The sequence below is a fragment of the Chryseobacterium sp. SIMBA_038 genome, assembly GCF_046535115.1.
Lineage (GTDB): Bacteria > Bacteroidota > Bacteroidia > Flavobacteriales > Weeksellaceae > Chryseobacterium.
Genome location: NZ_JAWRXH010000002.1, coordinates 861,545 through 919,215, shown reverse-complemented (window position 1 = coordinate 919,215; position 57,671 = coordinate 861,545). Strand labels below are relative to the sequence as shown.

53 protein-coding genes and 1 riboswitch (1 of these 54 cut by a window edge) are annotated in these 57,671 nt (G+C 34.4%); of the genes, 19 read left to right on the top strand and 34 right to left on the bottom strand.

Features of this window, described 5'->3' with window-relative positions; all coding sequences use genetic code 11:
* Positions 1 to 2: 2 nt before the first annotated feature.
* From SB689_RS10470 to SB689_RS10430, 9 genes are all read right to left on the bottom strand, one after another.
* Complete coding sequence (locus SB689_RS10470; RefSeq protein ID WP_410692067.1) at positions 3 to 1,280, bottom strand: sensor histidine kinase; 1,278 nt, start codon at positions 1,278 to 1,280, stop codon at positions 3 to 5.
* Entirely contained in the window at positions 1,280 to 1,951 is a 672-nt protein-coding gene (locus SB689_RS10465) for a response regulator transcription factor (RefSeq protein ID WP_410692066.1), read from the bottom strand. The genes SB689_RS10470 and SB689_RS10465 overlap by 1 nt, the downstream gene beginning before the upstream one ends.
* Positions 1,952 to 2,032: 81 nt before the next feature.
* Positions 2,033 to 2,266 carry a hypothetical protein gene (locus SB689_RS10460; protein ID WP_410692065.1) on the bottom strand — a complete coding sequence of 78 codons (234 nt, stop codon included), beginning with the start codon at positions 2,264 to 2,266 and terminating at the stop codon, positions 2,033 to 2,035.
* Positions 2,259 to 2,708 (bottom strand): PepSY-like domain-containing protein, encoded by a 450-nt coding sequence (locus SB689_RS10455; protein WP_410692064.1) that lies wholly within the window; start codon positions 2,706 to 2,708, stop codon positions 2,259 to 2,261. Before SB689_RS10455 ends, SB689_RS10460 begins: the two co-directional genes overlap by 8 nt.
* Before the next feature lie 86 nt (positions 2,709 to 2,794).
* On the bottom strand, positions 2,795 to 3,490 hold the full coding sequence (locus SB689_RS10450; RefSeq protein ID WP_410692063.1) for a YjjG family noncanonical pyrimidine nucleotidase: 696 nt from the start codon (positions 3,488 to 3,490) through the stop codon (positions 2,795 to 2,797).
* Positions 3,491 to 3,689: 199 nt separating this feature from the next.
* Positions 3,690 to 4,280 (bottom strand): RNA polymerase sigma factor, encoded by a 591-nt coding sequence (locus SB689_RS10445; protein ID WP_066754491.1) that lies wholly within the window; start codon positions 4,278 to 4,280, stop codon positions 3,690 to 3,692.
* A 198-nt stretch (positions 4,281 to 4,478) separates the two neighbouring features.
* Positions 4,479 to 4,964 (bottom strand): hypothetical protein, encoded by a 486-nt coding sequence (locus SB689_RS10440; RefSeq protein ID WP_410692062.1) that lies wholly within the window; start codon positions 4,962 to 4,964, stop codon positions 4,479 to 4,481.
* 82 nt (positions 4,965 to 5,046) lie between these two features.
* Positions 5,047 to 6,327, bottom strand: a complete 1,281-nt coding sequence (gene metK / locus SB689_RS10435; RefSeq protein ID WP_066754489.1) for a methionine adenosyltransferase — start codon at positions 6,325 to 6,327, stop codon at positions 5,047 to 5,049.
* A gap of 240 nt (positions 6,328 to 6,567) precedes the next feature.
* Positions 6,568 to 7,518 carry a LysR substrate-binding domain-containing protein gene (locus tag SB689_RS10430; RefSeq protein ID WP_072411265.1) on the bottom strand — a complete coding sequence of 317 codons (951 nt, stop codon included), beginning with the start codon at positions 7,516 to 7,518 and terminating at the stop codon, positions 6,568 to 6,570.
* A 132-nt stretch (positions 7,519 to 7,650) separates the two neighbouring features.
* Between SB689_RS10430 and SB689_RS10425 the strand changes: the two genes are divergently transcribed.
* The 5 genes from SB689_RS10425 (at position 7,651) to SB689_RS10405 (ending at position 11,913) form a co-directional block, all read left to right on the top strand.
* Positions 7,651 to 9,138, top strand: a complete 1,488-nt coding sequence (locus tag SB689_RS10425) for a catalase (RefSeq protein ID WP_410692061.1) — start codon at positions 7,651 to 7,653, stop codon at positions 9,136 to 9,138.
* Between the two features lie 106 nt (positions 9,139 to 9,244).
* Positions 9,245 to 10,012 (top strand): enoyl-CoA hydratase/isomerase family protein, encoded by a 768-nt coding sequence (locus SB689_RS10420; RefSeq protein ID WP_410692060.1) that lies wholly within the window; start codon positions 9,245 to 9,247, stop codon positions 10,010 to 10,012.
* 42 nt (positions 10,013 to 10,054) lie between these two features.
* Complete coding sequence (locus SB689_RS10415) at positions 10,055 to 10,477, top strand: deoxycytidylate deaminase (protein WP_410692059.1); 423 nt, start codon at positions 10,055 to 10,057, stop codon at positions 10,475 to 10,477.
* A 9-nt stretch (positions 10,478 to 10,486) separates the two neighbouring features.
* The gene (xerD, locus tag SB689_RS10410; RefSeq protein WP_410692058.1) at positions 10,487 to 11,401 is read left to right on the top strand and encodes a site-specific tyrosine recombinase XerD; all 915 of its coding nucleotides are present in this window, start codon (positions 10,487 to 10,489) and stop codon (positions 11,399 to 11,401) included.
* The gene (locus SB689_RS10405) at positions 11,398 to 11,913 is read left to right on the top strand and encodes an NUDIX hydrolase (RefSeq protein ID WP_410692057.1); all 516 of its coding nucleotides are present in this window, start codon (positions 11,398 to 11,400) and stop codon (positions 11,911 to 11,913) included. The genes xerD and SB689_RS10405 overlap by 4 nt, the downstream gene beginning before the upstream one ends.
* A gap of 100 nt (positions 11,914 to 12,013) precedes the next feature.
* On the opposite strand, the gene SB689_RS10400 is transcribed toward SB689_RS10405, so the two are convergent.
* The 8 genes from SB689_RS10400 to SB689_RS10365 all read right to left on the bottom strand — a co-directional run bounded on the left by SB689_RS10400 (position 12,014) and on the right by SB689_RS10365 (position 21,456).
* Entirely contained in the window at positions 12,014 to 12,472 is a 459-nt protein-coding gene (locus tag SB689_RS10400; RefSeq protein ID WP_410692056.1) for a heme-binding domain-containing protein, read from the bottom strand.
* Between the two features lie 6 nt (positions 12,473 to 12,478).
* Positions 12,479 to 14,233: an Ig-like domain-containing protein gene (locus SB689_RS10395; RefSeq protein ID WP_410692055.1), complete on the bottom strand. Its 1,755-nt coding sequence runs from the start codon at positions 14,231 to 14,233 to the stop codon at positions 12,479 to 12,481.
* Between the two features lie 25 nt (positions 14,234 to 14,258).
* The gene (locus tag SB689_RS10390) at positions 14,259 to 15,515 is read right to left on the bottom strand and encodes a serine hydrolase domain-containing protein (protein ID WP_410692053.1); all 1,257 of its coding nucleotides are present in this window, start codon (positions 15,513 to 15,515) and stop codon (positions 14,259 to 14,261) included.
* Positions 15,516 to 15,753: 238 nt separating this feature from the next.
* Positions 15,754 to 16,683 (bottom strand): 2-hydroxyacid dehydrogenase, encoded by a 930-nt coding sequence (locus SB689_RS10385; RefSeq protein ID WP_410692051.1) that lies wholly within the window; start codon positions 16,681 to 16,683, stop codon positions 15,754 to 15,756.
* Between the two features lie 153 nt (positions 16,684 to 16,836).
* Positions 16,837 to 17,379: an acyl-CoA thioesterase gene (locus SB689_RS10380; RefSeq protein ID WP_410692050.1), complete on the bottom strand. Its 543-nt coding sequence runs from the start codon at positions 17,377 to 17,379 to the stop codon at positions 16,837 to 16,839.
* The gene (locus SB689_RS10375; RefSeq protein WP_410692049.1) at positions 17,367 to 18,131 is read right to left on the bottom strand and encodes a hypothetical protein; all 765 of its coding nucleotides are present in this window, start codon (positions 18,129 to 18,131) and stop codon (positions 17,367 to 17,369) included. The genes SB689_RS10380 and SB689_RS10375 overlap by 13 nt, the downstream gene beginning before the upstream one ends.
* Positions 18,132 to 18,283: 152 nt before the next feature.
* On the bottom strand, positions 18,284 to 20,389 hold the full coding sequence (locus tag SB689_RS10370; protein WP_410692048.1) for a TonB-dependent receptor: 2,106 nt from the start codon (positions 20,387 to 20,389) through the stop codon (positions 18,284 to 18,286).
* 296 nt (positions 20,390 to 20,685) lie between these two features.
* Positions 20,686 to 21,456: a WG repeat-containing protein gene (locus tag SB689_RS10365; RefSeq protein WP_410692047.1), complete on the bottom strand. Its 771-nt coding sequence runs from the start codon at positions 21,454 to 21,456 to the stop codon at positions 20,686 to 20,688.
* A gap of 468 nt (positions 21,457 to 21,924) precedes the next feature.
* Between SB689_RS10365 and SB689_RS10360 the strand changes: the two genes are divergently transcribed.
* From SB689_RS10360 to SB689_RS10350, 3 genes are all read left to right on the top strand, one after another.
* A complete protein-coding gene (locus SB689_RS10360) occupies positions 21,925 to 24,708 on the top strand; it encodes a bifunctional aconitate hydratase 2/2-methylisocitrate dehydratase (RefSeq protein ID WP_410692046.1) in 2,784 nt (927 codons plus the stop codon).
* Positions 24,709 to 25,027: 319 nt separating this feature from the next.
* Positions 25,028 to 27,295 (top strand): aconitate hydratase, encoded by a 2,268-nt coding sequence (locus SB689_RS10355; RefSeq protein ID WP_410692045.1) that lies wholly within the window; start codon positions 25,028 to 25,030, stop codon positions 27,293 to 27,295.
* Positions 27,296 to 27,600: 305 nt separating this feature from the next.
* Positions 27,601 to 29,826 (top strand): TonB-dependent receptor domain-containing protein, encoded by a 2,226-nt coding sequence (locus tag SB689_RS10350; RefSeq protein ID WP_410692044.1) that lies wholly within the window; start codon positions 27,601 to 27,603, stop codon positions 29,824 to 29,826.
* A gap of 63 nt (positions 29,827 to 29,889) precedes the next feature.
* Here the strand turns inward: SB689_RS10350 and SB689_RS10345 are convergent, their stop codons facing one another.
* Together SB689_RS10345 and SB689_RS10340 are read right to left on the bottom strand one after the other, a co-directional pair.
* A complete protein-coding gene (locus tag SB689_RS10345; RefSeq protein ID WP_410692043.1) occupies positions 29,890 to 30,576 on the bottom strand; it encodes a LytR/AlgR family response regulator transcription factor in 687 nt (228 codons plus the stop codon).
* Positions 30,569 to 31,579, bottom strand: coding sequence for a sensor histidine kinase (locus SB689_RS10340; RefSeq protein ID WP_410692042.1), 1,011 nt, complete (start codon positions 31,577 to 31,579; stop codon positions 30,569 to 30,571). The genes SB689_RS10345 and SB689_RS10340 overlap by 8 nt, the downstream gene beginning before the upstream one ends.
* A gap of 180 nt (positions 31,580 to 31,759) precedes the next feature.
* On the opposite strand from SB689_RS10340, the gene SB689_RS10335 reads away from it, so the two are divergent.
* On the top strand, positions 31,760 to 32,599 hold the full coding sequence (locus tag SB689_RS10335; protein ID WP_410692041.1) for a DUF5694 domain-containing protein: 840 nt from the start codon (positions 31,760 to 31,762) through the stop codon (positions 32,597 to 32,599).
* A gap of 69 nt (positions 32,600 to 32,668) precedes the next feature.
* Positions 32,669 to 34,888 (top strand): TonB-dependent receptor domain-containing protein, encoded by a 2,220-nt coding sequence (locus SB689_RS10330; RefSeq protein ID WP_410692040.1) that lies wholly within the window; start codon positions 32,669 to 32,671, stop codon positions 34,886 to 34,888.
* Positions 34,889 to 35,018: 130 nt separating this feature from the next.
* Here SB689_RS10330 and SB689_RS10325 read toward each other — a convergent pair whose 3' ends face one another.
* The 12 genes from SB689_RS10325 to SB689_RS10270 form a co-directional block, all read right to left on the bottom strand.
* Positions 35,019 to 35,729, bottom strand: coding sequence for a HesA/MoeB/ThiF family protein (locus tag SB689_RS10325; RefSeq protein ID WP_410692039.1), 711 nt, complete (start codon positions 35,727 to 35,729; stop codon positions 35,019 to 35,021).
* 130 nt (positions 35,730 to 35,859) lie between these two features.
* Complete coding sequence (gene thiH / locus SB689_RS10320; protein WP_410692038.1) at positions 35,860 to 36,978, bottom strand: 2-iminoacetate synthase ThiH; 1,119 nt, start codon at positions 36,976 to 36,978, stop codon at positions 35,860 to 35,862.
* A 102-nt stretch (positions 36,979 to 37,080) separates the two neighbouring features.
* Positions 37,081 to 37,857 carry a thiazole synthase gene (locus tag SB689_RS10315; protein ID WP_410692037.1) on the bottom strand — a complete coding sequence of 259 codons (777 nt, stop codon included), beginning with the start codon at positions 37,855 to 37,857 and terminating at the stop codon, positions 37,081 to 37,083.
* A complete protein-coding gene (locus SB689_RS10310; RefSeq protein ID WP_410692036.1) occupies positions 37,850 to 38,467 on the bottom strand; it encodes a thiamine phosphate synthase in 618 nt (205 codons plus the stop codon). Before SB689_RS10310 ends, SB689_RS10315 begins: the two co-directional genes overlap by 8 nt.
* A 114-nt stretch (positions 38,468 to 38,581) precedes the next feature.
* Entirely contained in the window at positions 38,582 to 39,325 is a 744-nt protein-coding gene (locus SB689_RS10305) for a hydroxymethylpyrimidine/phosphomethylpyrimidine kinase (RefSeq protein ID WP_410692035.1), read from the bottom strand.
* Positions 39,301 to 39,885 carry a thiamine phosphate synthase gene (locus SB689_RS10300; protein ID WP_410692034.1) on the bottom strand — a complete coding sequence of 195 codons (585 nt, stop codon included), beginning with the start codon at positions 39,883 to 39,885 and terminating at the stop codon, positions 39,301 to 39,303. Before SB689_RS10300 ends, SB689_RS10305 begins: the two co-directional genes overlap by 25 nt.
* Positions 39,882 to 41,693 (bottom strand): phosphomethylpyrimidine synthase ThiC, encoded by a 1,812-nt coding sequence (gene thiC / locus SB689_RS10295; RefSeq protein ID WP_410692033.1) that lies wholly within the window; start codon positions 41,691 to 41,693, stop codon positions 39,882 to 39,884. Before thiC ends, SB689_RS10300 begins: the two co-directional genes overlap by 4 nt.
* Positions 41,694 to 41,717: 24 nt before the next feature.
* Positions 41,718 to 41,924, bottom strand: coding sequence for a sulfur carrier protein ThiS (gene thiS / locus SB689_RS10290; RefSeq protein ID WP_054512752.1), 207 nt, complete (start codon positions 41,922 to 41,924; stop codon positions 41,718 to 41,720).
* A 64-nt stretch (positions 41,925 to 41,988) separates the two neighbouring features.
* A riboswitch (TPP riboswitch) is annotated at positions 41,989 to 42,086 on the bottom strand.
* Positions 42,087 to 42,258: 172 nt separating this feature from the next.
* The gene (locus tag SB689_RS10285; protein ID WP_410692032.1) at positions 42,259 to 42,936 is read right to left on the bottom strand and encodes an RluA family pseudouridine synthase; all 678 of its coding nucleotides are present in this window, start codon (positions 42,934 to 42,936) and stop codon (positions 42,259 to 42,261) included.
* A gap of 3 nt (positions 42,937 to 42,939) precedes the next feature.
* Entirely contained in the window at positions 42,940 to 43,266 is a 327-nt protein-coding gene (locus SB689_RS10280; protein ID WP_410692031.1) for a hypothetical protein, read from the bottom strand.
* Complete coding sequence (gene panB, locus SB689_RS10275) at positions 43,266 to 44,081, bottom strand: 3-methyl-2-oxobutanoate hydroxymethyltransferase (RefSeq protein ID WP_066754431.1); 816 nt, start codon at positions 44,079 to 44,081, stop codon at positions 43,266 to 43,268. Before panB ends, SB689_RS10280 begins: the two co-directional genes overlap by 1 nt.
* A gap of 63 nt (positions 44,082 to 44,144) precedes the next feature.
* Positions 44,145 to 44,858 carry a Crp/Fnr family transcriptional regulator gene (locus tag SB689_RS10270; protein WP_410692029.1) on the bottom strand — a complete coding sequence of 238 codons (714 nt, stop codon included), beginning with the start codon at positions 44,856 to 44,858 and terminating at the stop codon, positions 44,145 to 44,147.
* Positions 44,859 to 44,947: 89 nt separating this feature from the next.
* On the opposite strand from SB689_RS10270, the gene SB689_RS10265 reads away from it, so the two are divergent.
* The 9 genes from SB689_RS10265 to SB689_RS10225 all read left to right on the top strand — a co-directional run bounded on the left by SB689_RS10265 (position 44,948) and on the right by SB689_RS10225 (position 54,663).
* Positions 44,948 to 47,326 (top strand): heavy metal translocating P-type ATPase, encoded by a 2,379-nt coding sequence (locus SB689_RS10265; protein WP_410692139.1) that lies wholly within the window; start codon positions 44,948 to 44,950, stop codon positions 47,324 to 47,326.
* A 109-nt stretch (positions 47,327 to 47,435) separates the two neighbouring features.
* Entirely contained in the window at positions 47,436 to 47,660 is a 225-nt protein-coding gene (gene ccoS / locus SB689_RS10260) for a cbb3-type cytochrome oxidase assembly protein CcoS (protein ID WP_066754428.1), read from the top strand.
* Between the two features lie 5 nt (positions 47,661 to 47,665).
* Positions 47,666 to 49,927 carry a cytochrome-c oxidase, cbb3-type subunit I gene (ccoN, locus tag SB689_RS10255; RefSeq protein WP_066754427.1) on the top strand — a complete coding sequence of 754 codons (2,262 nt, stop codon included), beginning with the start codon at positions 47,666 to 47,668 and terminating at the stop codon, positions 49,925 to 49,927.
* 18 nt (positions 49,928 to 49,945) lie between these two features.
* Positions 49,946 to 50,143, top strand: coding sequence for a cbb3-type cytochrome c oxidase subunit 3 (locus SB689_RS10250; RefSeq protein ID WP_066754426.1), 198 nt, complete (start codon positions 49,946 to 49,948; stop codon positions 50,141 to 50,143).
* A gap of 10 nt (positions 50,144 to 50,153) precedes the next feature.
* Complete coding sequence (locus SB689_RS10245; RefSeq protein WP_410692028.1) at positions 50,154 to 51,035, top strand: cbb3-type cytochrome c oxidase N-terminal domain-containing protein; 882 nt, start codon at positions 50,154 to 50,156, stop codon at positions 51,033 to 51,035.
* A gap of 100 nt (positions 51,036 to 51,135) precedes the next feature.
* Positions 51,136 to 52,590, top strand: coding sequence for a cytochrome c oxidase accessory protein CcoG (gene ccoG, locus SB689_RS10240; protein WP_410692027.1), 1,455 nt, complete (start codon positions 51,136 to 51,138; stop codon positions 52,588 to 52,590).
* Positions 52,591 to 52,682: 92 nt separating this feature from the next.
* Positions 52,683 to 53,135 (top strand): FixH family protein, encoded by a 453-nt coding sequence (locus tag SB689_RS10235; protein ID WP_066754418.1) that lies wholly within the window; start codon positions 52,683 to 52,685, stop codon positions 53,133 to 53,135.
* Positions 53,126 to 53,893 carry a sulfite exporter TauE/SafE family protein gene (locus tag SB689_RS10230; protein WP_410692026.1) on the top strand — a complete coding sequence of 256 codons (768 nt, stop codon included), beginning with the start codon at positions 53,126 to 53,128 and terminating at the stop codon, positions 53,891 to 53,893. Before SB689_RS10235 ends, SB689_RS10230 begins: the two co-directional genes overlap by 10 nt.
* Before the next feature lie 14 nt (positions 53,894 to 53,907).
* Entirely contained in the window at positions 53,908 to 54,663 is a 756-nt protein-coding gene (locus SB689_RS10225; RefSeq protein ID WP_410692025.1) for a hypothetical protein, read from the top strand.
* A 56-nt stretch (positions 54,664 to 54,719) separates the two neighbouring features.
* Here the strand turns inward: SB689_RS10225 and serS are convergent, their stop codons facing one another.
* From serS to SB689_RS10210, 3 genes are all read right to left on the bottom strand, one after another.
* Entirely contained in the window at positions 54,720 to 55,988 is a 1,269-nt protein-coding gene (gene serS / locus SB689_RS10220) for a serine--tRNA ligase (RefSeq protein WP_410692023.1), read from the bottom strand.
* A gap of 66 nt (positions 55,989 to 56,054) precedes the next feature.
* Positions 56,055 to 56,558 (bottom strand): hypothetical protein, encoded by a 504-nt coding sequence (locus tag SB689_RS10215; protein ID WP_410692022.1) that lies wholly within the window; start codon positions 56,556 to 56,558, stop codon positions 56,055 to 56,057.
* An 18-nt stretch (positions 56,559 to 56,576) separates the two neighbouring features.
* On the bottom strand, positions 56,577 to 57,671 hold the 3' portion of the coding sequence (locus tag SB689_RS10210; protein WP_410692021.1) for an oligosaccharide flippase family protein. Its footprint extends 153 nt past the window's final position; only the last 1,095 of its 1,248 coding nucleotides appear in the window; the start codon falls outside the window, past its right edge; it ends in the stop codon at positions 56,577 to 56,579.

The following is a 57,671-nucleotide window of genomic DNA, read 5'->3' as shown; positions in this document are numbered from 1 at the left end:
AATTAATTTTTCGAAAGAATAAAGTAATGCATCCCATCATCAAACTCATACGTAATATTCCATCGAGGATATTGTTTTATAATAGTCTTAATGATAGACAGACCTAATCCTGTAGATCCGTGGTCTGAACTTTGTTTATAAAAACGATTAAAGATCTGAGATTTATCCAAAGGAATTCCTGAGCCCGTATTTTGAAATATCAGTTTTTCTTTTTCTGTGATAATATTGATAATTCCGTTTTGGTTATTATATTTTACTGCATTTTTAAGCAAATTAGATAAAAGAATATTGGCTAGATCAGGATCAAAAGTTGTTTCAAAAACTTCTTTTTCAACTACATTGATATCTATTCTTTTATACTGAATAAAATCTTCATAGCTTCTAACCAAATCATTAATCAATACATTAAAATTGACGTTGGATATTTTATTAAACTGATTATTTTCAATCTTAGAAAGCATTAATAAAGATTTATTTAATCCCGCCATTCTTCTGAGATCATTCTTAACATTATTCAAAAAGTTGAGGTTTTTCTTATCTAATTCACCATTCTGAATTGAGAGATCAATTTTATTAATCACAATTGCTAAAGGAGTCTGCAACTCATGAGAAGCATTTTCTATAAATTGCTTTTGCTGATGAAAAACGAGTTCATTACGCTCTATCATTTCATTAATTTCAATATTTAACTCCTCGAATTCTTTGATGGAATAATTTTGAGGTTTACTAAAAGAAGAAACACCAAACTGGTATTTTTTAAGCTTATCAAGAATTAAATAAAACGGCCGCATTGCTTTATGAAGCAAAAATCCGTTAACGGCAATAATACTTACGACCAATAATAGATATAAAACAATTAGGGCTGTTGTAAGGTCGTACACCAACTCATCCTCTTCTACCGTAGACGTTCTGACGGTCAATTGCTGATGTTTTCCAAACTGGTCTATGAAATCAGTTTTAAGAACTCGGTATGGCTGTTCTTCGTCATCATATTCCATATAATACATTTTATTATACAGATTGTTTTTGTCTTTATATTCTGACGCAGAAATAGGATTTATCTTAAATTCATTAAAACCAAATTCGTTATTATGCAACAAATTTTCGTCAATGTAGACCGCTTTAATGATTTGTATTTTTCTGTTTTTTAAGCCGTCATCTACATTATCATACACTTCATCTAAAATATAGGCGTAAAATAAGGCAGCCCAAACAGCAATGATCAACAACAAGATCGTGATGAGGTACTTTATGGTGTAATATTTTAGAGAAACTTTCATTAAATAAATTTATAGCCAATTCCATAAACAGCCTGAAAATCAGCTTTTGAATTGAGTGTTTTTAATTTTTTACGAAGATTTTTAATTTGAGAATAAATAAAATCCAGACTGTCTGCCTGATCTATATAATCTCCCCAAATCGCTTCCGCAAGCATAGTTTTTTGCAATGTCTTTTCCGGATTTATAACAAAATAATAGAGAAGATCATATTCTTTACGGTTAAGAATCAATTCATTATCATCGATTTTTACGATTCTGCTTTCGGGGTCAATGTGAATGTTTTTGTAGCTAATCGTATTTTCTCCATCCTGATTTTTTCGTCTGATGACAGATTTAATTCTTGCCATTAATTCCGCCAAGTGAAAAGGTTTTGCGAGATAGTCATCTGCTCCGATTTCCAATCCATTTACTTTATCATCAACAGAATCTTTCGCAGATAAAATGATTACCGGATCTTTTTTATGCATGCTTTTAATTTCTTTCAGAAGATCCATTCCGTTTCCGTCCGGGAGCATGATATCCAACAAAATACAGTCATATTCGTAAGAAATGATCTTTTCTAACCCTGATTGATAATCATCAGCATATTCTACTATAAAATGTTCTGCTTCGAGAAAACTTTGTACTACGTTTCTTAATTCCGGCTCATCTTCTATAATTAAAATTTTCATATCTGCATTTTTTAATACATTTTAGCTCAATCAAATATATAAAATTAAAACCTCCTGAATTGAGGAGGTTACTTTATAAGTTTAAAAGTTTGTTTTTATATGTCGTCCGTTTGCATCAAAAATAATGCTCAATCCATTCATCAAATTGATCTTATATGCATTGTACTTTTCCTCAATAGATTCTACCCAACTTCCTGAGTGATTTCTTGTAATATAGCTTAGAATATTTTTTCTAATCGCCTTACCTGTCATTACGTTCCAATTTACCATATCTTTAATTTTACTTGTTGGTGTATAATTTTCGTTATTAATCATCAATTCGTTTAAAATTTCCGTTTTTATCGAATTCAAGATCTATTCCGTTAGAAAGTTCAGCTTTGTATGACCAACTTTTTCTTTCTATTTGTATGATATGAGTGTTGGGAAAACTCTTGGCAACATAGTTTCTTATTGCTGCTGGGATGAATCCGTAAGGTATTTTTTGATGTTCGCCATCAACTTCTTTCCAGTTTCCTTTGCTGTCGAATTCAACTTTCATTCCGTTAGTTAGACGAATTTTATATTCATCAACTCCGAAAATTTCATTGTCTTCAATAACAGAACTTGCTGCAATTCCTTTAAAATTAGCGGCAAGAAAATTCTTGGCAGTTTTTGGTAATTGATTGGGGCTTATTGCTCTGTCTTGTGCAAAGGCAAAGCCCGTCATCAATAAGAAAGTAAGAGATAATGCTCCTGTGATATTTTTTAATTTTTTCATAATATAAAATTGTTTGTTCGTTATTATGAAGCAAAATTCTACATTAATTTAGGAAAGAATTAGGAATGAATCACAAAAGCAGTTTTTTATAAATATTCTTTAATCTGCAAAAGATGTCTAATAGCCTTCAAGCCTTCGTCTTGTCTGTTCTCTTTGTAAACATCAAAGAAAATAACATCAATACCAAAGTTTTGAGATCCTACGACATCAGCTATCCAGTCATCACCTATCAAAATACTTTCTTCTTTTTTAGCATTTGATAAGCCTAAAGAATATTCGAAAATTTCAGGATTAGGTTTTCTAACACCTACAGAATCGGCACTTGTAATGGTATGGAAATAATGTGCAATCCCCGACAGAATACACTTTCTTTCGGTTACTTCCTTGAAGCCATTGGAGATAATATGAAGTGTGTAATGTTTAGATTTTAAGTATTCCAAAATATATTCTGCACCTTCTACCAATTCATTATGATTGAGAATTTTATCTAAAAAATGCTCTTCAAAATACATGGAAAGTTCTTTATTCTCCACTCCAAAATGTTTGAAGGTATCATAAAAACGATGCTCTCGTAAATATTCTTTTCCGATGAGTCCGTCTCTTATATCTTCCCAAAGTTTTTCATTGATCTCATGATAAACAGCATGAAATTCTTCAAAATCTATATTATACTTTAAAGTTATTTCCTGTGCTTCAAAAAGGGTTTTGATGGTAAGATAGGCGTTCTTGCGGTGATCCCAAAGCGTATTGTCGAGATCAAAAAAAATGTGCTGAATTTTCATACAGCACAAAATTAATACTTTTAATTTTTAGAGATCGGATAATTCTTACTCTTAGTTTTAACTACATCAATATTTTTAGAAAAATTGAGCAAGAAATCAATTGTTTCTTTTTTAGGTTTCAAAGCTTTCACTTTTAAGGAATCATTTTTTCTCATAGGCGATAAATGTTTTTCCTTAAAACGAGAATTTTTAAGAATTATTATCTCGTAAGGATGATATTATTCTCATCCATGATTTTTCTCAGGTTTATTAACGCATAACGTACTCTTCCCAACGTGGTATTGATACTCATATCCGTATGATCTGCGATTTCTTTAAAGCTTAACCCGTCGAAAAATCTTAATTTGATTACCTCCTGTTGATTTTGAGGTAAAAATTGTAACATTCTCAATAAGTCTTCCTGAATTTGATTAGTAACCAATTGATCTTCAATATTCTCAGATGGCTCTCTGATAAGATCAAAAATAGAATATTCGTCGGTCTCAAAAGTAGTTTCTGAAACTTTGATGTTCTTAGATTTTAGTCTGAAATGGTCTATAATAAGATTGTAGGCAATTCTTTTTGCCCAAAGGATGAATTTTCCTTCTTCGTTGTAACGGCCTTCTTTTAGCATTAGAATGATTTTCATGAAAGTATCCTGAAAAACATCATTAGCCAAGTCCTCATCATTAATTTTATAAAAAATGAATGTAAAAAGCTCTCTTTGGTGACGGTGAATAAGCGTAGATAATGCCGATTCGTCTCCTTCCTGGTAAAGGGAAATTAATAAACTATCCGATTTTGATTTCATAACTCTTCTCAATAATAAAAAAATTTGTAGACAAACTTTCTTCCAGATAATTAATCTGGTTTTAGCTGTAAATACAAAACAGTTTTCTAGAGTAAAGTAGAATCAATAGGCGGTACAATTTTTCTTGATGTAAATATAATAATTTTTTAATAACTGTTAAGCTATTATTAAATTTTTACAAGAAAAATCTAAAAAAAATCACTTAAACATGTCATGAATGAATACAGTAGGGATATTTAGTGTAAAATTAACATTCAGACCTTTCATTTCTTTGCCGTTTAAATTGCCAATTGGGAAGGCATAACCTCCCGTAAGATCCAAAATTCCGAAAAGAGTGACTCCAATTTTCGGCGCAACGTACTTGTTTGTTCCTTCTGCTCCGATTAAAAAATAGTAAGAATGATAGAAATCTACATCTTTTTGAAAGTTTAATAACACATCGGCCTGTAATTTTGGCATTATGGCAAATTCAGAATGAGTAGAGCCCATCAAAGCAGAAGCTCCCAGCCTGTAAATAACGTCATCATTTTTCAGGAAAAGCAATTTCCCACCTAGTTCTCCAAAACTCTGGTTTTGGTAGGTATATCCTACTGTAAGCATCTTATGCACCGTGTATTGAGCTTTCGTAAAAATGCTTAGGAAGAATACAGACAGAATGGTTATTGCGAATCGAAAATTCATCATCTTTAAATTATTTGAGTGTAAAATTAAAAAAAACTGCCTTACCTGAAAGATAAAGCAGTCATTTATTATGTTAGAGAAAAAATTAAATCCCGAAAGAAGCTTTAATTTCGTCTACTTTGTCTAGTTTTTCCCAAGTGAAGAACTCTAATCCTGTAAGAGTTAATTCGTTCTTATGACCTTTATTGAAGGTTTTATCAGCTACATAATGCTCTCTTCCCATATGTCCGTAAGAAGCTGTATCCTGATAAATTGGGTTTCTTAATTTTAAGTTTTGCTCGATTGCGTAAGGTCTAAGATCGAAGATTGTAGATACCTTTTTAGCAATTTCACCGTCGTTAATAGCAACTTTTGAAGTTCCGTAAGTATTGATGTATAAACCACAAGGTTCAGCAACACCGATAGCATAAGAAACCTGTACCAAAACTTCGTCAGCAACACCTGCAGCTACTAAGTTTTTAGCGATGTGTCTTGTTGCATAAGCAGCACTTCTGTCTACTTTTGAAGGATCTTTTCCAGAGAATGCACCACCACCGTGAGCACCTTTTCCACCGTATGTATCAACGATGATTTTTCTTCCTGTAAGACCAGTATCTCCGTGAGGACCTCCGATTACGAATTTTCCTGTTGGGTTGATGTGATATTTAATCTGATCATTAAATAATGCTTTAATTTCCTCAGTTTGTAAAGCTACAACTCTAGGAATTAAAATATTTTTAATGTCTTCACGAATTTTGTTCAGCATTTCTTCTTCAGCAGCAAAATCATCGTGCTGAGTAGAAACTACGATAGAATCAATTCTTACCGGTTTGTGATCGTCAGAATATTCGATGGTAACCTGGCTTTTTGCATCAGGACGAAGATATTTGATTTCAGAATCTTCTCTTCTGATCGCTGAAAGTTCCTTAAGAATAGTGTGTGCTAAATCTAAAGCCAAAGGCATATAGTTCGCCGTTTCGTTCGTTGCATAACCAAACATCATTCCTTGGTCACCTGCACCCTGAGCGTTTGCTTTAGCTTCGAAAGATTCGTCATTTACAGCTCTGTCAACACCTTGGTTGATGTCCGGAGACTGCTCATGAATTGCAGAAATAACTCCACAAGAATCACCATTAAACATATATTCTCCTTTCGTATATCCGATACCGTTGATAACTTCTCTTGCAATAGTCTGTACATCTAAATAAGCGTCAGACTTCACCTCACCTGCCAAAACCACCTGTCCTGTCGTAACAAGAGTTTCACAAGCTACTTTCGAGCTTTTATCGTATGCTAAAAAATGATCGATTAATGCATCAGAGATCTGATCGGCAATTTTATCTGGATGCCCTTCTGAAACTGATTCAGACGTAAATAAATAAGACATATTATTCTATTTGTTTTTTAGATTAAAAATATACGAAGAAAAATATGAATAAATTGCCAGAAAAGCTCAAAATAGAAATACTGTTTTAGCTTTTTTTTATAGAGGTTGCAATCAGGTCAAATTTTTCCTCGTTCGTAAACAGTGCAAATTTAAGTACTATTTTTTTAATACTCAAAACTTTTGTTTACTAATTATAATTTTCTTTAAATTAATGATTTATCAATCTTTAAGAAAAATAAACTACTGTGGTTTTATACTTACGAATTCTTTTGGGCTTTCGTTGTAATTTAGTTTTTCTTTTAAAGATAATCTGATAGAATTCGATAATTCATCAATAATCTTTTGTTTGAAAGTTGGCTTATAATAAATGATACTTATCTCTCTGAAAGGGAAAGGTTTCTTGAATCTGAACACATTTCCTTTTTGTTCTTCGGAAAGTTGGCTTAACGCTAATTCAGGTAAAATACTGATTCCACCCACTTTATCAACCATATGCACCAAAGTCTGAATATTAGACGCCAAGAAGTCTAAATTCTTAGGTTTCAGCGTATTCTCTTTTAAATGACAGATATTTTCAAATTGATTTCTTAAACAGTTTCCTTCTTCAAGCAACCAAACTTTTTCAACATTCAAATCTTCCGGAACAACGTAAGAATTTTTCTTGTTAGCTTCAGTATTTGAGCTGTAGATCATCAATTCTTCGTTAAATAAGAAATCCTGATAAAATTCGTCGGCAGTATCATAAGGCGTTGAAATAATTCCAGCGTCCAATTCTCCGGCTTTTAAAGCTTTAATAATATTATCAGTTGTCATTTCTTTTACATTCATCTGAATTTTCGGATTCTCTTCCAAGAATGCAAAGATTTCTGTTGGTAAAATGAATGAAGAAACAGTAGGAATAATTCCCAAATTAATCGTTCCTCCTAAAATATTATTTAACAGGTTTGCTTTATTCTTCAGTTCATTGACAGATTCTATTATCACTTTCGCCTGATCAATGATCTGTAACCCCACATCCGTTGTACGAATCGGGTGAGTTGTTCTGTCGAAAACCTTTACATCCAGCTCATCTTCAAATTTCTGTATCATTGCACTCAATGTAGGCTGTGTAATGAAGCAGGCTTGAGCTGCTTTACCAAAGTGTTTATACTTATCTACGGCGATAAGATATTCCAATTGCTGAATGTTCATCTGATTAATATTATCTATTACAAAGATATGATGTTTTTGTTATTGGCAATCAAAATTTCAAGTAATTTTGATATTTACTACCTTTACATATTGGTATATAAATAGTAAATCAATCATTCAAATCATAACTATATGGATTCTAAAAAATTAACATTAAGTAGTGGTGCCCCGTATTATGAGCATCAGGATTCACAAACGGTTGGTCCAAGAGGTCCTGTATTGTTACAGGATTTTATCCTTCAGGAAAACCTTGCTCATTTTGTAAGAGAGAGAATTCCTGAAAGAATTGTTCATGCAAAAGGAACCGGAGCTTATGGAAAATTAACCATCACACACGATATTAGTAAATATACGAAAGCCAAATTATTCTCACAAGTTGGGAATTCATGCAAAATGTTTGCCCGTTTCTCTACAGTTGGAGGCGAAAAAGGAAGTGCAGATACAGCAAGAGATCCACGAGGATTTGCTTTAAAATTTTACACAGAAGACGGAAATTGGGATTTAGTTGGAAACAACACGCCTGTATTCTTTATTAAGGATGCTAAAAAATTCCCGGACTTTATTCATACTCAAAAAAGGGTTCCAAGAACGAACTTAAAAAGCGCGACAATGATGTGGGATTTCTGGAGCTTGAATCCAGAATCACTTCATCAGGTTTTAATATTAATGTCAGATAGAGGAACTCCTCACGGATTCAGACATATGCATGGTTTTGGATCTCATACTTTTTCAATGATCAATGCAAATAATGAGAGAGTTTGGGTGAAATTCCATTTTAAAACAAAACAAGGCGTTAAAAACTTCACGAATGAAGATGCCGTAAAAATGGCAGGAGAAAATCCGGATTTCGCTCAGGAAGATCTTTGCAACGCAATCGATAAAGGAGATTTTCCAAAATGGACAATGTACATTCAGGTAATGACTGAAGATCAGGCAAAAGATTTCAGATGGAATCCTTTTGACATCACTAAAGTTTGGTTCCAGGGAGATTTTCCATTAATTGAAGTTGGTGAAATGGAATTAAATGAAATTCCGGTTAATTATTTCGCTCACGTAGAACAATCTACTTTCTCGCCAAGCAATTTAATTGACGGAATCAGTTTTTCTCCGGACAAAATGCTTCAGGGAAGATTATTTTCTTATCCTGACGCTCACAGATACAGAGTTGGAGTCAATGCTCATCAATTAGAAGTAAATCGTTGTCCTTTTGCTGTTAATAATTATCAGAGAGATGGTTTTATGGCAGATTCAAGTCAATATCAGGACAAACCAAATTATCATCCTAATAGTTTTGATGATATTAAGGCAGATTCAGCATATAAAAATTTCGAATATGAACTAGACAACAATCACGTTGCCAGCTATAACCGAAACGAAAATGATGATGATCATTACACTCAGCCAGGCTTATTATATACTAAAGCAATGAATTCGGAAGACAGAGAAAATCTGATTCACAACATTGTTGGAAGTATGAAAGGAATTGATGGTCCGAAGAGAGATGAAATTATAAATAGACAGTTGTGTCATTTTTTTAGAGCAAACATAGAACTTGGCATGAAAGTGGCTTCGCAACTACATGTTAACATTGATGCAAATATGATGAATCATTCCAAATAAGCATATTTGAATGATATTTTCAATTAAAAGGAAAAAAAAGTAAGATTTTTTCCTTTTTTTTGTAAAAAATTTATAATTTGCACAGAATAATATTTTAAAGTGAAAAATGAGTTACGAGAATATATTATTAAATAAAGAAGATAAATTATCTATAATCACAATAAACAGACCTGAAAGTTTAAATGCTTTAAATGCAAAGACAATTCAGGAGATAAGTTCAGCGTTAGAAGAATTAGATTCTGATACCACTTGCAGAGTGATCATTCTTACCGGAAGCGGAGAAAAATCTTTCGTTGCCGGAGCTGATATTAAAGAATTTAGTGATTTTGGACAAGAAAAAGCGGAAGAATTAGCCAGAAACGGTCAAAACTTTCTTTTTAATAAAATAGAAAACCTATCCAAACCTGTAATTGCTGCAGTAAACGGCTTTGCACTAGGAGGAGGTTTAGAGCTTGCCATGGCATGCCACATCAGATACGCATCGGAAAATGCAAAATTGGGACTTCCGGAAGTTACTTTAGGATTAATTCCTGGGTACGGAGGAACTCAAAGATTACCGAAGCTTGTAGGAAAAGGCCTTGCCAACGAAATGATCTTCTCTGCCAAAATGATCCCCGCTCAAAGAGCCAAAGAGATCGGATTGGTAAATGAAGTATACCCTATCGAAGATTTATTAACAAAAACTAAAGAATTAGCAACCGTTATTGCCCGTAACTCACCGATGGCAATATCAAAGGCAATAAATGCCGTGAATTTATCTGATACGGAGAAAGGTTTTGAAACTGAGATCAAGTATTTCGGAGAACTTTTTGAACTTGATGATAAAAAAGAAGGAGTTTCTGCTTTTATTGAAAAAAGAAAGCCTAACTTCTAAGAAAATTAATCCAATTATTTCGAAAAAAAACAATGACGTTGTATGAATAAGTTTGATAAAGCTTATCTAAAAATGGCTCTCGAATGGGCAAAACTTTCCTACTGCAAACGAAAACAAGTAGGAGCTCTTATCGTAAAAGATAGGATGATTATTTCAGATGGTTACAACGGCACTCCTTCGGGATTTGAAAATTGCTGTGAAGATGAAGGTGGAAAAACACACTGGTATGTACTGCACGCAGAAGCTAACGCGATATTAAAGTTAGCCTCTTCTACACAATCTGCAAAAGGAGCAACGTTATATTTAACGTTATCACCTTGCAAAGAATGTAGCAAACTTATTCTGCAGGCGGGAATTTCCAGGCTAGTGTATATCAATGAATATTCGGACGATGATGGGATATCGTTCCTGAGGAACCATAATATTGAAATAGAACAAATATCGGATTGTGAACTAAAAAAATAAGCACAAACAATGACTTGGGATGAAAAAATTAAGGATTTTGAAATATTTCTTCGATTCGAAAGAAATTTTTCAGAAAACACTCTCGACGCTTACGTACGAGACATTAAGAAATTAAAAGAATACGCAGTAGAGGATCTGGAAAACATCGGTCCGGGTTCTATAGGGTATGATAACCTGCAAGAGTACATCTTCAACCTTTCCAAACAAAAATTCAGCGAAAGATCACAGGCAAGATGGATTTCTTCTATAAAAGCTTTCTTCAAATTTTTACTTGAAGATGAGTTTCGTGAAGACAATCCTGCATCTTTGCTTGAGGGCCCCAAGTTGGGATTATATCTTCCGGACACGTTAAGCCTTCCTGATATCAATAAGATTATCAGCGCTATAGAAGTGTCTTCAGATCTTGGAAAGAGAAATCAGTGTATCATTGAGGTACTTTACGGATGTGGACTCCGAGTTTCGGAACTTATTGATCTTAAAATTTCAAACATCAATTTCGTAGAAAATTACATCAAAGTGAATGGAAAGGGTAATAAAACCCGTTTTGTACCACTGGCGGATTTTACTGCAGATTTGTTGAAAAGCTACATCGAAGACACTCGTTCAAAGTGCAAGATCAATAAAAAGTACGAAGATTCACTATTTCTGAACAGCAGAGGAACCTCTATGTCCAGAGTAATAGTATTCTTAATCATAAAAGAGCTTACAGATAAAGCTGGTGTAAGCAAAAAAATATCTCCACACACGTTCAGACATTCTTTTGCAACGCATCTATTACAAAATGGTGCAGATCTTCGTTATATACAGGAAATGCTTGGTCATTCTAGTATTACAACAACGGAAATCTATACGCATCTGAAAACAGAAGAACTTCGCGATGTGATATTGAATTATCACCCGAGAAATATTAATATTGCTCAATGAAAATATTGAAATATTGCCCAAGCTGTGGCAAAGAATCTCTACATTGGGACGGCGAAAAAAAATGGAGCTGCCCCAATTGTAACTTTAATCTTTACAACAACGTTGCCGGTGCAGTAGCAGTGGTCATAAGATGTGGAGATGAGATTTATCTTACCAGAAGAAATCAGGAGCCTAAAAAGGGAAAACTTGATCTGGCAGGAGGTTTTGTAGATCCAAGAGAAAGCGCAGAAGAAACCTGTAAAAGGGAGCTTTTTGAGGAACTTCAGCTTGACATCAATATTTCAAACTTAAAGTATTTAACGAGTCTTCCAAACGTTTATCAGTACAAACAAATTGATTATAATACAATCGATTTGTTTTATGAATACAATGTTTCGGAGAAATTTGAAGTGAATATTGAGTTGTCTGAGATCTCAGAAACGCAATGGATTCCTTTAAGTGAAATCAATCTCGATGATATCGCTTTTGATTCTCAGAAAATATTTTTTGAAAGGTATTTAAAGAATATTTAATTCTTAAAAATATATCATCTCTCGCAGATTTTATGAATTAATGATAAAATAATTATCAGCTAAATTTGTAAAATCTGCGAGAGTTTTTTTTAAAATTAAATTAATACGTTTTATTCTTGAGCATTTCCTCAAAATAAGAACCAATAAGCTTTCTTTCAGCGTCAGAAAGATTAGCTTCTTTATGATAAGGAATATATCCAGGCATAGGCATCATTCTGTTCTGAACACTTTCCGCAGCTCTGCTAAGCATATTTTCTTTCAATTCTTTGTTATAAGTTCCCCAAATTGAAAAATTAAGGCGTTCTCTTCCTTCATTTACATGGCTTTTTAGAGACCATGAAATCGGAGCGATAAAAGCGTATTTAGGATAAATCGTCTCATTGGAATGACAGTCATAACAGGCTCCTTTTATCAAGTCTCTTATCTTTTGCGGAGTCTTTTTAACATCAACAAAATTTACTGCATGATTCACAGGTTTATTAACTCTATCGATCGGAATAAACTGAATGATAGCAAAGCCCACCAAACTCCAAAACACAATTTTCTTAAAAGTCTTCATATTTTCTTACTTCATAGGAGTTAAAACAGCACCTCCTGATTTCAACTCACGGTTATTTGCATCTTGCTTTACAGGTTTTTCCTGTGCATTTGGAAAAGGTGTTGCCGTTTTATTCGTAGAGGTTTTAGGACTGTCCAGCGTTCTCGTATCTTTTAAATCCCAGGTTTCATTGGTTTCCCACAACGGTCTTATGACAGCGAGTTTATAAAACACATAGGAATCTTCAGCAAAAGTTTCATTTAAGAAATCAGATTCGTCCCAATATTTATTTTCATTATTATCAACCAATATTCGGACGATGTATTCGGCAGGTTTTAAGATGTCGAATTTCACTTCACTTCCTTTTGTATATTTCTGATAAATAATTTTCTCTGATGCATCTAATAACTGAATCCAGTAACTTGTAGTTGGTGCATTTTCAAGTTTTAACGTCAGATTACCGTAATTTTCAACTTTATCCGCTTCAAAATCGAAACGTTTTGATTCCGAATTTTTAGCATAAAAAGATGAAACTGTTGTCTTTGGAACCGTTAATTGATATTTCTTCCCTGCAATGAAATCTGATTTAATTAAAATCTGATACGGATTGGTTTCAGAGATCTTAGCCGTAAACTCCTGAGTGGTTAAACTGTCGCTTTTCAGAACCCATTTTTCAGGATTTATTTTATCGATGATATAATTTGAAGTGATCTTAAAATCCGTTTTTGGAGGCAACAAACCGCCATCATTATTAGAAATTTGCATTTCATTTTTAGCATTCTGCTTATAAAAAACAGAAACTGTATCTTTCTTGTTATCAACATCATAACTGAATTTCAAGTTTTCAGTTGTTCCCTGCCCTACCTTTTGGGCAACAGCATCAAACCAGATATTGATAGAATCTGATTTTGGTCGATGAGTAACTTTTATATCCTGAAGCTTATCATTGATTGAAAGAACCTTAACATCGGTAGGATTTCCTTCGAATGTCATTAAAATCCCGCCAGGCATTTCTTTCATTTCACCATATTTCAGAGCTTTTTTAGACGGATAAACTTTTAAATTTAATCCTGAGACAGATTTTTCAACATCTACAGCATCTTTCTGGAAACCAACTTTTTCTTTTCCAGGATCGTACATTGAGTTTCCGTTTTCATCTTCAAAAGCAAGGATCTTATATTTTCCAGGTGATAAATAATTCAGTTCGTAATAACCGTCTGTATCAACTTTCGTGATGTAGTAAGGCTTTTGCTTATAATTAATAGTGTCTTTTACCTGATACAATCCTACAACAAGTTTATTTTCAGCACTTTCAGATTGTTTTTTTATCGCTAAGGCATCTTTAACCTCACCACTTATGTACAAATCATCCAACTTATCTCCCGTAGAAAAAGCAAAATTGAAATAACGAAGAATATTCGCTTCATTATTATCAACAATAGAATTTCCGAAGTTGAAATTATAAGTTGTATTCGCCTGTAAAGTATCCGTCCATTGGATCAAAACATATTTATTGGCAATATTTGAAGGCAAAATACGCTTGATATTTTTGATTGGCGGAGAAATAATCAGGTTTTTATTGATGTCTTTCAGCGTAATATATTCATTAAAATCAAGGCGAAGTTCACGAATATCTCTTGAAACATTGATCCTTGTCGTATCAATATTTGAGCTTAAAAATTTTGGAGCCAAAGAATCTTTAGGTCCACCAACCGGAGAGCCCACTCTTGCGCACGATTGCAAAAGAAAACCTATAATAAATAAGAGAAGAAGTCTTTTCATGAATATGTTTAAGCAAAAGTAAACATTATTCTGTAACATCCTGCCCGCCATTTAAAGAATCTTTATTGTCATTCATCACACTGTGAAGCTTATCTTTCTGCACCGGAAAATCTTCAAATAAGCCGGATAAAGCAAGCGCAGTATATACTTTGTTTGAATATTTATTTCCAATTGCTACAATGGTTACTTTTGATTTTAATAAATGAGCAAAAACAGAATTTGTTCCGTGCCACCAACCGTTATGGTAAGTCAATTTCTCTCCATTATCAAAAATTTTCATCCTGAATCCTAAACCATAATTGTTCATTCCCGCTTTTTCATTGCTGTAAGGCGAGAAAACCATTTCCATCAATTCAAGTTTTAAGAAATCTTTTGAGAACATTGCTTTTGAGAAATTATAAAGGTCTCTTGGCGTTGTGTAAACGTTTTTATCACCATAAATAAGGTCTAATCTATCTAAAGGATATAATTTACCTCCATAATAAAAAGATTGTGATGCTGTAGGAATGTCTTTTTCCTGAAAAATGTAACTGTTTTTCATTTTCAAAGGATCAAAAACCATTTCTTTCATCGCCTGAGGAAAAGGAGTTTTGGTTACTTTCTCGATTAGCAAAGCCAACAATGCAAAATTGGTGTTGCAGTACATGAAACCTGTGTCGGTATCTCTTGCCAATTCAGGTTTGTATTTAATGATCATATTTAATACATCCTGATTGGTAATATATGGTTTTGCAAGTTCAGGAGATGTTGGTGGAATTTTAGCAATAAAATATTCATACTTCGGAAGACCACTTCTTTGATCCAATAAAGTCTGAACCGTCACATTCGGATAAGGAAATCCCGGGAAAAATTGGGTTAAATGATCTGTAAATTTTATTTTTCCGGCTTCGATTAATTTCATCATCGCCATTGCCGTCAAAGTTTTTGAAACTGAAGCAACGTGCAAAGGCGTATTTTTATCAATCGCCGACTGGTTCCCTTCCCTACTAAAGCCTCTGTAATTTTCGTATAAAATATCGTCACCTTTTGCTACCAATATTCCGCCACTCAGATCGCTTCCTTCCCAGACTTTTTTGTAATACTGATCGATATAACGAACAAGTGAAGCTTTGTCAGAAAGCTGTCCATCCCCTTTTGTGAAAACATTACTAAGATCTACGCTTCCATAATTGGGCAGATCGGTGGTGTTTTCAGTTATAGATTCTTTAGAGTCGGATTTTTTTTTACAGGAAAAAATAAGTAAAAAAACAGCTAAAATAAGTACAAAGTTACGCTTCTTCATGAGTTTCGAAAATGAGCGGCAATTTAATAAAACTCAAAATAAATATGGAATTCTTGCTGTAAATTATGAATTATTTAACATAAACTAGAGCAAAATCTTGAAATTGTAAAATGACAACTTTCTTTTAGATGCTTCGACTTCGCTCAGCATGACATTTCTAATACTACCGTTTACTTTTATCAGAATAGTTGTAGCGATGTCATGCTGAGCGTAGTCGAAGCATCTCAACAATATTCACTTAAGCAAACTGAGCAACAATCTTATCAACGATAACCTGCGCCAGCTTTTCTTTGCTTTGATGCGTCCAACCTGCGATATGAGGCGTTACAATTACTTTTTCAGAGTTTAAAAGATATTGCAAATCATCATTTTCTGTTTCAATATTTTCGAAAGAAGATTTTTCGTATTCCAAAACATCGAGACATGCTCCTTTTACTTTTCCTGATTTCAAAGCTTCAACTAAGCTTTTAGTTTCTATGTTTTTTCCTCTCGCTGTATTCACCAAATAGAAGTCATTTTTCATATCAGAAAGGAATGGTCCATCAATCAAATAATATGACAAATCAGTCAAAGGAATATGCAAACTTAAAACCTCAGCTTTTTCTTTTAATTCTTCCAAAGAAACCTGCGTTGCATATTCATCAGAAAGATCCGGTAAAATATCATGGAAAATCACTTTACACCCAAAACCGGAAAGTCTTTTCGCTGTTGCTTTTCCCATGTTTCCGTAACCAATTAGACCAACCGTTTTTCCTAATAATTCGTCACCTCGATTTTCTTCACGTAACCAAATTCCGTTCTTTACTTCCTGGGAAGCAATGAAAAGTCGGTTCATTAAAATCAATAACATTCCGACAACATGTTCGGCAACAGAATCTCTGTTTCCTTCAGGAGAATTTATTAATTGAATTCCCAATTTTTCAGCAACAGGAATATCAATATTTTCCATTCCGGCTCCTACTCTTGCAATGAATTTAAGGTTTTTTCCTTTCTCTAAAAAGTTTTTATCTAAAGGAATTCGGCTTCTGATAATGACTCCGTCGTAGTTTTCAATTTTATTGCAAACATCATCGTAAGAAGACGTAAAATCTTCTTCCAATATAAAGTTTTTTGCTAAAAGCTGTTCGGTAATTAAAGGATGGTTTTTATCTAAAAGTAGGATCTTCATTTTCAAATAATATTAAAAGATTTAGAGATTCAGATATTTAGATATAAATGAATCTTTATATTTAAGTAAAAGAAAAAATGCTTTTAATCCCGTAAATATTTTGTTTGATATTTAGCAAAGATTAAAAGCATTACTGTATATTTTGTAAAAAAATTATTTTTCAGTTTTCACAGATTCTTCGGGTTCTTGAAAAAGTTTTTTCAATTCCACAGATTCCAACGGCTTCATTCTTCCTGAAAGAATTAATGATAATTCTTTTCTACGGAATGCAGCGGCAAATCTTTCTTTTTCGTCCTCTGTTTCGGGAACCATTTCTGGAATTGGAATTGGACGATTGAACTCATCCACAGCAACGAAGGTGTAAATTCCAGCGTTCGTATGCGTTTTTTTCTGACTGATAGGATCATCCAACCAAACATCAACATAAACCTCCATAGAAGTAGAAAATGCTCTTGAAACTTTAGATTCTAAAATCACAATTCCACCTTCCGGAATCGGGTGATTAAAAGAAACGTGATTCACAGAAGCTGTAACCACTCTTCTTTCGCAATGTCTTGCTGCAGAGATCGATGCACAACGATCCATCTTTGCCAATAATTCACCTCCAAAAAGGTTTCTTAGAGAATTGGTTTCATTGGGAAGAACAATGTTCGTCATGATTGTCAGAGATTCTGACGCTTTTTTTATTTTTGCCATTTAGCCTTTGTCTTGTTTGGGGTTGTTGGAACTTGAACACCTTTTTCAACAGGTTTTACAATTGAATCTTTTTTCAAAGTTTTCAAAGAATCTGCGATTTTCATCTGTGTAGAATCTACTTTTACAGTATCTCTTACTAAAACAGACAATTTTGCATCAATTTTAATAGAATCCTTTTCATGTTTAAAAGATTCGTTTCCAAAAAGGAGTTCCTGATTGGTAAAAGCCAGATAAGCGATCCCTAAAATTGGAATAACAATCAAAAAGATCCAAAGTAACGATTTACTGAATTTGTAATCGTTTGCTGATTTTTCAGAAACAACTGCTTTATCTTTTGCTTTGATATCGGAAATTTTGATCTCTTCCAATCCGTAAAAATCGGGATGACCGGATTCTATTCTTTTTCCTTTAAAATGAGTGTGTCCGTCTTCAATAAAGATCGTTCCGAGGTTCTGAATTTCTAGTGTTTGTTCTGCCTGAAGTTTTTTCTTCCAAAAATCGGTCTGGATCTTTAAGTCACTTTTTGATGCTTCAAAAGACATTTGCTTTTGATCTGCAATAAAAGCGATCAATTCATCAGATTGAATTTCATGATCAGGACTAAAAGTGATCTGACTCGCAGGCGGAAGAATACTCCCGTTTTCGGAGTTGATAATTGCTTTAGAATTCTCTAAAGAAAATACACCAAAGCTTGGAACTGTAACAGAACCAAATTGTTTCAGATATTCTAAAATGTAAGCTGAAATATTCATTTGATGGCAAATTTATAACTTTTCCATGACTTTTTAGATGATTTATTCACAATAAAAAAGACTGCCGAAACAGTCTTTAGAATCTAATATTACTCGTTTGAATATCATTATTGAATTATTGAAAACAATTATGCTCTATTTTTATGTAATTACTATTGAATTTTCCAGCTTATTCCGAACATAAAATTAGTTCCTGCCTGAGAAAAATAGTATGGTTCGCCATCATAAACCGCTCCATTATTCACATATTTTTTATTGAAAATATTATTTACCAATAATTTCAGCGCCACATCATTGTTCGCTATTTTAAACTGATATTGAGCATTAAAATCCGTCAGAAGATAATCTTTCAACTGTAAATTTTTATCTTCAGTGTTGTCTAAATATTGCTTTCCAACATATTGATTCATCAATGCAAACTGGAAGTTTTTATTTGGATTAAATTTCAACCCTAAATTAGCGATAACATCCGGTGAAAAGGAGATTTGAGTATTTCCAAGATCTCTTACCAAGGCTTCATTTTCTATTTTAAAATCCTGATTTCTGTTCTGGCTTAAACTTACATTCCCTGAGATTTCCCATTGTTTGGAAAGTTTTGCCAACGCTCCAATTTCAATACCTCTTCTGTAACTTTCTCCGGAATTTGTTCTGATAAAAGCTCCGACATTATTCAATTCGCCATTTAAAACCAATTGATTAACGTAATACATATAATATAAGTTGACCGTCACAGATAAAATCCCGAATTGTTTTTCTAAACCAGCTTCAAAATCGTGAAGCTTTTCTGCTTTTACATTGTTATCGGCCGTTAAATCATCTCTGTTCGGTTCGCGTTGAGCGTGTGCGTAAGATAAAAAGACCTTTCCGTTTCCGATTCTATAATTCACTCCGGCTTTTGGATTGAAAAACAGCCAATTTTTGGTTAAGTTTCCTCCTTCGCCATCGCCATCTTTAAGAATTTTGATGTCGTAATCGATATTTCTAAGCTGTAGATCTCCGAAGAATTCAAAATTATTTACTTTAAACAAAGCCTTTGCAAAACCTGAAACTTCGCTTTTCACAGAACGGTTTCTGTAATATTCGCTTTCGTTGATTTGAGGCAAAAATACACCCGTTACGTTTCCGAAATGTCTTCCGTAATATTGATTGGCAACCGCTCCAAAGTTTAGATCTAAATTTTCATACTTTCCGTACAACGTTGAAACAATTCCGTAAAAATCATTATTCAACCATTTTTTTCTGATAAAATCAGAATATTCTTCTCCATTAAAATCCGGCAAGTTGTATCTCGCAAAAGGATCGCCTTGTTTGTAATTTTCGTAATATCCTTTCCCTTTTGTGTAGTGCAAAGTCGTTTCTAAATTCCAATGATCATTAATTCCCTGTTCCCAAAGTAATTGATAATGGTTCTGTCTGTAATTATCTGTTTCGTTATCGTAAAAACCTACAATTTTCTCCCAATTCGCATCATAAATTGCTCCAGATGCATTGAATTTTGGATCTGTTTCCCAAGTTTTTCTGTCGATTCCGTTCCACGCCTGATACGTTTTTTCTTTACCTCCGAAAGCCATCAAACGAATTCTCGTTTTCCCCTCTTCAAAAAGCGCCGTGAAGTTGTATGAATGAAGATCGGACGAAGCTCTGTCGATATATCCATCAGAATGAATATTCGTGTATCTACCCATCACAGAAAGTCGGTTTTTCCAGAATTTTCCTGAACCAACCTCAGCAGAATATTTGTACGTATTGAATGATCCGTAACTGTCATCAGTTTTAAAATAAAACTTTTCTTCAGGATCTTTAGAAATCACATTGATGCTCGCTCCGAAAGCAGAAACTCCGTTATTGGAAGTTCCGACACCTCTTTGAATGACAATTTGAGAAGCCGAACTCGTTAAATCCGGAACGTTGACGAAAAATGTTCCCTGACTTTCAGAATCGTTGAACGGAACGCCATTCATCATGACATTAATTCCTCTTCCGGCAACACCACGGATTCTAAAACCAGTGTAACCTACTCCATTTCCGGCATCGGAAGTCGAAATAATTGAGGTTTGATTTTTAAGTAACATCGGTAGATCCTGTCCAAGATTTTTACTGTCTAAATCTTTCTGAACATTGATGATCTCCTTAGCAACAGGAAGTCTTTTGGTAAAGTTGATTGCTTCAATTTCCTTTATTTTTAAGGAATCTGTATTTTGTGCTTGTATAAAAGCAAAAGAGCCAACGGTAAGCCCTAAAAAAAATAATCCTTTCATTCTATAAATTTTTAAAATTTAATGAATAAAAGGGGCGGATTATGATCGATAATGAGTAATTGGTAATAAGTAATGATTTGAGAATTACTCATTATTGATTACTTATTGCTCATTTTTAATTTCCCTAAACAGCATTATCCGTTCTAGGTTCATTGGGTATAATCTCAGCTTGTTACAGCACCCCTTTATTTCAGCCGCGAAATTACAAAAAATATACGAGATACGGATTTTAACTTTTTGAAACCATATTTTGAAATATAAAAAAGCTTCAAGCATACTGCCTAAAGCCTCCAGCATTAATACGCTTTATTATGAGTATCGATATAATAATAATTTATACTATCTTTTGTAACATCAAACATTTTGCCCAATTTCCAGCTGAAATTTCTCTTGATATTTGAATATTCAAAAGGAATGATCACTTTATTATTAACATCAATCACTCCGAATCTGTCATTTTGTGAAGCAATAATCATCGGATCAGATACATCATCACCTTCCAAAATATATAAATATTGATATTGAGGATAAATTTGATAATCTCGGTAATCTTCTGCATTTACAAATTTTGATTTTTCAATGATACCATAAAAACCATTTAAAATATAAGCCTGAAACAATTGTTGCTTATAACTTCCTAATTTGCATTGTCCGAGATCGGAATCTTTGAACTGATAGACTCTTTTCCCAGTATTATCAATTCTATATGATATTAAATCTTTTTCAACCGTTGCATATTCTTTCGTTCCAAATTTTCTGATTTTTTCGTTTGGAGAGTTTAAAAGATTGCAATCTTCAGCAAAAAATACCGCAATATGATATTCCGGCTGAATAATAAATTTTCCTTTTTGATTAACATACCCAAACTGCCCATCTTTCTTTTGTGGAATTAAAACAGGAATATCTTTATTAATCACAACCAGATTTGGATTAGATTTAGGTTTCGGAAATGCCTTTTTAACGACAGTCTTTGAAACACTCTTCACAGGAGTTTTCTTCACAGATTTCGTCTGCGAAAAAATGAAAATCGACATAAATACACCCAGAAAATTAACTACATTTTTCATATTCGTCATTTGCCTGCAAAAATACGACCAAAAATAGATATTATAAAACTCATATTTATAAAGAATCTAAATAATAGTATCTTCATAAAATAGTAAAAATTCGTAATTTTGGGAACATTTTTAATTGTTTGATAATTTTAAAACGTTTTTAAGATATAACTTTTGATTTTGATATGATCAAAAAATTTTAGAAACGTTACCCAAAGAGGGTTTTTGTGGCAAGACGGATTACAGATACACCACTTAGACTTTCAAAAAAGTCCTTTATACTCAAATTTGGCACTGAATATTATCTCACATTTTTAAAACAAAGATGTAGATTATGTTGATTTTACTCTAATCGGTATTATCTATCAAAAATGCAGTAACGAAAGATAAAATTAATTGTATTTTAGATAGACTAATAAAGAAGAAATAGCAGCAATACCAACTGTTTATAATCTACTTTAACAAAGAAAAGACTTCTATATGAATATTTATAAGGATTACATTAAAGAGATTGAAGAAAGAAAAGACCAAGGACTTCATCCAAAGCCAATTGATGGTGCTGAATTATTAAGCGAAATCATTTCGCAAATTAAAGATACAGCAAATGAATACAGGGCAGACTCTCTTAAATTTTTTATTTATAACACATTACCAGGAACGACAAGTGCGGCTGGTGCAAAAGCTCAATTTTTAAAGGAAATTATTCTAGGTGAATCAGTTGTAGAAGAAATTTCTCCGGCTTATGCCTTTGAATTATTATCTCACATGAAGGGAGGACCTTCAATCGAAGTATTGCTTGATCTTGCTTTAGGAAATGATATTTCTATCGCTAAAGAAGCTGCAAACGTTCTTAAAACACAGGTTTACCTTTATGATGCGGATACAAACCGTCTAAAGGAAGCATTTAATAGCGGTAACGAAATCGCAAAAGACCTAATCGAAAGCTACGCAAATGCTGAGTTTTTCACAAAACTTCCAGAAGTTGCTGAAGAAGTAAAAGTAGTTACATTCATTGCAGGTGAAGGTGATATCTCTACAGATTTACTTTCTCCGGGAAATCAGGCTCACTCAAGATCAGACCGTGAACTGCATGGTAAATGTATGATCACTCCTCAGGCGCAGGAAGAAATCAAAGCTTTACAGGCTCAACATCCTGATGCAAGTGTAATGCTTATTGCAGAAAAAGGAACAATGGGTGTTGGTTCATCTCGTATGTCGGGAGTAAACAACGTGGCTCTTTGGACTGGTAAACAAGCAAGCCCATATATTCCATTTGTAAATATTGCTCCGATTGTTGGAGGAACAAACGGTATTTCTCCAATTTTCCTTACAACGGTTGATGTAACAGGAGGTATCGGAATCGATCTTCAGAACTGGGTGAAAAAATTAGACGAAAACGGAAATCCTGTTCGTAACGAAAATGGTGACATCGTTTTAGAAGAAGCTTATTCTGTTGCTACAGGAACAGTTTTAACGATCAATACTAAAGAAAAGAAATTATATAACGGAGATGTTGAATTGAAAGATATTTCAAAATCATTTACTCCTCAAAAATTAGAGTTCATCAAAGCGGGTGGTTCTTATGCCATCGTATTTGGTAAAAAACTACAAACATTTGCAGCAAAACTTTTAGGAATTGAAACTCCTCTTGTTTTTGCTCCTTCTAAAGAAATTTCTATCGAAGGACAAGGTCTTACTGCAGTTGAAAAAATCTTCAACAGAAATGCCGTTGGTGTTACTGAAGGTAAATTATTACACGCAGGTTCAGACGTTCGTGTAGAAGTAAACATTGTTGGTTCTCAGGATACAACAGGTTTGATGACTGCTCAGGAATTGGAATCTATGGCTGCGACTGTAATTTCTCCAATCGTTGACGGAGCTTATCAGTCAGGATGTCACACAGCTTCAGTTTGGGATAAAAAAGCTCAGACGAACATTCCTAAATTAATGAAATTCATGAACGATTTCGGAGTAATCACAGCACGTGACCCGAAAGGTGAATATCATTCAATGACAGACGTTATTCACAAAGTTCTTAACGATATTACGATTGACGAATGGGCAATCATCATCGGAGGTGACTCTCACACAAGAATGTCTAAAGGTGTTGCTTTCGGAGCTGACTCTGGAACAGTAGCTTTAGCATTAGCAACAGGTGAAGCTTCAATGCCAATCCCTGAATCTGTGAAAGTGACTTTCAAAGGAGATATGAAGGAGCATATGGATTTCCGTGATGTAGTTCATGCAACTCAGGCTCAGATGTTGAAACAATTTGATGGGGAGAACGTATTCCAAGGTAGAATTATCGAGGTTCACATCGGAACACTTCCTGCTGACCAAGCGTTTACATTTACAGACTGGACGGCAGAAATGAAAGCTAAAGCTTCAATCAATATCTCTGAGGATGATACTTTGATCGAATCATTGGAAATTGCTAAGAGCAGAATTCAGATCATGATTGACAAAGGAATGGATAATCACAACCAAGTTCTTCAAGGATTAATTAATAAAGCTAATAAAAGAATCGAGGAAATCAGATCAGGTGATAAACCTGCTTTAACTCCTGATGCTAACGCTAAATATTACGCTGAAGTTATTGTTGATCTTGATATCATCGTTGAACCAATGATTGCTGACCCAGATGTAAACAATGATGATGTTTCTAAGAGATATACTCACGATACTATCAGAGATCTTACCTATTACGGAGGAGAGAAAAAAGTAGATCTTGGTTTCGTAGGATCTTGTATGGTTCACAAAGGAGATTTAAAAATCGTTTCTCAAATGCTTAGAAACCTTGAAAAGCAAAATGGTAAAGTAGAATTCCTAGCTCCATTAGTGGTGGCCGCTCCTACTTATAATATCATTGACGAATTAAAGGCTGAAGGTGATTGGGAATTTTTAGAAAAATATTCAGGTTTTGAATTTAACGACAACACTCCAAAAGGTGAAGCTCGTACACAATACCAAAACATGATGTACCTTGAGCGTCCTGGATGTAACCTTTGTATGGGTAACCAGGAAAAAGCTGAAAAAGGAGATACTGTTTTAGCAACTTCTACCCGTCTTTTCCAAGGAAGAGTGGTTGAAGATTCTGAGCGTAAAAAAGGAGAATCTTTATTGGCTTCAACTCCGGTTGTTGTACTTTCTGCGATTATGGGAAGAATTCCTAATATCGATGAGTACAAAACAGCTGTTGAAGGCATCGATCTTACAACTTTTGTACCTTCAATCAAAGAATTGACAAGTACAAGCGCTCACTAATAGAAATTAAGCTATAGTCGAAAGACTATTTTAACTTATATAAGAAAGATTTTAGTCCATTGGATTTAAAATCTTTCTTTTTTTATTTAGAACCTTTCCATTTAAGAGTCGTTAATATTATTTTAACCTATGTCAATGACTCAAAAATTATTTTTTCCTTAACTTGATAGGTATTAAAAATATTAATGATTCATCTTATTTATACCATTTTATAGATGGTAGGAATAGATTTTGATGAGTTTGTATTAGAGAAAATTTCCGATTTAATTTTAAATTAAAGTCCGGAAAAAATATTAGAAAAGAAAAAATTAAAACAGATATGACTTTCGACATTGACATGATCAAAAAAGTGTACGAGCGTTACCCGGAAAGAATTGCTGCGGCAAGACAAATCGTGGGAAAACCTCTTACTCTTTCAGAAAAAATCCTTTATACCCACTTATGGGAAGGTAATGCTACATCAGCACATGAAAGAGGAAACTCTTATGTAGACTTCGCACCAGACAGAGTTGCGATGCAGGATGCAACTGCACAGATGGCGCTTTTACAATTTATGCAGGCAGGAAAAGCTAAAGTGGCCGTTCCTTCAACTGCTCACGCCGATCACTTGATTCAGGCGAGAGTTGGTGCGCAGGCAGATTTACAGGAAGGTCTTAATAAGAATTCAGAAGTTTTCAATTTCTTGGGTTCTGTTTGTGATAAATATGGAATCGGTTTCTGGAAGCCGGGAGCTGGTATTATTCACCAGGTCGTATTAGAAAATTATGCATTCCCAGGAGGTATGATGATCGGAACTGACTCTCACACGGTAAACGCAGGAGGTTTAGGAATGGTTGCTATCGGAGTTGGTGGTGCAGATGCAGTAGATGTAATGGCAGGAATGGCTTGGGAGCTTAAAATGCCAAAACTAATTGGTGTTAAGTTAACAGGAAAAATGTCTGGCTGGACTTCCGCAAAAGACGTTATCTTAAAAGTAGCAGGAATCCTTACCGTAAAAGGTGGAACAGGATGTATCGTAGAATATTTCGGAGAAGGTGCTCAATCTTTATCCGCAACAGGAAAAGGGACAATTTGTAACATGGGTGCTGAAATTGGAGCTACCACTTCAACTTTCGGATACGATGATTCTATGAGAAGATATCTTGCTTCTACAGGAAGACAGGATGTTGTGGACGCTGCTGACAAAGTTGCTGAACACTTAACAGGTGATGCTGAAGTATACGCAAATCCAGAACAATATTTCGATCAGGTTATTGAAATCAACCTTTCTGAATTAGCTCCGCACCTGAACGGACCTTTCACTCCGGATTTAGCGACTCCGGTTTCTGAATTTAAAGCTAAAGCTGAAGCAAACGGATGGCCTATCGAAGTAGAATGGGCATTGATCGGTTCTTGTACCAACTCTTCTTATGAAGATCTTTCAAGAGCAGCTTCTATCGTCGAAGATGCTGTTGCAAAAGGTGTTAAGCCTAAAGCTATCTTAGGAATCAACCCTGGATCTGAGCAGGTGAAATTCACAGCGGAAAGAGATGGTTTCTTAGATTCTTTCAGAAAATTTGAAAATGCTAGAATCTTTACCAATGCTTGTGGACCTTGTATCGGACAATGGGACAGAGAAGGTTCTGAAAAAGGAGAGAAAAACTCAATCATTCACTCTTTCAACAGAAACTTTGCGAAAAGAGCAGATGGTAACCCAAATACTCACGCATTCGTTGCTTCTCCTGAAATGGTAGCTGCTATTGCAATTTCTGGAAGATTAGACTTTAACCCTATCACAGATACATTAACCAATGAATCTGGAGAACAGATAAGATTAAACGAACCTCAAGGGTTTGAATTACCTGCAAAAGGTTTCGCTGTAGATGACAACGGATATCAAGCTCCTTCTGAGGACGGATCTTCTGTTGTTGTAAAAGTAAGTCCAACTTCGGACAGACTTCAGTTGTTAGAAGAATTCCCTGCTTGGGATGGAAAAAACATTGTAGGTGCTAAAGTTTTAATTAAAGCTTTCGGAAAATGTACAACCGACCACATTTCTATGGCTGGACCATGGTTGAAATACAGAGGACATTTAGATAACATCTCAAACAACATGTTGATTGGAGCTGTAAATGCTTACAACATGGATACTAACAATGTGAAAAACCTATTAACAGGTGAACACGGCGAAGTTCCTGCTGTACAAAGAGCTTACAAAGCTGCAGGAATTCCTACAATTGTTGTTGGAGATCAAAACTACGGTGAAGGTTCTTCAAGAGAACATGCTGCTATGGAACCAAGACACCTTGGCGTAAAAGCAGTGTTGGTAAAATCATTCGCGAGAATTCACGAAACGAACCTTAAAAAACAAGGAATGTTGGGATTAACTTTCGCTAATGAAGTTGATTATGATAAAATTCAGGAAGATGACACGGTAAACTTTTTAGATTTAGATCAATTCGCTCCAGGAAAACAACTTTCTTTAGAGTTTGTACATGCAGACGGAACGAAAGACATCATTATGGCAAATCATACTTATAATGATCAACAGATTGATTGGTTTAAGGCAGGTTCTGCGCTTAATTTAATCAAGAGACAGGAAAATTAATTTTCATTAGTTTTAATGAATAGTCTTTAAAAAATCAATACAGATTAAAAAAAAGACAAAATAAATAATTAAACCAGAGCTAATTTTGTTCTGGTTTTTTGTTTTTACATACTATTTTTTACAATTTTAATTAATAATAAAAGCTTAACTCAAAATATACAAAACTGATTACCAGTACAATAAGCCAAAATAGTATATAAATGGTATACCCTTTTTTTTGTTATGGCGCGAATTTTATTTCTATTTGCATCTATAAAACTAACCGGATGTTAAACACTAAGGAATAAAATTATAAAACACAAACAATGAAAAAAACAATTTTTACCATCTCTTTTTTGAGCTCTATCATTTCTTATGCTCAAGAAAAATCTAATGATCAGATTAAAGAAAAGAAAATAGAAGGAGTTACTATCACGAAAACAAAAAAAGCGGTAGAACAAAAAGCAGATCGTACGATATTTGATTTTTCAGAACAGTCATACCTTAACAACGGAAACCTTTTAGAAGGAATTAAAAAACTTCCCGGACTTATTTCTACTGATGCTTCCGGAATCATGTACCGAGGAAAAGCGCTTGACGTTTACATTAATGGCAGACCTTTAAATATCACATCTAATGATTTGACTTCTTTCCTTGAAGGAATGCCCGCCAATTCGGTCGACAGAATTGAAGTAATTACTCAGCCTGGCGCAGAATTCCCTGCAACTTCAGGCGGCGCAATCATGAATATTATCACAAATAAGAATGCTAATAAATATTTAACAGCAACCTATTCCGGAAATTATTCATTTACCAATAATGATAAAATAAGAAGTAAAACCAATAATTCATTAAACTTAAATGCCAGAAATAAGATTTTCGGATGGCAATTGAATGTTGGTGAGAGCTACAATGAGAGTCTACAGAATAGCGAACAGGATGAATTATTAAAAACTAACAGCAACAGATTTGCGCGAGGATATTTTGCAAGATCCGGAGTAAATTTTGATCTTGGAAAAGATAAATTATTATTAAACTACGATATTTACTATAATAATAACGACACCTATACTTTAAGTAACGGCTATGGGAATCTTCCTTATAAAAATAATTTCAATGATTTGAGAGAAGCATTTTACAATTCTTCGGATGCTGCCCGTGCAAATAATTTGAGGCAGGAAGCGGTTGTTACTTATCAAAAACGCTTCAGTGACAAATCGCAAAAACTGGATTTTCAGTTTGGATATTCAGATGTAAATAATAAATTTTCTCAGGATAATTATTTTGAAAAGAATTATTTCGTCCTAACCAATGAAGAAATAAACAATGCCGGTCAAAAAGATGTTTTAAGCAACAGCTCCAACATGAGAATTGCCAACTTTAAGGTAGATTATTCTCAACCTCTCAAAATTTTTGATGGAGGAAAAGTGAGTTTCGGAGGTTTGTATGAAAAACAAAATTTTGATACCAAAAGCAGAGGTCTTACCAATTTAGAATACCAAAGACAGACGGCATCTACTTATCTGCAATTTCAGGCAAGTCTGAAAAAGTTTGACTTTATTGCAGGTACACGAGCAGAAAATTATGATATTTCGGGGATCGTAAGAACATTGGACAGCAACAATGCTATCATTGAAAGAGATTTAAGAACTTTCAACAAATTCAAGCTTTTTCCCAATGCAAGTATTCAATATAATCTAACAGACAGGATTAATTTCGCAGCGAATTATAATAAAAAAATCAATCTTCCAGGCATATCTGCGCTTAACCCCAATAATTCCATACTCGGAAACCCTAATGTTCAGATAGGCGGAAACCCTGATCTTCAACCGTCTATTTTTGATAATTACGAACTATCATTTTCGGCTTTTGATTACATTTCTGCGAGTTATAATATAAGTACCGCAAAAAATAAAACAACGCAAATTATCAGAAGAGAAGGAAACAATCTTTACTATGAACAAATAAATATCCCGAGTATGAAAATGTATAATTATAATTTATCATTTCCCATACCTCTCACCATTTTTAGTAAACCTATGAGTGAGGTCATGAAATTTGATTTTAATCCCGATAAAACCAATATTTTATACTTCTTTGCATCCTATCAAAAACATGATATTGATGATCTGAAAAATAAAGGTCTATGGATTTTTAATGTGACGGGAAATTTCATTTTACCAAAAGATATAAAGCTTAATGCAAATTACACCTATATCACGCCAAATGGAGGATTTTTCTATCTTACGGCAGAAAAACCGTTCGCTAACTCATTTGATCTAACGCTTTCTAAAAAATTCATGAATAAACGCTTAACGGTTTCTGTTTTTGCAAATGATATTTTCAATGGACAGCAAAATATGGCTATGAGCTATACTGTACCAAATGGAGGAGAAAAAGTAATAATAAAAAGCGCAAGTGACAGCAGACGATTTGGAATCTCCGTTAATTATAAAATTCCTACAAAAAATAAACTGGCAAAAGAAGACCCGAACATCTTGAACAGTATGAAAAAAGAAGAAAATGGAGATTTGATACAACGCCCCCAATAAATATGATTTTCAAAAACATATCATAAATTATCAAAAAAAGCAACTTCAATTGAAGTTGTTTTTTTATTTGAGTTTGCTTAAAAAATTTGTTCTGTAACTGTCTCCTATCGGAATTTCATGATCGGATGACAATATTATTTTTTTCGCAGCAATGCTTTTAATTTGATCTAAATTAATCATAAACGATTTATGAATACGGGCAAACGAAAACTCAGAAAGCTGTTGTTCAAGAGATTTTAAAGTATCCAAAACAATATACTCCTGATTGGCAGTTTTAATATTCACATAATCTTTGATACTTTCGATATAAAGAATGTCCTCAAAGTTGATTCTATGTTGCTGTCCGGAAGATTTCACAAAGAAATGGGAATCTGTTTTATCTTCATTAAAAGAAAACCTTTCCTGAGCTTTCAAAGCACTTTTATAAAACCGTTCAAAAGAAACAGGCTTTAAAAGATAATCAACAATATTGTGTTCGTATCCTTCCAAAGCATACTCAGAATAGGCAGTTGTTAAGATGTATTTTAATTTATCTCCAACAATTTTCATGAAATTAATTCCCGTCAATTCAGGCATTTGAATATCAAGAAAAACCAAATCTGCTTCATTATTTTGAATATAATCTAAAGCTTCAATAGGATTTTCAGAAGAAAAAACCAATTCAAAAAAAGGAATTTTCTGCACATAACTTCCTAATAGCGAAATCGCTAATGGTTCGTCATCTACAACAATGCATTTAATTTTATTCATTTCGCAAATCAATTTTTAAATCTACAACAAATTCGGTTTCAGAATCGGTGATACTCAATTCATATTTTTTTTGATATAAAATTTCCAGTCTTTTTTTCACATTATCAATCCCGATTCCTGATGTAGAATCTTTCATTCTATCTTTTTTAAAATTTAAAAGATAAAAATGTAAGATCTGGTTGTCATCAGAAAGTTTCATGTCAAATCCTTTTTCACGAAAATCTCCATGTTTAAAAGCATTCTCAACAAACGGAACTAAAATCATCGGTGAAATATTCAATTTGGGATGGTTAATATTTTTTTCAACAGTTAATAATTCAGGTTGTTTTAATCGTAATTTTTCAAGTGCTGTTAGGCTGTCAATATACCCAATTTCTTTATCTAAAGTAATCACATCTTTTTCCAGATCTTTGGTACTGTACCTCAATAACTGACTTAATTCTTCAAGCGCGGGTAACGCTTTATCAGATTTTTGGTAAACGAGAGAATAAATATTATTCAAAGAATTAAAAATAAAATGCGGATTGATTTGTGTTTTTAAGGCCTGTAATTCTGCGGTTTTTCTGGCTTCAATCAACTCTGCTTTCTCTTTTTCTACATCAACAAAGTATTTAAAAAACCAGAAAGTGGTACTGATAAAAATAGTGGTGCTGCTGTAGAAAATATTATCAAAAAAGTAAAATCCAAAATTGGTTCCTTCCCTATAATTTCTTAATCCTACTGTCGCAGGCAACAAGATCTCTTCAACAGAATATCGAACAAGAACAAAACAGGAAGCACTCAACAAAAATGCAATCACAGATTTATACCATTTGCTTGCATCAAAAAAATTGGGAGCTACCAGGAAATAGTTCACATAAAAGCAAATAAAACTTGTGAGAAAGAACGTAATATTAAGGATAATTCTCTCCGTATTAAATACAAAATAGGGAATAAGAACCGAGCCGATAGCATAAATACCCCAGAAGAAAATATGCAGATAAATAAGTTTGTTCGCTTTCATAAAGCAAAAATAGGATATCTGTTAAATTATGAGCTCTAATTTCCGATGAACGGCTGCTTTTCTCCGACGAAAATCTTTTAACCGCGATAAACAAAGGCTTCATCTAAACGCTATTTCATAGATTTTCCCGTAAATCTACCTTTGGAGTATCAAAATAAAATAACTAACAAAAAAATAATTATGAAAACATTTATCTATAGCCTACTTGTATGCTTCTCTACTTTTATTTCTGCTCAGAAAAAACCATCGGAGTATTTTAGCAATCCTAAAACCAAAGTTTTGATCGTTGGATCATTCCATTTCGATTATCCAAATCTTGATGCTCATAAAACAGACAAAAGTGATCAAGTAGATGTTCTTGCTCCCAAAACGGCCAAAGAAGTAACGGAACTTGTTGAGTACATTAAAAAGTTTAAACCTACAAAAATAGCCATCGAAGCCTGGCCAAAATGGAACGTCAATCAAAAACTAAAAGAATACAGCGAAGGAAAACACAGAGAAAAAAGAGACGAACGTTATCAGCTAGCAATGCGTATTGCCAACGAACTCAAACTTAATGAACTTTATAGTATAGATGCGTCATCTGCCTGGAACGACCTTGAAGAAAGATTTGGAAAACAAGATTCAGCCTATTTTAATAAGATTAGTCAAGACTATGATTTTCAGAGTAATGATGCGATATCGAATCAATATACAGCTTTTTTCAAGAGTACGGAACCTAAAAACTTCAAATCTATTCTGGAAAGTTTTAAATATATGAATAGCAAAGAATTTCATCAATATGAATATGGCGCTTATCTTACAGGAGATTTTAAATTGAGAGATCACGACGGCGCAGATATGCTTTCATTGTATTGGTATAACAGAAACCTGAGAATGTTCCGTAATATCCAGAGTATTCCTCACAATACCGAAGACAGAATACTTGTTATTGCCGGAAATGGTCATGCATCAGTATTAAGACAACTATTTTCTTCATCTCCGGAATTTGAATATACAGAGTTTAATAGTCTTAAATAAATAGGAGGAAGCTTTTTTGTAACAAAATTTCCTTTTCTGCGTCTAACTGAATAGTAGAAAAAAAACATTATGAAAAAAACTATATTCGTTCTGTCTGTGCTAGGCTCTATGTTTACTTATGCACAGGAGAAGACCAATAGTCAGATAAAAGAAAAGGAAATTGAAGGTGTCATACTCACCAAAACTAAAAAAGCCGTTGAACAAAAAGCAGATCGTACGATCTTCGATTTTTCTGAACAACCTCAGCTTAATAACGGAAACGTTTTAGAAGGAATTAAAAAACTTCCGGGTCTTGTTTCTACAGACATCGCAGGAATGATGTATCAAGGGAAAATTCTTGATGTTTATTTGAACGGAAGACCTCTAAATATTACATCCAATGAATTAAATTCTTTCCTTGAAGGAATGCCCGCAAACTCCGTTGACAGAATTGAAGTGATTACCCAGCCCGGTGCTGAATTCCCTGCAACTTCAGGTGGTGCGATCATGAATATTATTACGAATAAAAATGCCAATAAATATTTAACAGCAACCTATTCAGGAAATTACTCTTTTACGAATTACGATAAATTCCGAAGCAGAACAACAAATTCATTAAACCTAAATGCAAGAAATAAACTCTTCGGATGGCAGTTGAATGTTGGTCAGAATTATCGTGAAAGTATGTTGAACGGTCAACAAGACGAACTATTAACAAGTAATACAGACCGAATTGCAAGAGGATATTTTGCAAAATCAGGATTGACTTTTGATCTTGGACAAGACAGATTATTGGTAAACTACGACATATACCACAATAATAATGACAATTATACTTTAAGTAAGGGTCATGGAGATTTACCTTTTCAAAATGATCCAAAAGACTTGAGAGAAGCATTTTATAACTCTTCAGATGCTGCCCGCACTGATAATTTAAGACAGGAAGCGGTGGCAACGTATCAAAAACGTTTTGCCGATAAATCTCAGAAATTAGATTTCCAATTTGGGTATACAAGATCGGACAGTAAATTTGCTCAGGACAACTTCTCTCAAGATGGTTATTTCGCATTTGACCCCAATCAAACAACAGAAAGCAACGGTCAAAAAGATGTTCTGAATAACAAATCTGTGATGAATATTGCCAACTTCAAGGTAGATTATTCTCAGCCCATAAAGCTTCTGGATGGCGGAAAAGTAAGTTTTGGAGGTTTATATGAAAAACAGGATTATGATACAGAAAGCTTTGGAATCACCAACCTTGATTATCAAAGACAAACCGCTTCAACCTATCTTGAATTTCAGGCTAAACTGAAGAAATTTGATTTTATTTTAGGTTCAAGAGCCGAAAATTATGATATTTCCGGTATTACGCGATTTTTTGATAAAGATGGAAAGTTGACGCAAGCTGATTTAATTCCATTTAATAAATTCAAACTATTTCCGAATGCGAGTGTTCAGTATAACTTAATGAATCAGGTGTATATTGCTGCGAATTATAACAAAAAAATCAGCTTACCAAGTATATCAGCCTTAAATCCAAACAACGTAACGTTCTCTGGGCCAAGCACCGAAGTAACCGGAAATCCTAATTTACAGCCTACGATTTTTAATAATTATGAAATAAAAATCTCTGCTTTTGATTATGCATTTATTGGTTACAGCGTAAGTTCGGCAAGTAATCAGGTCGCACAAATCATTAGAAAAGACGGAAGAAAATTATTTAATGAACAGGTGAATATTTCAAGTATGAGAATTCACAATTTCAATATTGGACTTCCGATTCCGTTTATGGTTTTCAGTAAACCGTTGAGCGAAATTATGAAGTTTAATTTCAACCCTGACAAGATTAATTTCATGTATTTATACGCTGGTTATCAAAAACATGAAATTGATAATCTGAACAATAAAGGCTTCTGGATTTTAAATGCAATGGCACAGGTTATTTTGCCGAAAGACATTAAATTGACGGCAAATTACAGTTATTTAACGCCAAAAGCTGGCTATTTCTACTTTACGGCAGAAAAACCATTCAACAATTCATTCGATCTTACTTTAACGAAAAAATTCATGGATAATCGTTTGACGGTTTCTGTTTTTGCTAATGATATTTTCAACGGACAGGTGATGCAGGTTCGTTCTAATCCACCGTCTGGAACTCCGGTAGTCATTAGCAGTAAATATGATACAAGAAATTTCGGGCTTTCTATTAATTATAAAATCCCGACGAAAAATAAATTGGCAAAAGAAGACGCCAATATTCTTAATCAAACGAAAAAAGAAGATGCTGGTGTAATGCAACAGGCACAGTAATTTTTTGTTTAAACACAAATCTGCACGAATAGCACTAATATTTTATCAATAGGAACGGGCTTTAGCCCGTTTTTTTATGCAAAAAATCAAATTGGCTTTAGCCGAAACTTATTAAATATTGTTTTTAAAATTAAAAATCGACAGTTTGAAATCTCCAGTTCAAAGTATCAATTAATGTGATTTGATTGATATTTAATGGTAAATCGGTTATCAATTTTAAGGTTAAATTGGCCATCATACTTCCTACAATTCCCGGCAACGTGCCCAAAACTCCAAGGCTATCACAATCCGGAAGATCCTCATCAATAGGTGGCTCAGGAAATAAATCTCTTAAATTTTTACTTCCCTGATAATTAAAAATAGCCACCTGCCCTGAAAATCCTAAAATACTCCCGTAAACCAAAGGTTTGCCAAGTTTCACACAGACATCATTAACTAAATATCTCGTTTTGAAATTATCTGAACCATCAATGACAACATCAAATTGAGATATAATTTCTTCTGCATTGGATTCATCTAATTTCTTTTCAATTCCAATAAACTGAACATGACGATTGAGGTTGCTTACAAATTGCTCTGCACTTTTAACCTTAGAAATGCCTACCGAATTTTCATTGTGAATGATTTGTCGGTTTAAATTATGTAATTCTACCTCATCAAAATCCATTATCCCTAAAACTCCAACTCCTGCCGCTACCAAATACTGAATAACAGGACTTCCTAATCCACCTGCTCCAATCACAAGCACTTTGGTGTTCATTATTTTTCTTTGTCCATCCAATCCTATTTCTTCAATGAAGATCTGTCGGCTGTATCTTGCAAAAATATCTTCGCTTTTCATGTATGGTTATTTTTTTTAACGCAGAGAACGCAAGGTAATTTTAAAAATGATGCTGTATATTTTCGTTCGCAAGGGCATTTCATTCAGCAAATGATAGTTGTCATTAAGTCTTTGCAATTTTATTTTTTAATTAAATTCCACTGTACACAGCATCCCAGTCTTTCATCACAGGATCATAACCCGCTTGTTTAATAATGCTTCTTATTTCATTCATACTTCTTTCGTCGCTGGTTTCAAACTGTTCCAACGATTCCTGATCTACAACATATCCTCCAGGATTCGTCTTTGATCCGGCACTCATTGCCGTTGCGCCCAATGAAATGATATTATTTCTGAACTTTTCATTTTCTCTGGTCGAAATGGATATTTCCAACTCTTCATTCCAAATTCTGTAGGCACAAATTAATTGTAATAAATCTTTATCCTCCATGATGAAATTGGGTTCAATAATCCCCTCCGCAGGTCGTAATCTAGGAAATGAAACTGAAAACTTACTTTTCCAATATTGCTTTTGTAAATAATCGATGTGAAGTGCGTTGAAAAAACTGTCAACCCGCCAATCTTCCAAACCGAGCAAAACACCCAAGCCCATTTTATGGATTCCCGCCTTTCCAATTCTGTCGGGCGTTTCTAAGCGAAAATTGAAATTTGACTTCTTCCCTTTTGGATGATATTCTTTATAGACTTCCTGATGATATGTTTCCTGATATACTAAAACTGCATTCACACCTTCATCGTGAAGTTGTTGATATTCTTCCTCCGACAATGGCTGAACTTCAATAGAAATATTAGCAAAATGAGGTTTCAACAAACGAACCGCAGTCAAAAAATAATCAATTCCAACCGTTTTATTCGCTTCTCCACTTACCAGCAACACATGATTGACCTCCATTGCCTTTAATGCCATGGCTTCTATAATAAGCTCCGTACTGGAAAGCGTTTTTCTTTTAAGCGAATTATCTAAGCTGAAACCACAATAAGTGCAGATATTCTGACATTCATTACTCAAATACAATGGCGCATATAGCTGAATTGTTTTTCCGAAACGCTTTTGAGTAAGCTGCTGTGTCATCTTCGCCATCACTTCCAATTTTTGAGCAGCAACGGGCGAAAGAAAATTCAAAAAATCTTCTATTGTTTTCGTACTCTTTTCCAGACTGTTTTCAACATCAGATAAGGTTACTTTTTCTAATTTGGCTTTAATATCATCCCAGTGATAATTTTCAAAAATATCTTTAAAGCTGTTCATAATATTCGGTTTTAATCCAAATAATCATTATTTATTATTTGTAATAGGACTTCATCCTATTCTTTACTGAATCGTCCCTTTGGGACTTTTATATTCTTAGTTTCAATCAAATAAAAAAGACGTCAACGGACTTGATGCTTCGGCATGATTTCCAATCGCTCCCAATCCTGATTCATAAGCTCTTCTTCCTGCAATTACGCCTTCTTTAAAAGCCAACGCCATATTTATTGGATTTCTTACCACAGCAATCGCTGTATTCACTAAAACTGCATCAGCTCCCATTTCCATTGCTTTTGCCGCGTCGGAAGGTGCGCCAATTCCCGCATCCACTACTACCGGAACGTTGCTCTGACTGATAATTATTTCTAAAAAATCCAATGTTCTCAAGCCTTTATTGGTTCCAATCGGCGCTCCCAAAGGCATCACAACAGCCGTCCCCGCATCTTCCAAACGCTTACACAAAACCGGATCAGCATGAATGTAAGGCATCACAATAAATCCTAATTTTGCCAATTCTTCCGTTGCGTACAGTGTTTCAATCGGATCGGGTAATAAATATTTCGGATCCGGATGGATTTCCAATTTTACCCAATTAGTTTCCAAAGCTTCTCTTGCCAATTGTGCTGCCAAAACCGCTTCTTTGGCTGTTCTTGCTCCTGAAGTGTTAGGTAAAAGATGCGCTTTTGTAGATCTTAATGAACCTAACAAATCATCTTCCGAGGATTGAGAATCTATTCGTTTCAAGGCCATCGTTACCATATTGGTTTCTGAAGCGATAATTGATTCTGCCATTTCTTCAAGACTCCCGAATTTTCCTGTTCCTAAAAACAATCTCGATTCGAAGGCTCTGTCTGCTATTATTAATTGTTGATTATTCATGTAATGCGAGTTTAATTTCATGTACTGTAGCGGTTTCGTTCGTAATTAAACCTGAAACGGCAACACCATATATTCCGATTTGCTGTAGTAATTCAATGTCATTGAGAACAACTCCGCCAATCGCAAAGATTTTTGGAACTTCCAATGATTGATTTTTTAAGTCCTGAATTATATTTTCGTATCCTTCAAAACCTAAAATAGGACTGAGTTTTTCTTTCGTTGAGGTAAATCTTAATGGCCCCAAACCAATATAATCACATCCTTCATTCATTCTTTGCAAAACATCTGAAAGTGTGTTAGCAGTTCCGCCTATGATTTTATCTTTTCCTAAAACCTGTCTTGCTATTTCGATAGATTGATCGTTCAAACCTAAGTGAACACCATCTGCACCAATATCTTTTGCAATCTGAACATGATCATTGATTATACAAACCGCCTGATTATCCGAGCATAGCTTTTTTGAAATTTCACAAAGTTTGATGAATTCATTTTCAGGAGCATTTTTCCAACGGACTTGAATCCATTTCACTCCATTATCAAGAGCTTTTCGGATGTTCAGCTCCTGATCTTCTATGGTAAATCCTTGAGATATGTATTGTAATTTTTCCATTTTTCTATATTAATTTTAACGTAAAGAGCGCTAAGCTTTTTTTTAATACTAACTGTTTTTAAGTTCGCAAAGGCGTTCTACTTAGCAAAGAGCGCAAATTTTAAATACCAAACATTAAGAATGAAATCCTAGTAAAGTTGGATTACTTTTTAAAAATTTCTCGATATATAATTTTCCGTTTCGGCAGGCTTCTTCCAAATTGTTGCCTAAAGCTAAATAGCTTGCAATAGCCGAAGAAAGCACGCAGCCTGACCCATGTTTTAAGTAGAAAACAGAAGCTTTATCATTGGATTCAATAATAATTTCTTTTCCATTTTCAATTAAAACATCTGTTCCTACTTCATCTTCTCTGTGGCCTCCTTTAATAAGAACCGAACACGAACGTTCTGATTGAGAGAAAAGATGAGCTTCTTTTAAAACTTGATATTCATTGTAGTTTGGGGTGATTAAATCAATTTGTTTTAAAACATTTTCCAATTCGGAAATTGTATTCAAATCAAAAAAAGAAAACTCAGACGTACTTTTCAACACTGGATCCCAGACTATTTTTGCTTCAGAATGAATAGATTTAATTGTTGTTACTATTTCCGCAAGCATCAATGCATCTTTAACGACTCCAATTTTAGCAACCTGAACATCATACTTTTTCATTAAAACCTCAATTGATTGTATGATTTCAGATAATGGTTGCCAATTCAGGCTCAAACATTGAGATTCTGTCTGTAATGTCATTGCTGTACAAACTCCTAAACCCTGAACTTTCAATTGTTCCATTGTTTTAGTATCTGCCAATAAACCGGCTCCACCACTTGGATCATAGCCCGCAATGCTCATTACGAAAGGACGTTCTGTCTGCATTTTTTTAAAACATTTAAAGGTTCATCACTTTGCCAAATTGCACCTAACAAGGCCACTCCATCTACTCCACTTTCAAAAGCTTTGTTGATATTATTTTCATTAATCCCTCCCAAAGCAATCAGTTTTACATTAGAAAGAATTTTATTTTTAACATCATTAAAAATTGTCGAATTTTCACCGTACCCTTTTTTAGAAATACTTGGAAAAATTGGACTGATAAAAGCGTAATCCCATTCCTCACCTAATTCATTAAATGTTTCAATATCATGTACAGACGTTGAAATGATTTGATTTGTGAAAGATTCATGTACATTATTTTGTCTGTCAATTTCTCTAAAATGAAATCTTGAAATAGTAAAATTCTCCGCCAAATCATAATGACTGTGCAAAACCAACTTACTATGAAATCCTGAATTTATCTGATTAATAAAATCCGTCATTTCTTCTGAATTAATAAAAGGTTTTCTGATGTGAAGTAAATCTAATCCTTCCTGAAATAATTCATTAATCAATTCAGTTTCATTCTTCATCATTTCTTCGGGAGTGATAATAATGATCATATATAAATCTCTTTCCCTTTTTCGATGAATTCCTGTGATTTGTCAAACATTCCTTTTTCTGCAGACTCACGAATTTCCTGTGTGATTTTCATTGAGCAAAATTTTGGTCCGCACATTGAACAGAAATGGGCAATTTTTGCTCCATCCGCCGGCAATGTTTCATCATGATAAGATCGCGCTGTTTCAGGATCTAGCGAAAGATTAAACTGATCTTCCCATCTGAATTCAAACCTCGCTTTACTTAAAGCATTATCTCTGTATTGTGCTCCTGGATGCCCTTTCGCCAAATCGGCAGCATGAGCAGCTAACTTATAGGTGATTACCCCAACTTTTACATCTTCTCTATTCGGAAGTCCTAAATGTTCTTTTGGCGTCACATAACACAACATCGCACAACCAAACCAGCCAATCATTGCCGCTCCAATTCCTGAAGTAATGTGGTCATAACCTGGTGCAATATCTGTCGTTAAAGGGCCTAATGTATAAAATGGAGCTTCATCACATACTTCCAATTGCTTCTCCATATTTTCTTTGATCATGTGCATCGGAACGTGGCCGGGACCTTCAATCATCACCTGAACATTATGTCTCCAGGCAATTTTTGTGAGTTCACCCAACGTTTCCAATTCTGCAAATTGAGCTTCATCATTAGCATCGGCGATCGAACCCGGACGTAGACCGTCTCCCAAAGAAAATGCAACATCATATTTTTTCATGATCTCACAAATCTCTTCAAAATGAGTGTATAAAAAGCTTTCTTTGTGATGATACAGACACCATTTTGCCATGATGGAACCGCCTCTGGAAACAATTCCTGTTACTCGGTTGGCTGTTAAATGAATATATCTCAACAAAACGCCGGCATGAATCGTAAAGTAAGAAACACCCTGCTCCGCCTGCTCGATTAAAGTATCTTTAAAAATTTCCCAAGTCAGATCTTCAGGAACTCCTTTTACTTTTTCCAATGCCTGATAAATTGGAACCGTTCCAATCGGAACCGGACTATTTCTGATGATCCATTCTCTGGTTTCGTGGATGTTTTTTCCTGTAGATAAATCCATGATCGTATCAGCGCCCCATCGACAAGCCCAAACTGCTTTTTCGACTTCTTCTTCAATGCTTGATGTAACGGCACTGTTTCCAATATTAGCATTAATTTTAACCAAGAAATTCCTTCCGATAATCATCGGTTCACTTTCAGGATGATTAATATTATTCGGAATGATGGCTCGTCCTCTCGCAATTTCCTCCCTTACAAACTCTGGAGTAATTTTGCTTTTCGGAGTTCTTGCTCCAAAACTATTTCCGGGATGTTGAAAAGCCATATCTTTTGAAACAGTATCCAATTGCTCGATGCGCTGATTCTCTCTGATGGCGATATATTCCATTTCCGGAGTAATAATTCCCTGTCTTGCATAATACAATTGGGTAACTTCTTTTCCTTCTTTGGCAACTTTTGGTTTGTGATTGTACGAAAATCGTAAGTCAGCCAATTTTGGATCAGCCAAACGTTTTTTTCCGTATTCTGAAGTGATATTATCTAAAACATCAACATCTTCACGATCCAGAATCCATTGTTCTCTGATTCTTGGAAGACCTTTTTCAATATTAATTTCAGAACTTTCATCCGTATAAGGTCCTGATGTATCGTAAATAGTAACCGGAGGATTTTCTTCTAAAGTCCCGTTGGTTAGTTTCGTCGGACTTAAGTGTATTTCTCGCATTGCTACATTGATCGGGTGAATTTTCCCTTCAACGTAAATTTTCTTTGAGTTCGGAAACGGCGAACGTGTGATTTTATGAGCCATAAAATAATTGGGTATTTATGAGAATTAACCGCCTTGAGTAGCAGTAATGATTAAAATAGAATCGTTGTCTTTGAGAAATGTTTCCAGCCAGGCTGACTGCGGAATGATACGATTGTTGAGCGCTACGGCAATACCTTTCTTTTTTCCAGGAATTTCCATAGCTAAAAGCGCTTCCAGATTTTCGGGAAGTTCAGCAAAAGTTTTTCGGGTGTGGTTGATTGTGAGTTCCATTCCAAAGTTTTAATTAAACATTTCACTTTAGGAATGGCCATAATTGTGCATAGAAAGCACAACAAAAAGTCATCTCACTTTTCCCTACGCTGGTATGATCCAGATCAGGTTCAAAGGGTAAAGTCTCAGTCTGTTTGTCAACAGACACCCCTAAAGTATAGGACGAAGGTAGTTATTTTTTTGAAATACGCAAAATTTTTTAGTAAAGATGGAAGCGGGATGATGGAGGCAGGAAGTTTTAACACTGTGAAAAAATTTTTTTGAATTTAAATAAAAAATGGAAACCGAATCAATTCCAGCTTCCATCTTCTAATTTCCTTTCTATGTTTGAAGTTTACTCCTCACAAGCTCTCCAAATTGCATCATTCTGTGGAACAGGAGCTATGATTTCAATATTTTCTTTGGTAACGGGATGTATAAATTCTAATTTTCTTGCGTGAAGATTAATTCCGCCATCCGGATTGGAACGAGGTGCGCCGTATTTTAGATCTCCTTTAATAGGAACTCCACTTTTAGATAACTGAGCTCTGATCTGATGATGTCTTCCAGTTTCAAGATCGATTTCAAGCAAAAGATAATTATCTAACTTTTTAATAACATTATAAGTTAGAATCGCTTCTTTTGCTCCGTCTGTTACTTTTGTGAAGACGATGGCTTTATTATTTTTTTCGTTTTTCTGTAGATAATGAACCAAACGCTGACTTTGCGGAATCATTTCTTTAGCAACAACCGCCCAATACGTTTTTTTGACTTCCCTATTTTTAACCATTTGGGTTAAACGGGAAAGCGCTTTGGAAGTTTTAGCATAAATAACTAAACCCGAAGTCGGTCTGTCGATACGATGAACCAAACCGAGAAAAACATTTCCCGGTTTAGCATCTCTTATTTTTATAAAATTTTTGATTGAGTCTAATAAAGATTCATCGCCGGTTTTGTCGCCCTGTACAAGCTGTCCGACTTTTTTATTAATAACCAAAAGATGGTTGTCTTCATATACAATCTGCTCCTCCATGTATTACTTGCGGAAATTTGGTCTGTTGGAAAACGAAATAATAACTCCGGCTAAAAGTCCCAAAGTCTTCATTCCGGAAACTCTTGAATCGTAAGGCAGAAAAGCACCAATGATACATAGCGCTGCGGCAATATACATTGGATAAACAAAATTTCTGTTCACCAATAATGGAGCCTGCAAAATAAAACTTACACCAACAACGATATAAAATATTCTTTTGGAAAGAATTGCGTTAACTTCAGGAGAAAATAAATTGAACCATCCGATTGCAAGACAAACAACGGCCAAAATTGAAATCGCTCCCTGAGCAGTTTGAAGATTTTGATTCATTAATAACTTTCTGTTTCGTTTGGAAAATCAACGTTTTTCACGTCTTTCACATATTGAGCAACCGCTCCTGTAATTTCAGTATAAAGGTCAAGATATCTTCTTAAGAATTTTGGACTAAAACCCTGGTTCATTCCAACCATATCGTGATATACCAAAACTTGTCCGTCACAATCTGGTCCAGCTCCGATTCCGATTGTTGGAATCGTAATGCTTTCTGATACTTTCTTAGCCAAATCAGCCGGAATTTTCTCTAAAACAATAGCAAAACATCCTAATTCTTCTAAAAGTTGAGCATCAGCGATTAATTTTTCTGCTTCTGCTTCATCTTTTGCTCTTACTTTATAGGTTCCGAATTTATAAATTGACTGAGGCGTCAACCCTAAATGTCCCATCACAGGAATTCCTGCGTTGATAATTTTTTTTATAGATTTTGAAATCTCTTTCCCTCCTTCAATTTTCACAGCGTGAGCCCCACCTTCTTTCATCATTCTCACTGCAGATTCCAACGCTTTTTCAGGGTTACTCTGATAGGTTCCGAAAGGTAAGTCTGCCACCACCAACGCTCTGTTTGTTCCACGAACAACACTTTGAGCATGATAAATCATCTGATCTAAAGTAATCGGCAACGTCGTTTCAAAACCCGCCATTACATTCGCTGCAGAATCTCCTATCAAAACAGCATCAATTCCACCTGCATCTACCATTTTTGCCGTGGTAAAATCATATGCAGTAAGCATCGTTATTTTCTCCTTGTCGAATTTCATTTTACGCAAGGTTTCAGTCGTAACTTTTTTAATTTCAGAGTGAACAGACATAATTTATCTATTTTTTAAAAGTTAAAAAGTCGGCTTCCGCCGACTTAAGTTTTTTTGTATGATTTATAAAACTACGTGTCCTAGTTTCATTAATTTATCGTGATTCAGAATTTTGATATTTCTTCCGTCTACTTCGATGAGACTGTCTCCTTTAAATTCAGAGATGAGACGGATCGCGCTTTCAGTAGCAGTTCCGATAATGTTTGCTATTTCTTCTCTCGTCAAAGAAATCTTGATGAACCCCTCAGGATCAACACCTAATTTCTGTTCCAATAGAATCAGAATTTCAGCCAATCTCTCTCTTACCGTTTTCTGCGCTAAGAAAGTAATGGTGTTGGAAGACTCTCCCAACTCGTAAGAAATTTTTTGAAGCATTACGAAAGACAATTGAGGATCTACCTCCAGAAGATACATAAAAACTTCGGCAGGAAGAAAAATACACTCAATATCTGTCATTGCTTCTGCTTTGGCTTGAAAATTTTCTCCACAAAGCAAAGATCGGTAGCCGATGATATCGCCTTCTTTAATAAATCTCAAAATCTGGTCTTTCCCGAAAGCTCCCGATTTGGATAGCTTAGCGGCACCTTTTTCTAAAAAGTACACTCCTTTTGGAGTTTCTCCGTCTTCGAAAATGGTATCGTGCTTTTGAAAACTCAACCTCTTTTTGGCGTTGATATACTTCTCAAAATCTACACTAGTAAGTCTTTCCTTGAATGATTTATCATTAAAAACTCTGGCGAACCTCTCTTCAATTGCAATCTGTTGTTCCTGCGACATTTTATATGACATTTATCACAAAAATAGCACATTTTAAAACGATAAACAAAAAAAAATGTTATAATTTTGTAAGTCAATAATTTATGGAGGTGAACGAGAACTGTTTTCATTGCGGACAAGGTATAGAAAAGGAAAGAATTATTTTTGATGAAAGGATCTTCTGTTGCAACGGTTGTAAATCTGTCTACGAAATTCTGAATACCAATAATTTAAGTAATTTTTACGAATTAAATAAAACGGCGGGAATTCGTCCAAGTGATGAGAATTCTTCCCAATTTGATTATTTAGATACTCCGGAAATCTTTGACAAAGTAACAGATTTTTCGGAAGGAAACACCAGTTTGATCACATTCAAAGTTCCTGTAATACATTGTTCTTCTTGTATTTGGCTATTAGAAAGCCTTCATACATTAAATGAAAATATTAAATATTCTCAGGTTAATTTTACAAGGAAGACCTTACAGGTTTCATTCAACCATAACGATCTAAAATTAAGCGAACTAGCTAAATTTTTAACCAATCTAGGATACAAACCTGTCATCAGCCTCGAAACTGCTGATAAAAATGAAGATCATCTTGACAAATCTTTATTAGTGAAATTTGCCATTGCCGCCTTTGCTTTTGGTAACGGAATGTTTCTTGCCTTTCCAGAATATATTGGTGGCGAAGATTATTGGATGGAACATTATAAAGGTTTATTCAGAACCTTGATATTCCTTCTAGCGACACCTGTTGTATTTTACTCAGCTTCAGATTATTATAAATCTGCTTGGTACGGTTTAAAAAATAAGATCGTCAACATTGATGTTCCGATTGTTTTAGGGATTTTTGTTCTCTACGGAAGAAGTATTTATGAAGTGGTAACGGATTATGGCCCAGGATATTTCGATACGCTTTGTGGACTTTTATTCTTCATGCTGCTCGGGAAAATCTTCCAAAAAAGGACGTACAGCGCTCTTTCCTATGATAGAGATTACAAATCTTTCTACCCGATTGCTGTAACGAAAGTTGATTTTGAAGGAAAACAGGATAATATTTTATTGTCTGAAATAAAAGTTGGTGACAGAATTTTAGTTAGAAATCAGGAAATCATCCCTGTTGACGGAATTTTGATTAATGGAGAAGGAAATATTGACAACAGTTTTATTACCGGAGAAAGCGAAAGTATCAGCAAACAACCCGGAGACAAAATTTTCGCAGGAGGAAAACAAGTTGGATCTTCTTTGGAATTAGAAGTTATTAAAAATGTTGATCAAAGTTATTTAACTCAACTGTGGAATAAAGAAGCTTTTAAAAAGCACGAAACAGGACTTGATACGCTGACAAATAACGTTAGTAAATACTTCACATTCATTATTTTAGGCATCGCTTTAGTTGCAGGAACTTATTGGTATTTTATTGATTTAAATACAATGTTCCAAGTTGTTTCCGCGATTTTGATTATTGCTTGCCCATGTGCGCTTGCATTGTCTGCTCCGTTTACTTTCGGACACATTATGAGGATCTTAGGTAGAAATAAATTCTATGTAAAAGATACTTTAACGATTGAGAAAATTGCGAAGATCAATACTCTCGTTTTTGATAAAACCGGGACAATTACGCATAGAAAAAAATCAAATATTAAATATGATGGTCCTGAAATTCAGGAATTTGATTTATTAAATATCAAAACTTTATTAAAAAATTCAAACCATCCACTTTCAAAATCTTTATATGAATTCATTGAGTCTAAGGATGAATATTTCCCTGTGGAAAGCTTTCAGGAAATCTCAGGAAAAGGTTATGAAGCTAATGTAAGAGGCAATATTTATAAGATTGGTTCTGCACGTTATAATAATCAAGAGTCCAAAAATCTTGAGACCGCTGTTTACATCAGCAAAAATGACGAGTTTTTAGGAAAGTTCATCTTTAAAAATGAGTATCGTGCCAAACTTAAAGATTTATTTAAAAAATTAACTAACTATAAAATTTATATTCTGAGTGGAGATAACTCTTCAGAAGAAAATCAGTTAAAAGAATTAATTCCAAATTGTCAGGCTATGGCTTTCAATCAAAGCCCGGAAGACAAACTTAATTATATCAAAAATCTTCAAGACAAAAACTTAAAAGTCGCCATGCTTGGAGACGGCTTAAATGACGCCGGAGCCCTTAAACAAAGCAACGTAGGAATCGCAGTTGCCGATGACACCAACAGCTTTACTCCGTCTTCAGATGTCATCATGAATGGTGATAAAGTAGTTACTCTTGATAACTACCTAAACGTTTGTAAAGGCTCGATCACTATTGTAAAAATGACATTCATAATTAGTTTTCTATACAATATTGTTGGATTAAGCTATGCCGTAACAGGCCACATGCATCCGCTTTTTGCAGCACTGATAATGCCTGCAAGCTCCATCACCGTAGTTACATTCACAACCGTTTCAACATGGATACTTGGAAGAAAGTATTTCAAAAAACACGCTTAAAAGCCCTTATTTAGACTGATTTTAAATTAGCAAGAACCGCTATTTCGTGATTAATATCATTATTTTTCACTAAATTTGAGCCCTGAAAATAGGTTAATTTTGTTGTCAAATGGATATTCTATATTTAATGATCCTCTGCAGTGTTTCTTTGGCTGCAATTTTCTTGGTCGTTTTTATAGTCAATGCAAGGAAAGGACAGTTCGAAGATGATGAGTCTCCGGCAGTGCGAATCCTCTTTGACTCAGGCGAAATCAAGGAAAAAGAAGATGATGGCAATAAACCCAACAAGAAAGAAATAGGAGAAAATAATAAAATTGAAGAAAAAAGTGAATAGTTGATATGGAGACACAAAAGTTTAGTTATGACAACAGTATTGTTCGGGCATTCCTTTACGCGACCATAGTTTTTGGGCTTATTGGGTTCTTGTTTGGGCTTACGGCAGCGTTAATGCTTTTCTACCCGGAACTTCCTGAATTTTTATTCGGAACAGATGATACTACGATTCAGAGTTTGAAGAGTGGGAACATCCAAGGCTTAATAAACACACATGGGGCGTTTGGTTTTGGTAGAATCAGGATGTTGCACACCAACACCGTAATCTTTGCATTCGTATGTAATATCGTTTATACCGGTATTTATTACTCATTACAAAGACTATTAAAAACAAGAATGTACAGCGATACATTGTCTTGGTTACATTTCTGGACTTGGCAATTTATGATTGTTGCTACGTTCGTTACTTTCTTTATGGGGATCAATACCTCTAAAGAGTACGCAGAACATGAATGGCCAATTGACATATTAATTGCATTCTCATGGATCATTTTCGGAGCAAATATGTTCTTAACAATTGCGAAGAGAAGAGTAAGACACCTTTATGTAGCCATCTGGTTCTACATCGGTACTTGGATCGCAGTGGCAATGCTTCACATTTTTAACAACTTAGAAGTTCCATTATCTTTCACAGGTTGGAAATCTTATTCAGCATATGCTGGGGTAAAAGATGCTATCGTACAATGGTGGTATGGTCACAATGCAGTAGCATTCGTATTGACAACTCCTGTTTTAGGTTTGATGTATTACTTCTTACCAAAAGCTGCTGACAGACCGGTTTTCTCATACAAACTGTCTATTATTCACTTCTGGTCATTAATTTTCGTATATATCTGGGCTGGTCCTCACCACCTTCAGTATACAGCACTTCCGGCTTGGGCTCAGGCAGTGGGAACTGGTTTCTCTATCATGCTTATTGCACCATCTTGGGGAGGAATGCTGAACGGGCTTCTTACATTAAGAGGAGCTTGGGATAAGGTAAGAGAAAATCCTATCTTGAAATTCTTCGTAGTTGCAGTTACCTGTTATGGTATGGCAACATTTGAAGGACCGCTTTTAGCAACAAAAAATATCAACAAAATTGGTCACTTTACTGACTGGGTTATTGGTCACGTACACTTAGGAGCTTTAGGATGGAATGGTTTCATGGCATTCGGGGTTATCTATTATTTGGTACCAATCTTGTGGAGAACAAAAATATACTCAGTAAAATTGGCTAACTGGCACTTCTGGTTAGGTACATTAGGAATCATTTTCTATGCTGTACCAATGTATATCTCAGGATTTACTCAAGGATTAATGTGGAAACAATTTAATCCGGACGGAACTTTGATGTATAAAAACTGGTTGGATACAGTAACAGCGATCATCCCTTACTTCAAAATGAGATTCGTAGGAGGATTATTCTACATCTCTGGAGCCATCTTAATGATCGTTAACGTTGTAGCTACTGTAAGAAAAGGATCATTCCAAAAAGAAGTTCCTGCAGAAGCACCTGCTTTGGCAAACATCGGAAAAAACAGAAAAGAAGGAGAAGGTACTCACCTTTGGTTAGAAAGAACTCCTGTATTATTAGGAATCTTATCTTTCTTAACAATATCTATTGGTAGTTCTGTGGAAATCATCCCTACACTATCTCTTAAGAAAAGTGTACCAACGATTTCAGCAGTAAAACCATATTCACCACTTGAATTAGAAGGTAGAGATCTTTATATCCGTGAAGGATGTAATGCTTGTCACTCTCAGATGGTAAGACCATTCAGAGATGAGATCACGAGATTCAACGGTAAAAACGGACAGTATTCAAAAGCTGGGGAGTTCGTATATGACAGACCATTCTTATGGGGATCAAAAAGAACAGGACCAGATTTACATAGAGAAGGAGGTAAAAACCCAAGTTCTTGGCACTACAAGCATATGTATAACCCAAGATCTACATCTGCCGGTTCTATCATGCCTCGTTACCCTTGGTTAATTGCAACAAACTTAGACAGATCTAAAATGGTTGATAAAATGTTACTAATGAAAAATACTTTCGATGTACCATATACAAAACCTCAGATAGATTCTGCTAATGCATGGGCAGACAACCAGGCTTCGAAAATTGTAAAAGATATCTTCTCTGAAGCAGCTGACTTAAAAGATGCTTATGCTAAGAGACCTAAAGGAGAATTAGAGAAAAAAGAGATTGTAGCTCTTATCTCGTACCTACAAAGATTAGGAACTGATATCAAAACAACGGAAATAAAAACAGCAAGTAATAACTAAACATTAAAAGCTTCAAAAATGATTCCTCAGAACTTTAAAGATATATTATCCAATACCGAAAATGCAGGCTTGTATCAAACATTGGCACTGATATTCTTTATGATGTTCTTCGTAGCCTTAATCATATATGTTTTTAGCAGACCTAAAAAATATTATAAGGAAGAAGAAGAAGCTCCACTGGGGGATGATGGAGACGATTTTAATTTAAAAAATTAAACTATTTATTATGAAACAAAGGACACCGGTTGTTGTAAACATTTTAATAATAATTGGACTTCTAATAGTTTTTTATTATTTGTTTGTACAGAGCTACACGTTTTTAGCTTCACCATATTTCTGGGGTACTGTTGTGATAGGTGCTATTTTGGCTTATATCCACAGTTCGATCGGAGATTTAATTGAAAATAATAAATTCAAAAAATTATCTGCAGAAGAAAAAGCAGCATATTTAGCAGAAAAGAAAGTTCCTTTTTTAAAGAGAATATATGAAAGTGCATTCAAAAAACAATCTGCTACAGAAGAAAAAGATATCCTTATTGACCACGGTTTCGACGGAATCATGGAATTGGATAACCAATTACCAAAATGGTGGGTAGGTTTATTCTATTTTGGGACTGCTTTTTGTATAGTTTATATATGCGCATTCTCTTTCACAGATTTCGCTCACCCATTAAGTGAGTACGAGAAAGAATATAAAGAGCAGATTGCAAGTATTGCAGAATACGAAAAAAGTCAGCCTCCTGTAACTATTGAAACAGCAAAATATTCTGCTGATAATATTGCAGACGGTAAGGAGCTTTTCAAAACCAACTGTGCATCATGTCACAAGGAAGATGGTAGTGGTGGTATCGGTCCAAACTTGACGGATAACTACTGGATCAACCAGCCAGAGAAAACTTTATTTAAAAACGTTTTCCATATGGACTGGAATGGTTCTCCTACTAACCCTGCGATGAGAGCATTCGGTAAAAACGGTGAAGTTTCCGGAGCCGAGATTGAGAAGATTGCAGCGTATGTATATCACATCAATCAAGAGCAACCGCCAGTGACACCAGCTCAGGGTGGAGCAGCTCCTCAGGGAACAGAAGCTCATTGGGAAAAAGAATAATTTAAAATTAAATTTTAAAACATATGAAAAAACATAATTTGTTATTAGATTAAAAAATAGTAACGAATTATGTTTTTCTTTTTTTAAACACATTACAAAAATGTCAGAAATAGAAGAAACAGAAGTACGTGGCGGACAGGGACAGGTTCTGGACCCTGAGACTTACAGAGATTCTATAGGGACAATGGAGCGATCCGGAAAAAGAAAATGGGTATTTCCGAGAAAGCCTAAAGGTAAATTTACCAACTATAGAGATATTGTAAGCTATACCCTATTGGTTATTTATTTTGCAGTGCCATTCATCAAGATCAATGGCAACCCATTCTTTTTGTTCAACGTTATTGATAGGGAGTTTTACATCATTGGACAGCCTTTCTATCCACAAGACTTTTTCATTCTTACTTTAGGTGCCATAGCCTCTTTAATATTTATCATCATTTTTACGATTGCGTTCGGAAGAATTTTCTGCGGGTGGATATGCCCTCAGACAATTTTTATGGAATCGATTTTCCGTAAAATTGAATATCTTATTGAAGGTGACCGAAACAGCCAAATGAGACTGGACAGACAAGAGTGGAACAGCGAAAAGATCTGGAAAAGAAGCTTAAAATGGACAGTTTATATGATCATTTCCTTGATCATCACTCACTTTATGCTGATGTATATTGTTGGATATCAGGAAATATTTAAAATTATATCAGAAGGGCCATTTGCACATCCTACCAATTTTATTGTAATGGTTCTTTTTACTGCAGCATTTTACTTTGTATTCGCTTGGTTCAGAGAGCAGGTTTGTACATTGGTTTGTCCTTACGGAAGATTGCAGGGAGTTTTAATTGATAAAGATACCATCAACGTTTTCTACGATTTCAACCGTGGAGAAAACAGATCAAAATGGAGAAAAGGTGAAGACAGGAAAGCTGCCGGAAAAGGAGATTGTATCGACTGTCATCAATGTGTAGTAGTTTGTCCTACAGGAATCGACATCAGAGACGGACAGCAGTTGGAATGCATCAACTGTACTGCGTGTATCGATGCTTGTGATGAAGTAATGGAGAAAGTAGGTCTTCCAAAAGGTCTAATCAGATATGCTTCTGAAAACGAAATTGAACAAGGAACTGAATTTAAATTCACAGGAAGAATGAAAGGTTTTGCGGTCGTTCTGGCTTTATTGGTTGGGTTCTTAGGATTTTTACTTTACAATCGTGGAGAGATGGAGGCCAAGTTCATCAAACCTGCAGGAAGCACATTCTTCGTAAGAGACGGAAAAATTACAAACACCTACAATTATACATTCTTAAACAAGACAAACGACAAGAAAATTGTAACGATAAAGGTAATCGAGCCTAAACATGGTGAAATCATCTACAGCGCATCAAGCAAAATTACTGTAGACAGAGATAAAATGTCAAAAGGAACCATCAATATCAGCTTCCCTGAGGATGATATGAAACTTTCAAAACAAAACATCTCGATCGGAGTGTATGATATGAACGGAAAATTGATCGATTCTTATCAAACCTATTTTGAAGGACCATTTAAATTACAGTTTTAAATTTTAGCAATGAAATTGTCCTGATTTTGAAACACAAAACCAAAATGGAACATAATTTCAGATGACCTTTAGAAAATAATAAAATTTACATAATGAAAAACTTTAGTTGGGGACACGGTGTTGTAATTGCATTATTTGCATTCATAGTTTTTATTTTATCGATGTTATTTCTTTTCCCGAATGGGCAGAAAAACTCTGAAATGGTAACCGATAATTATTATGAAGAAGAATTAAAATACCAGGATGTAATTGATGCCAAGAAGAAAGCAGACGATTTACAGGAAAAACCTACATATAAACAAGATACAAACGGAATTAAAGTAATCTTTCCTAAAGGATATGATAATTCTAACACAACGGTAAAATTTGTTTTAAACAGAACCGATGACCAGAATTTAGATATCAAAAAATCTGAACAGCTGGATGCAAATCAATCTATTTTAATTCCGGGAAAAGTATTAAAACCAGGAAATTATACATTGAGATTGATGTGGACGAAAGATAAAACAGACTACAGAATGGATTATGATGTGATATGGAAATAGCACTTATTTTATCGGCTATCGGCTTGGGTTTCGCCTCCGGATTTCACTGTATCGGAATGTGCGGACCTATTGCCCTATCGATGGGATTGACAAAAAAACAGGCTACCAATTATTATCTTCAAAATCTAACGTACCAATTCGGAAGAATTTCCACCTATGCGCTTTTAGGAGCAGTTTTAGGAATTATTGGTCAAGGTTTTGAAATGGCAGGGTTTCAAAAATATTTAACAATAGCTGTCGGAATTTTATTGATTATAATGGCCGTATTTTCTTTTGGAGGAAAAGATTTTGCTTCGAAAATTCCTTTCTTTTCTAAATTTTTATTTAAAGTTAAATCCAATTTAGGAAGGCTTCTTCAAAAAGCAGATTACCGTTCAAGATTTACAACAGGTATTCTTAACGGATTTTTACCTTGTGGAATGGTTTACATGGCTTTAACGGCAAGTTTAGCAAGCGGAGGAATATGGCAGGGAGCTGCATATATGGCTTTATTTGGATTCGGAACACTTCCATTCATGTTTGCGGTAGTTCTTGTCGGAAACTTGATGAATCAGGCTTTTAGAGTAAAAGTTTTAAAAGTAATTCCTGTAGTGATGATCGTTTTAGGAGGATTATTTATCGTAAGAGGGCTGGAACTCGGAATTCCTTACATTTCTCCAAGAGCTGAGACAATGACCATTTCTAAAGATAATCAAGGCGATTGCCATTTGCCGGGAGATCACAGCACCCATCAGCACAGTACAGTCAATTGTCATTAACCATAACTAAAACCATGAAAAAAACTCTACTTTTACTTTTAATCAGCCTTTTTGTGCTGCAATCCTGCGTGATTAATTCTGAAATTGTTTATCATAAAGACGCTGCATCAACCATGCTCACTGATATTGATATGAAGGAATTCATCAAAGAAATGAAAGCCATGACTCCCGATTCTTTACAGAACAAAAAAGAGTTTGGAGATATGGATAAGCTCCCAACAACATGGACCAGCATTTATGAATTGGAAAAAAAGGAAGGAAAAACTACAAAAGATCCCGATTCTTTAAGAATCATGAAGAAAATTTTCATGAAATCTTCCAAAGAAAATAATGATCCTGTTGGTTTTTCATTAAAATTAGATCATTTCACTCAAACTGATTATAAAGCATTAAATAACTTTACAAAACAAGAAACACTTCCTTTAGAACAAAATATCTATAACCTTTGGGATGGTAAAACGTTAACAATCGATACAAATAATTTTAATCTAAAAAGTCTTAAGGAAGCATTATCAAAACAGTCACCTGACGGACAATCTGATGAAGCTGGAGACGACGGAAAAACCGAAGGAATGATGATGATGTTTTTCAAAAAAATTGAAACTACATTAAAATTTGAAGGTAAAATAAAATCAATCACCGGAAAACACGATTGGCTGAAACAAGTTGACGACCATTCTGTAAAAATAGAATATGATATAAAATCGATGTTTGATAAGGATGCAACACTTAAAAATGCAGACAAGAAAATAATCATAGTTACCGAATAAAACAAAACCACCGAAAATTTCGGTGGTTTTTTATTTTAGTTTAAACTCTTTTAAGCTTAATTAATTACATCAAATCTCGCATATTCAGCAACCTTTTTAGGAAGCTTGATACCTTCTTCTGTTTGATTATTCTCAAGCAAAGCAGCCATAATTCTTGGTAGAGCCATTGCAGAACCATTTAATGTATGAACTAATTGAGATTTACCATCCGTTTTATAACGGCACTTCAAACGATTCGCCTGAAAAGTTTCAAAGTTAGAAACTGAACTTACTTCTAACCACATTTCCTGAGCAGCACTCCAAACTTCGAAATCGTATGTCATTGCAGACGCAAAGCCTGTATCTCCACCACAAAGTCTCAAAACTCTGTAAGGAAGTTCAAGATCCGTTAAGATCTCTTTGATATGCTCAACCATTTCTTCCAAAACAGCGTAAGAATTTTCAGGCTTTTCAAGTCTCACAATTTCTACTTTCTCGAATTGGTGAAGACGGTTTAACCCTCTTACGTGAGCTCCATAACTTCCCGCTTCTCTTCTGTAGCATTGAGAAAATGCTGTATTTTTAATCGGAAGATCTTTTTCCTCCAACAAAACATCACGGTATAAATTCGTAACCGGAACTTCCGCTGTTGGAATTAAATATAAATCATCTGCCTGAATATAATACATCTGTCCTTCCTTATCCGGCAACTGACCTGTTCCATATCCTGAAGCTTCATTCACAACGTGAGGAGGATTAACTTCCATATATCCTTTCTCAACATTTTTATCTAAGAAATATTGAACCAAAGCTCTCTGCAATCTCGCCCCTTTTCCTAAATAAACAGGGAAACCGGCACCGGCAATTTTCACTCCTAATTCAAAATCGATCAAATTATATTTTTTAGCCAGTTCCCAGTGAGGAATTGCTCCTTCACCAAGACCTTCAACATCATGAGACTGATAAATAATTTCGTTATCCTCTGCAGAAGCTCCGCTTTTTACCAATTCATTTGGAATGTTCGGAAGCTGGTATAAAATATCTAATAGAGCTTTTTCTTTGATTTCTAACTGAGATTTCAATTCTGAGCTCGACTCTTTGTATTGTGCTGTTTTAGATTTTGCAGATTCTGCTTCTTCTTTTTTACCTTCTTTCATCAACAATCCAATTTCTTTGGAGATCTTGTTGATTTCTGAAAGTTGAGAATCTAATTCAAATTGGATTTTTTTTCTTTCGTCGTCAGTAGCAATAGCATCATCTACCAACTCAAGATTTTTGAATTGTCTTTTTTTCAGACCTTCTAAAACGCGTTCTTTATTGTCGCGCAAAAAATTGACTTGTAACATTGTATTTAGATGTTAGTTATTAGAATGTTAGACATAAATTATCTAACAGTTGTGCAAATTTAAAAATTATTTTACGATTGTAACTACGTTTGGTCCTCCAGGTTGTTTTGTAAACCTTAAGGTGTCATTATAATATACTTTGGAGACTTCAAAAACTGTAGGAGTCCGGCGGTACTGAATCTCCAATTTTTCCTGAATCGTATCTATCGGTACATTATTTATCGCTTTTCTTAGCGAAACAGTAATAACCGAATGATAGGTTTTATTATCTGGATCCAAAGTGTCCAGTCCTATTCTTTTTGCTCCTGCAATATATTCAATATAAAAAAGAGAATCGGAAGTCACTTTTAGTGAACTGGTTACGGAAGCAATATCTGTATCCGCAAGATCATCATTCAGCGAATAGGTATAGAAAGTACTGTCTTTCTTTTTATGAAATAAGTCCCTCCCGGAACTATTTTTCATGTAAATATTTAATATCTGATCTATTTTTTGAATATCATCTTCATCACCTCTACAGCTTAGAAGTGCAAAAAATACGACCAATATTCCGAAAATAACATTTTTCATTCCAACAAAGATAAAAACTTATTTTAATTCTTTAAGATATTTATAAAAGAAGAAGGCCAAAATAAGACCCGACAAAATCAATGTAACAGAAACACTGATCGTCATTCCCATCAAATGATACTTCGGAACTAAAATAAAAGACAACCCAATTAAAAGCAATAAAGAAAACAACGAAACTTTAGTATTGACAGCCATTTTCCCAACAGCAGACATTAAATTTCCATATAAATTTCTAAAAAGAATATTCATTAAAAAAGTAAAAATGAAAATCACAAATAACCATGAGTTTTCAGCATACTTTTCATTAAAAAATATCTTCAAAATATCTTTACTGAAAAATGCACAGACAACAAAAATTAAGCTACAAACAGGAATGAAAAATTTATAATATCCTGAAATATAACTCTTAAGAAAAGTTTTATTCGTATAATTCTTAGCCAACAACGGAAAATCACTTTGCATAAAAGCTAAAGCAAGAAAAGTAACATTAGATGGAATAAGTATAGCAACACGATAATCTGCGACATAATTTTCATTTAATAAAAATCCTAGAAGAAGGATATCTACAGAAAACAAAGCATCCGACAAAACTGTTGTTCCTGATGTATGAAATGCATATTTCCAAATATCTCTTGAACTAAAAATATTGGGTGTTTCTTTTACAGCTAAATCAGTTTTTTTATACCAAAAAAATGAAAGAAACGGAACCAATGCGATCGCAATAAGATATCCTTTTAGTTCGAAAAAATAAGTAAACACAAGCGTTATAATTAATCCAAAAATACTTATAACATTATTTAATTTGGCAAATTCGCGATTTTTACCGTTGATTCTCAACTCCGTCTGAATATAATTGAAAAAATAAAACCCTACAAAACGCAAAGCGAAAAATATAAATATCCAGAATATATCTTCATATTTATTGACATAAAATAAACTGCTTCCTAAAAAAATCACCGTAAGAATCAATTGATAAATAAAGCCTCGTCTTAAAAGATAAGCCGAAAGTTTTTCTTTATCAGCCTGTATTTCAGAAATAGACCCATATCTCAGTAAACTCTGATGGCTTCCTAAGCCTGTACACGATGAAAAAAGAGCGAAAATAGCAGCAAC

What these genes read in the sequence shown, in the direction of transcription:
- SB689_RS10470 (WP_410692067.1), bottom strand. Translation starts at nt 1,280, where the DNA reads ATGAAAGTTTCTCTAAAATATTACACCATAAAGTACCTCATCACGATC.
- SB689_RS10465 (WP_410692066.1), bottom strand. Translation starts at nt 1,951, where the DNA reads ATGAAAATTTTAATTATAGAAGATGAGCCGGAATTAAGAAACGTAGTA.
- SB689_RS10460 (WP_410692065.1), bottom strand. Translation starts at nt 2,266, where the DNA reads ATGATTAATAACGAAAATTATACACCAACAAGTAAAATTAAAGATATG.
- SB689_RS10455 (WP_410692064.1), bottom strand. Translation starts at nt 2,708, where the DNA reads ATGAAAAAATTAAAAAATATCACAGGAGCATTATCTCTTACTTTCTTA.
- SB689_RS10450 (WP_410692063.1), bottom strand. Translation starts at nt 3,490, where the DNA reads ATGAAAATTCAGCACATTTTTTTTGATCTCGACAATACGCTTTGGGAT.
- SB689_RS10445 (WP_066754491.1), bottom strand. Translation starts at nt 4,280, where the DNA reads ATGAAATCAAAATCGGATAGTTTATTAATTTCCCTTTACCAGGAAGGA.
- SB689_RS10440 (WP_410692062.1), bottom strand. Translation starts at nt 4,964, where the DNA reads ATGATGAATTTTCGATTCGCAATAACCATTCTGTCTGTATTCTTCCTA.
- metK (WP_066754489.1), bottom strand. Translation starts at nt 6,327, where the DNA reads ATGTCTTATTTATTTACGTCTGAATCAGTTTCAGAAGGGCATCCAGAT.
- SB689_RS10430 (WP_072411265.1), bottom strand. Translation starts at nt 7,518, where the DNA reads ATGAACATTCAGCAATTGGAATATCTTATCGCCGTAGATAAGTATAAA.
- SB689_RS10425 (WP_410692061.1), top strand. Translation starts at nt 7,651, where the DNA reads ATGGATTCTAAAAAATTAACATTAAGTAGTGGTGCCCCGTATTATGAG.
- SB689_RS10420 (WP_410692060.1), top strand. Translation starts at nt 9,245, where the DNA reads ATGAGTTACGAGAATATATTATTAAATAAAGAAGATAAATTATCTATA.
- SB689_RS10415 (WP_410692059.1), top strand. Translation starts at nt 10,055, where the DNA reads ATGAATAAGTTTGATAAAGCTTATCTAAAAATGGCTCTCGAATGGGCA.
- xerD (WP_410692058.1), top strand. Translation starts at nt 10,487, where the DNA reads ATGACTTGGGATGAAAAAATTAAGGATTTTGAAATATTTCTTCGATTC.
- SB689_RS10405 (WP_410692057.1), top strand. Translation starts at nt 11,398, where the DNA reads ATGAAAATATTGAAATATTGCCCAAGCTGTGGCAAAGAATCTCTACAT.
- SB689_RS10400 (WP_410692056.1), bottom strand. Translation starts at nt 12,472, where the DNA reads ATGAAGACTTTTAAGAAAATTGTGTTTTGGAGTTTGGTGGGCTTTGCT.
- SB689_RS10395 (WP_410692055.1), bottom strand. Translation starts at nt 14,233, where the DNA reads ATGAAAAGACTTCTTCTCTTATTTATTATAGGTTTTCTTTTGCAATCG.
- SB689_RS10390 (WP_410692053.1), bottom strand. Translation starts at nt 15,515, where the DNA reads ATGAAGAAGCGTAACTTTGTACTTATTTTAGCTGTTTTTTTACTTATT.
- SB689_RS10385 (WP_410692051.1), bottom strand. Translation starts at nt 16,683, where the DNA reads ATGAAGATCCTACTTTTAGATAAAAACCATCCTTTAATTACCGAACAG.
- SB689_RS10380 (WP_410692050.1), bottom strand. Translation starts at nt 17,379, where the DNA reads ATGGCAAAAATAAAAAAAGCGTCAGAATCTCTGACAATCATGACGAAC.
- SB689_RS10375 (WP_410692049.1), bottom strand. Translation starts at nt 18,131, where the DNA reads ATGAATATTTCAGCTTACATTTTAGAATATCTGAAACAATTTGGTTCT.
- SB689_RS10370 (WP_410692048.1), bottom strand. Translation starts at nt 20,389, where the DNA reads ATGAAAGGATTATTTTTTTTAGGGCTTACCGTTGGCTCTTTTGCTTTT.
- SB689_RS10365 (WP_410692047.1), bottom strand. Translation starts at nt 21,456, where the DNA reads ATGAAAAATGTAGTTAATTTTCTGGGTGTATTTATGTCGATTTTCATT.
- SB689_RS10360 (WP_410692046.1), top strand. Translation starts at nt 21,925, where the DNA reads ATGAATATTTATAAGGATTACATTAAAGAGATTGAAGAAAGAAAAGAC.
- SB689_RS10355 (WP_410692045.1), top strand. Translation starts at nt 25,028, where the DNA reads ATGACTTTCGACATTGACATGATCAAAAAAGTGTACGAGCGTTACCCG.
- SB689_RS10350 (WP_410692044.1), top strand. Translation starts at nt 27,601, where the DNA reads ATGAAAAAAACAATTTTTACCATCTCTTTTTTGAGCTCTATCATTTCT.
- SB689_RS10345 (WP_410692043.1), bottom strand. Translation starts at nt 30,576, where the DNA reads ATGAATAAAATTAAATGCATTGTTGTAGATGACGAACCATTAGCGATT.
- SB689_RS10340 (WP_410692042.1), bottom strand. Translation starts at nt 31,579, where the DNA reads ATGAAAGCGAACAAACTTATTTATCTGCATATTTTCTTCTGGGGTATT.
- SB689_RS10335 (WP_410692041.1), top strand. Translation starts at nt 31,760, where the DNA reads ATGAAAACATTTATCTATAGCCTACTTGTATGCTTCTCTACTTTTATT.
- SB689_RS10330 (WP_410692040.1), top strand. Translation starts at nt 32,669, where the DNA reads ATGAAAAAAACTATATTCGTTCTGTCTGTGCTAGGCTCTATGTTTACT.
- SB689_RS10325 (WP_410692039.1), bottom strand. Translation starts at nt 35,729, where the DNA reads ATGAAAAGCGAAGATATTTTTGCAAGATACAGCCGACAGATCTTCATT.
- thiH (WP_410692038.1), bottom strand. Translation starts at nt 36,978, where the DNA reads ATGAACAGCTTTAAAGATATTTTTGAAAATTATCACTGGGATGATATT.
- SB689_RS10315 (WP_410692037.1), bottom strand. Translation starts at nt 37,857, where the DNA reads ATGAATAATCAACAATTAATAATAGCAGACAGAGCCTTCGAATCGAGA.
- SB689_RS10310 (WP_410692036.1), bottom strand. Translation starts at nt 38,467, where the DNA reads ATGGAAAAATTACAATACATATCTCAAGGATTTACCATAGAAGATCAG.
- SB689_RS10305 (WP_410692035.1), bottom strand. Translation starts at nt 39,325, where the DNA reads ATGCAGACAGAACGTCCTTTCGTAATGAGCATTGCGGGCTATGATCCA.
- SB689_RS10300 (WP_410692034.1), bottom strand. Translation starts at nt 39,885, where the DNA reads ATGATCATTATTATCACTCCCGAAGAAATGATGAAGAATGAAACTGAA.
- thiC (WP_410692033.1), bottom strand. Translation starts at nt 41,693, where the DNA reads ATGGCTCATAAAATCACACGTTCGCCGTTTCCGAACTCAAAGAAAATT.
- thiS (WP_054512752.1), bottom strand. Translation starts at nt 41,924, where the DNA reads ATGGAACTCACAATCAACCACACCCGAAAAACTTTTGCTGAACTTCCC.
- SB689_RS10285 (WP_410692032.1), bottom strand. Translation starts at nt 42,936, where the DNA reads ATGGAGGAGCAGATTGTATATGAAGACAACCATCTTTTGGTTATTAAT.
- SB689_RS10280 (WP_410692031.1), bottom strand. Translation starts at nt 43,266, where the DNA reads ATGAATCAAAATCTTCAAACTGCTCAGGGAGCGATTTCAATTTTGGCC.
- panB (WP_066754431.1), bottom strand. Translation starts at nt 44,081, where the DNA reads ATGTCTGTTCACTCTGAAATTAAAAAAGTTACGACTGAAACCTTGCGT.
- SB689_RS10270 (WP_410692029.1), bottom strand. Translation starts at nt 44,858, where the DNA reads ATGTCGCAGGAACAACAGATTGCAATTGAAGAGAGGTTCGCCAGAGTT.
- ccoS (WP_066754428.1), top strand. Translation starts at nt 47,436, where the DNA reads ATGGATATTCTATATTTAATGATCCTCTGCAGTGTTTCTTTGGCTGCA.
- ccoN (WP_066754427.1), top strand. Translation starts at nt 47,666, where the DNA reads ATGGAGACACAAAAGTTTAGTTATGACAACAGTATTGTTCGGGCATTC.
- SB689_RS10250 (WP_066754426.1), top strand. Translation starts at nt 49,946, where the DNA reads ATGATTCCTCAGAACTTTAAAGATATATTATCCAATACCGAAAATGCA.
- SB689_RS10245 (WP_410692028.1), top strand. Translation starts at nt 50,154, where the DNA reads ATGAAACAAAGGACACCGGTTGTTGTAAACATTTTAATAATAATTGGA.
- ccoG (WP_410692027.1), top strand. Translation starts at nt 51,136, where the DNA reads ATGTCAGAAATAGAAGAAACAGAAGTACGTGGCGGACAGGGACAGGTT.
- SB689_RS10235 (WP_066754418.1), top strand. Translation starts at nt 52,683, where the DNA reads ATGAAAAACTTTAGTTGGGGACACGGTGTTGTAATTGCATTATTTGCA.
- SB689_RS10230 (WP_410692026.1), top strand. Translation starts at nt 53,126, where the DNA reads ATGGAAATAGCACTTATTTTATCGGCTATCGGCTTGGGTTTCGCCTCC.
- SB689_RS10225 (WP_410692025.1), top strand. Translation starts at nt 53,908, where the DNA reads ATGAAAAAAACTCTACTTTTACTTTTAATCAGCCTTTTTGTGCTGCAA.
- serS (WP_410692023.1), bottom strand. Translation starts at nt 55,988, where the DNA reads ATGTTACAAGTCAATTTTTTGCGCGACAATAAAGAACGCGTTTTAGAA.
- SB689_RS10215 (WP_410692022.1), bottom strand. Translation starts at nt 56,558, where the DNA reads ATGAAAAATGTTATTTTCGGAATATTGGTCGTATTTTTTGCACTTCTA.